Origin of the sequence: Sporolactobacillus caesalpiniae (genome assembly GCF_040513385.1) — a bacterium.
Classification (GTDB): domain Bacteria; phylum Bacillota; class Bacilli; order Bacillales; family Sporolactobacillaceae; genus Sporolactobacillus.
Genome location: NZ_JBEVCB010000004.1, coordinates 57,672 through 115,342 on the forward strand (window position 1 = coordinate 57,672; position 57,671 = coordinate 115,342).

The following is a 57,671-nucleotide window of genomic DNA, read 5'->3' on the forward strand; positions in this document are numbered from 1 at the left end:
GGTTGACTCGCCAAGGTATGTTGACAAATAGCCTTCCTTCGTCAGACGCCGAAGCAGCGGATAAAGTGTACCTTCAGCCACTTCAATTTTCTCTGAAATGTTCTGAGCAAGTTCGTAGCCGTACTGGTCTTTGGTATCGATAAGCACAAGTACGCAAAGTTCCAGAACACCTTTTTTAAATTGAACATTCACGTGATTCATCCTTTCCTATTAAATGTATTTATTGATCACTACTGATTATTATTCAATAGGTGTTCAAATGATATTGCGATCTACTCATTCATTCCTTATGTATAGAATAATGCACACTACTGATTAATGCAATATAGTTGATCAATTTTTGTTTATTCTTTATTGAGTACTGGAGAGTGAAAAGTTTTAGGGTGTTAAGAAATTAGTAATTCATTCTGTAACTCAGGTGTTTCCTGCTTTTCTTGAATTATTTGCTTTAAAGATAAATGCTGATTTTGGGCAAAACGTTGAAAAATCATCTGGAGCAGACCCATCGCAATGCGGTGGCATATCATGGATTATTCCCTCATTCAACAGGTTAGTCATTTATTTAGCAGGTGAGCTCCGTTTTCAACAGGTTAGCCATTTATCTAGCAGGTGAGCTCCGTTTTCAACAGGTTAGCCATTTATTTAGCAGGTGAGCTCTGTATTCAACAGGTTAGCCATTTATTTAGCAGGTGAGCTCTGTATTCAACAGGCTAATGATTTATTTAGCAGGTTAGCTCTGTATTCAACAGGTTAGCCGTTTATTTAGCAGGTGAGCTCCGCTTTCAACAGGTTAATGATTTATTTAGCAGGTGAGCTCTGTATTCAACAGGTTAGCCGTTTATTTAGCAGGTGAGCTCCGTATTCAACAGGTTAATGATTTATTTAGCAGGTGAGCTCCGTATTCAACAGGTTAGCCATTTATCTAGCAGGTGAGCTCCGTATTCAACAGGTTAATGATTTATTTAGCAGGTTAGCTCCGTATTCAACAGGTTAATGATTTATTTAGCAGGTGAGCTCCGCTTTCAACAGGTTAATGATTTATTTAGCAGGTTAGCGAAGTTTTCAACAGGTTAATGGTTTATTTAGCAGGTTAGCGAAGTTTTCAACAGGTTAATGATTTATTTAGCAGGTTAGCGAAGTTTTGACTGTCCGGTTGAGTATTTTTACTCATAAAAAATGACCAACTGCGCATAGGAGCGCTTGTCGGATCATTTTCTTACGCATTTATCGGAACTTGAAGTCTCCGGAACTTGTCCGTACTTTGACGGTGTATCTGCCGTCTCCTTTTTTTCCGATGATTCGGTGATCGCTTTTTTCTTCAAAGAGCATATCCTTAATACGCACCGATCCGTCGCCTGAAGAACCCTGGTAATCCATAGTAACGGAATCCGGCTCCTCTCGGAATGAGACATTGATGTCGCCGCTGCTGGATTCCAGCCTCACATTCCCGGCAAGCTTATCGCTGCTCAGCTCGATGTCTCCTGAACTTGCCGATGCATCGAGATCCCCGCGAAAATCATTCACGGTGATGTCGCCGGAATGTGACTCTATCCTCATCTCATCAGCAGTCAACTGATCCAGGCGAATATCTCCGCTCGTCGCATGCGTGGTTAACTCCCCTTTTATGAGGGTATCGCGAACATTTATATCACCGCTCGATGTCGCTAAATTCAATTCCTGATTCACCGCGCAGGTTTCCAGTTCAATATCCCCCGAATGGCACGATGCGCGCAACCGGTTTGTCAGCAATTGGCGTACGCTGAGGTCACTCGAACTGCCGTCGACAACAATATCATTGTAAAGCCTTGTCGGCAGTTCAAAGACGACTTTCATATTCCATGATCCAAGTGCTTTGAGACTGGTCAGCCAATCTTGGCGTCTTCGAACAATACGGATTTCCAGCGCATCACCTTTTTTATTTAGTTCCAGCTCAACCGGCTTAACACCATCTTCCTTCTCAGTTGCCCAAACCTGCGCTTTCAGAACGTCCTCTTCGGTCTGAATCAGTTCAACATCTGAGGAGGTCGTATTTACAATCAGTCGGTTAATTCCATCCATATCAATTGTTTTTTCCATTACATGTTGCATCTTCATCCCGCCTTCCGAAACAACCGCTTCATTATACATCTAGTTTATTAGTTGCTTGGATTGGTGGGATCAGTCTTAAGGCTGAATCAACTCCGGACTGAAGAACGGATTCACTCGTGATCGTTTGGAAATAAAATGCCGCTTCTGACCCTTGCCGTTTCCATCGTTTTCACAACTAGTCGACTGAGCGCGCGCAGACGCAGGTACTCCGCCTTGTCATCCTGCTCAAGTATATCCGCAAAATTGCTGATTTCGTAGATTTTATCGTCCTCTTCAAAATGCTCAGCAATCGGATGAACGACTTTTTCGTGAGCGTCGATCCATTCGAGTCGAGCAATATCTGATGAATTATTGATTCGGAACGTTCCCTTTTCACCGTGAATTTCAGATGGAGCGTCCGAATGTGCGATTTTGGAACAGAGTATGGTGCAGACAAAACCCGGATAGGTGAGAACCAAGGTCCCGCTGCCGTCAATACCGTTAGAAAGTTTCACCGGATAATAGACTGCTTGCTCCGGTTCGCCGAACAAAGCGATAGCCGCGTAGGTTGGATACACACCAATATCTTGCAGAGCACCCGCAGCAAATTTCGGTGAAAATATATTTGTGATCTCACCTTCCAGGAATTTGTCGTAACGAGAAGAATATTGAATGAGCTTCAGTTCAGCGGATCGGAGTTGTCCCGCCCGCGGAAGCTCTTGCTTCAATTTTTTAAATACAGGCGTCTGGATATTTCGAATGGCTTCAAATAAATAGGCATGATGCTCATCAGCGACTTTAACAGCCGTGTCAAACTCTTTAATCGTGGCAAATATCGGTTTTTCACAAATGACATGCTTGCCGCCTTGAAGTAAAATGAGCACCTGTTTAAAATGCAAACCGTTCGGAGAGGCGCAATACACGACATCCACCTCTTTGCTGCCGGCGAGCTCTTCTAATGAGGTAAACCAAAGCGTCCCCCCGTACTCCTCAGAGAACTGTTTTGCTTTTTCTTTTGTTCTGGAATAGGCGCCAATATAATCAAATTTCCCTGTCTTTTTAACCGATTTCAAGAATTGCTGTGTGATTTTGCTTGTTCCTATTGTCGCGAGTTTCATTGTTTCCCTCCTACTCATTCTTTAAATATCCTCATTATAACTGATCCATGAATATTTTTGATAGCCCTTACATGATTATCTCACAAATATATAAATTTCCCCACAAACTTCATATGCGTGCCTCATTTAAAGTATAAGTAATGAGGCAGAGAAAACGAAAACACAATTCGGAGGACGAATTTATGATGAACGGACTTGATAAAGTCAAACAACAACCCATGATTCTAGGTTTTATTTTGTTATATGTACTCCCCCCAATCGGAATGGCTTGGTTTATCGGTTGTGCCGTCATGGAATGGCGTGCTCAGATTATGAAAAAACTCGCGCTGCCTACTGATCTCATTAGTCCGCTGCTCGCTTTAATGGCTATGGCGTCCATTGGATCCGTTCTGATCAATTGGCAAATAACCGACCTTCTTTCCACGCTTATTTTGACCGGATATCTTGGAATCTATCTTTTTTGGCTTCGTCATCCTGAACATCTTCATATAAGACAATTTGTTTGGATCACCATTTGGGGTGGTGTCTATATCTTTTTCTCGGAAAAGCTGCTCAACTTGATTCCTAATGATTCAATGATCGGTACGGCAGCATCTTTTATGACCGGCCACTTCTTATTTGGCTATAAGGGTATACCACGTCTGTTCGGATCAACATTTAATCCGAATTACGCGTGTTATCTCCTGATTCTCGCGCTTGCATTCCTATCTGTTGAACTCCTGCGCGCGATACAAGTAAAGAATAAACAACTCATTGTACTGTCTCTTTTGATTATGCCTATGCTTGACATCGGAATCTATGAAACAGGGTCACGCGCCGGCTTTATGATTATGCTGATGCTCCACCTGCTGTTCCTTTACAAACTGAGTATGCGCATCTTCATTCCAATTGCTGCGATGACACTAATCAGTGCTCCATTTATTTACCAGCTCATGCCGCGATCCGGAGGTACGGAATCATCAATGGCGAAGCGTATTGAAATTTGGGGGAACAGCTGGCATATTTTTCAGCAGAATCCGTTCTTCGGCGCAACAACATTGGGATTCGGCAGGGATTACGCCGCACTTAATGGTGAAATGATACCGCATGCTCACGATCTGTTTCTGTCAATTCTCTCATCGTCCGGCATCTTTTGCGGTCTGTTCTTTATTGCTGTCATACTGATCAGCGCCTATCATCTCTATACGTCACAAAGAATAAGCGCAAAAACAAATTATTCTGCAACACTGTTTCTTTTTTCACTGCCGACAATCATTCTTTATGGCATTATGGATTTCACCTTGTCCTCACCTCAAGTGATGATTATTGTTCTTGTGCTTCTCACTTATTGGTCCAGGTACACCGCCCGCATGGTTCAATTCACAAGACTGCATAAGGTGATGAAACAGTTTCTGAACAACAAACTACGGTTTAAGAAGAAGCGTCAGAGTAAACCGGCAATGCTTCAGACATCTAAAGGCATCTCTGGCAGGTAAGATCTATTAATGATATGATAACCGTGGATATTTTCTGCAGCAGCTCTCAATAAAAGAGACGGACTGCTTGAGAGGATGAGCAAACCATTGGTTGAAAAAATCGCGTTTATCGGTTCCGGCGAACTTGCGGAATCCTTAGTAAAGGGCTTTTTGGATAAAAAATTTATTTCTGCGGATCATGTCTGGATGAACAATCATTCAAACAAGGAACGTCTCGCTCAATTGGAACATGAATTTCATGTTCATACGACACAAAGCAAAGAGTTGGCTTTGAAAAATGCGGATATTGTCATCTTCGCATTCAGGCCTGCAGATACTCGTAATGCCGTTGAGGAAATGAAAGCATTCCTGCGTCCGGATCAGCTTATTATTTCATTGATGGTCGGCGTGCCGACTGCATTTATTCAATCTGCGTCAGGCATTGACCTTGCGGTTGTCCGTGCCATGCCGAATACATCTGCATCCATCGGATTATCGGCAACAGGAATAGCCGCAGGTGCGTCCGTATCAGGCGCGCAACTTGAATTAGCCAAGACATTATTTGAAACAGTCGGCACTGTTACGGTCGTTAAAGAACGTGAAATTGACGTCATCGCAGGATTATCAGGCAGTGGTCCTGCTTATTTATACTATCTGGCTCAAGCGATGCAAGAGGCCGGGGTTCGCGAAGGCATTTCTGAAGAATCTGCTGCTCAGCTTGTAATACAAACTTTGCTTGGCGCCTCGCACCTGCTGAATCAGTCGGGTAAATCGGCATCTGATCTGTTGAAAGCTGTAGCGACACCTGGAGGAACCACACAAGCCGGCATCGACACGCTGGACAACCAGTCGGTGAAGCAAGCCGTAATCGACTGCGTCCATCATGCAATTGTTCGTGCCAAAGAAATGAGTGCGCCATTTGCATAATGGTTTTGTCAGATCTTGCAACAAGCAACGGGTATAAAGCGCCTAGTGCTTAATAGAGCAAAAAAGTCATGTTAGATTATATGACATAAATTATAAAAAATCTGCTCATTGGTGCTATTATGATCTAGTAAGCTTTAACACACCTTCTGTTGCAGTTAACCTTAAGTTAAGATGTTTGATCTTGATTTAGGAAACCATCATTTACTCGTTTGCGATGAGATGCTGACCGGCATTCTCGTCGCATATTTTTTTGTTCTCAATGATGCGTAAATGAGTTCAAGGCAATTCTTTATAGACCGCATCTATTCCGTTATAATGATTTAGGATAGTGAACGGTGAATAATGAAGTTGCACTACAACCATCGAATTACAGAGGATACCGCACAAAACGAAGAGGGGCAGCATGATGGCTTCACAATTTTTTTCAAAAATAATGATCAGTTGCATTTGCCTGAGCTTGATCACGTTCTATTTGCCTGGTCAGGCAACTCAAAGGGCAAAGGCACAAACCGACCCGAGCCTTTTTTCCTCTTCCTTTGAAAAAAGCGATCCTTCGCTCACATGGAAGAACACACCTGAACGCTCGAAAGATGGAAAAAAGCTAACCAATGGAATCAAACCATTGAGCGGCAACGGTCAAACAATGTCCACCTATGTTTCCACCGGTTCGAGTCAATTGTATAACGCGCCGAAAAAATTAGGTTGGACAGGCAGTCACGTGCTTACCTATGCGGGATCAACAACCAATAAAAAAAATCGTTATTCTTACAATAAGCTTTATAGTGTGCGTATTCCGGTGTCGACGGATACTGAGCTTTCCTATTTTGTCGCGCCTGAATCGACGAAAAAGGACGCGCGGGCACAGGTTGCAAGCTATGTGTCTGTAGACCTCGCCTTCTCCGATGGAAGCTATCTGCACCAATTAAATGTTAAAGATCAAGACGGTGTGAAAATGACACCTTCTGCGCAGGGAAAATCCGGTACCTTGATCATGAACCAGTGGACTAAGAAAACGGTCTCCCTCGGTAAAGCGGCAAAAGGCAAAACCATTGTCCGCATTCTTGTCGCTTATGAATCACCAAAGGCCGAAAGTACCTTTAAAGGATCCATTGATGATTTGCGGATTGGTTCCTCATCTGTGACATCAGTTGCAAACAAAACACCCGTTGATAAAGTGAACATACTTCGCGGTACCGCGTCCGGTTCATCCTTCGCTCGAGGAAACACGGCTCCGGCGATTGGTGTGCCTAACGGATTTAGTTATTGGTCTCCGGCGATTAACAGCAGCGCAAAGAAACTCCTGTACCCGTACAATGAGAATAATGATCCAAACAATTTACCGGAAATCCAATCCTTCTCTTTGAGCCAATCAGCCAATGATCAGAATGGTATCCGCCAGACTTTGCAAGTGATGCCTTCAAGTTTTGTCGGCACTCCGAGTGCGAATCGCCTTGGGCGCGGAAAAGCTTTTAATCGTTCAGACGAATCTGCCAGCCCGTATCGGTACGCTGTCACATTTACAGATGGCATGCGTGCTGAACTTTCCGCCACAAGTCATGCCGCAATCATGCGTTTCTCCTTTGTCGGTAATCAAGGCAATTTGCTCTTCGACAATTTAGACGGTCATGGACGCCTGACACTGAATCCGGCGAAGCAGTCATTTGACGGCTATTCGGATATCAAGGATACTGCAACCGGCAACATGAACCGAATGTTTTACTATGCTGAAGTTGATCAGCCAGTGATCAATGCTAACCGCCTATCGGGTGAAAAACGTGATCAAGTCACTTCATTTTATAAATTCGATACATCAAAGAATAAAACTGTTACTTTAAGGATCGGCAGTTCATTAATCAGCATTGAACAAGCAAAAAAGAACTTAAATCAAGAGATTGGTAAAAAAACTTCACTTGAAGATGTTGAAAAAAAGGCAAAAAAGCAATGGAATCAGCGATTGTCTCGCGTCTCTGTTCAAGGGGCGAGTAGCGAGCAGCAAACAACACTTTACTCGAATCTCTACCGGCTCTATTTATCACCAAGTAACGGATCTGAAAATATCGGTACGAAGAAAAAACCTAGCTACCGCTATGCTGATCTCAGTGTACCTGCTGCGACCGCGAATACGTCTAATCACACGGGAGCACCTATTAAAAAAGGACAAGTATACGTTAACAGCGCATTCGCGTACAGTGGACAAACCGTATGGCCGGCATACGCTCTACTTGAGCCTAAGTTGACCGGCAACCTGATCAACGGATTTTTAACCGTCTATCAAAACGGCGGCCGCTTTGATCCGGACGCCGGGCCAGCCTTTGCGGACGCTGTGGTAAAAGGAACGCCTGGCATCCATACATCCGTGCTCTATCAAGCCATGCTGCATGCCGCATCCGTACCGGATAATGGCCAAGAGCAGTCTTTAATTGGCTATATTCCTTCTGATCAGAAGAATAGTGTTGAACGGACGTTATCCCAGGCAGTAACAGACTATGCCTTAGGCAACCTCGGTGCTTATCTGGCGAAAAGTCGTCCGAATAATTCTTCGTACGCTGATGACAGCAGCTACTATTTGCGTCGCTCTCAAAATTTCACGAACATTTTCAACCATTCGCTCAAATTTTTCACGCCACGCACTAAAGATGGAAAATGGGCAGATGATGATTCATCGAGCAGTCAAGTGAGCAACAAGACTGTAGCAAATTGGGCGAACGCATTCAACACCCCTCAGGATGGGCAAGGCTTGGCTAATTTATATGGAGGAAAGGAAGCGATGATTGGCAAGCTTGATCAATTTCTCAGCGCGCAGCCTTCCACAGAAGCAGTAGAGAAGGTTGCTAAGGCTCGTCTCGCCTCAAGCGGGAACATGGGGATGTTCACTCTTGACAGTCCTTCATCGCCTTCTGCAGCCTATATGTACTTGTTCGCTTCCGCTCCGTGGAAAACGCAAAGTATGACCCGCGCCCTTTTGAATCGTTTCTACACCGGCGGATCAATCGGTCAAGGCTACTTAGGAGCGGACACTGGCGCGATGCTTTCAGGATATTACCTGTTTGGCGCACTCGGCCTCTACCCATTGCAGAAGGGCACGCAGGATTTTGTGATCAGCGCACCTTACTTTAAAAAAATGACGCTGCATTTGGAAAGTGGAAAGGACCTAATTATCAGCGCGCCAACGGTAAGTAATAAAAACAAATATATTCAGTCTGTATCCTTTAATGGCAGACCGGTGAACACGACAACACTCTCAGCAAACGATCTGGCTGCCGGTGGGACATTGTCCTTTGGTATGGGGTCTGAACCATCGAGTTGGGGAACATCCACTGATGATTTGCCTCACTCGCTTACTGCTCAATCGACAAATGGCTCCTCATTCTATCCCAAGCCGTTAAACGATCTGACCAAAAGTGCGACGATCATTCCGATAAACGGAGAAGATTCCTTAAACCATTTGATCGACAACAGCTCAGAGACAGTCGCCCGATTCCAAAAAGATCATCTATCGCTAAGCTTCCATTTTGAATCGGAAAACCGCCGGATCAAGATGTACACCTTGACCTCTTCAGGTGGACGGAATACAAGCGATCCAAAAAACTGGGCACTGTGGGGATCAAAAGATGGAATGAACTGGGATATGATCGACCACAGAACAAATCAAACATTTAAATGGCGGTCAATGACTCGCGCATTCTCGATCCAGAATCCAAAAGCCTATTCTTATTACAAGTTGACTGTAACCAAGGGGAGCAGCCGCCAGCCTTTGGCGATGAGTGAAGTTCAACTGCTCGGCTATTCGGGAATACGCGATGGATTTGACACGATGCGTCAGGAAATCATTCATCAATTTGAATTGAAAAATCTAACTGAAACAGAGACGGCGTCACTGTCCAATGCGCTGAACCAAGCGCAGATCGCTTATCTGAACGGAAATCTGTCATCTTCCGTCTATTACATGCAGTCGTATGTCCAACTGATCAATTCGTTTATCTATAAGGCCACCGCTCCTGAAAAGGTAAGAAACAGCCTATCAGCGGATGCGCATGCAATCGTTAATCTATTATCGGATTAAATTATGTAGCACTGTGAGACAAATCAATAACGAGAGACCAGGTGAATTTATGCATAACTCAATCGTCGTTCGTGACGCCGTTGAGGCAGATCTCGCTGCCATCGTTTCCATTTACAATTCAACCATCCCCGGACGCATGGTCACGGCTGACACAGAACCGGTCAGCATCGATGATCGCCGACCATGGTTTGAAGAGCATCAAGCAGATCCAAATCGACCGCTCTGGGTAGCGGAATATGACGGAGCAGTTTGCGGCTGGCTTAGTCTCAGCAGTTTTTATGGCCGACCAGCCTATAACGCAACTACCGAGATCAGCATCTATCTTGATGAACAGTACCGCGGAAAAGGAATCGGATCCTTTCTTGTCCGCTATGCTCTTGAGCATTCTCATGAGTTCGAAATTAAAACGATATTGGCATTTATTTTCGGTCAGAATACACCAAGCCTTCATCTCTTTGAGCGCTTCGGCTTCGAGCGATGGGGAACTTGTCCTAAGGTTGCCGAACTAGATGGGGTTGAACGCGATCTTGTAATCATGGGCAGAAGAATTTCAGACCGATAAGCGGCTCAGCATCTAAATACCGATTTAAGTGAAGCTGCACGATTGACGTGAGATGCTCATCAAGAAATGATTTAAAGCTCCACCGAACGAATGACAAGTTCAACCAAATTCCTGAAAAGTTCAACCGAAGAACAGAAGTTCAACCTAACGAGCGAAAAGTTCAACCGAACCCCTGGGAAGTTCAACCTAAGAGAGTTGTAACGATTGGGAATCGTAACGAACCACGAAAAAGTCGTAACGAATGAGCTCAAAGTCGTAACGAATGAGCTCAAAGTTGTAACGAAATCATCGAAAGTTGTAACCAATTCCCAGACTCGTAACGAACCACAAAAAAATCGTAACAAACGGCGAGGTAAACTCGTAACGAGTTTACCTCGCCGTTCGTCTTTTCTGTGCAGCAATCGGAAAGTTGCAAACCATAATCTTATTCAATGATTACAAAACATAAAAGCGGCAGGCTGCTCATCGCGCAGTCCTGCCGCTTTTGATCAATCTTTTGGCTCTTCACCAATAATTTTAACTTCTGTTTCCAAGTCCACGCCAAATTTCTTCTTGACTGTATCCTGAACGTGCCTAATAAGGTGTATATAATCTGAAGCGGTACCATGATCGACATTGACCATGAACCCTGCATGCTTTGTCGATACTTCAACGCCGCCGATACGCGTTCCTTGCAAGCCGCTGTCCTGAATTAGTTTGCCTGCGAAATGGCCTGGAGGACGTTTGAAAACACTGCCGCATGACGGATACTCAAGCGGCTGTTTCAACTCTCGGAGCGCAGTCAAACGATCCATCTCTTCTCTAATTTTTTTCGGATCACCCTTTTTAAGTACAAAGGTGCCCTCGAGCGCCAAGTAGCCTTTTTGTGATATAGCACTATGGCGATAGCCCATATCGAGTTCATCAAAGTCTAAATTCAGAATTGAGCCGTTCGCATCGGCAATGACCGCGCCTCTAAGGACATCGGATGTCTCTCCCCCATACGCGCCGGCGTTCATATACAGTGCGCCGCCAATAGAGCCTGGAATCCCGCATGCAAATTCCAAACCAGTCAATTCATGAGCCAGTGCGAATCGAGACACATCAATAATCGATGCGCCGCTCTGCGCGACAATCGTTTCACCTTCGCACCTTACATGATCCATTTGACTACAGTGGATTACAATACCTCTGATCCCGCCGTCTCTGACAATCAAATTAGAGCCTTTCCCAAGAATAGTTATCGGCAATTGATGTCCACGCGCATAAGCGACGACCTGCCCGACTTCCGTATACGTGCTCGGGGTAACGAATAGATCCGCTTTCCCTCCTGTCTTTGTAAAGGTATATGTACTCAAGTTTTCATCTATTTTTACCTGTTCTTCGCTTGAAACAATTTTAAGCAAATCAAAGTAAGTATCATTTTTATTCATCGTACGTACCATTCCTTCTTGGCTTTTTCGCCATCTTCCTGCTTTATTATTTATGCCATTGAAGGGCAAGTATGTCAACCGTATCTGATCTTTTTATGTTAAAAAAATCGGACAGACTAGCAACTCGTCCGCCCGATTTTCAAACTTGTTTACATATTATCTTGTCGTTCTCTAGATTCATGCTTGTTCACGTACATATATTCATCAGCCTTCGCAATCAAGTCATCAATCGTCGCGCCATCATCCGGATAAAAACTGATTCCAATGCTGAGCGACAGGCAGATGTTATAGCCGTCTTGAACGATACATTGCTTTTTATTCTTTTCGATACGCTCAGCAATCGCCTGATAGTCCTTGTATGTACGAATATCCGGGAGTAAAACCAAAAATTCATCGCCACCATATCGGCAGACGATATCGTTCTTTCGCGTTGACTCTGTAAGCAAGCTCGCCACGCGTGTCATGACTTTATCTCCTGTATTGTGACCGTATGTATCATTTATCAACTTAAATTCGTTAACGTCGACAAACATAAAGCCAAGCATTGTGCCGCGTTGTTTCGCGATACTTAAATATTTATCGGCGAACTTATCAAATAACGCGCGATTCGCAACGCCAGTCAGTTTGTCATAATAGGCAAGCTTTTCAATAACCTTTTCTTTTTGTTTCAGCTGACTATTCAGATGGGAGAGCTGGCTCACATAGTCTCTCAGCTGACTAATTCTTTGAAATTGATTCGTCACATCAATGAATTCAAGTAACAAAGCTACCTTGCCGTCAACCGACACCCGGTTCATTTTCAGATTCACACGATGATCCTGGCTAACCAATTTCCGATGCATAGCGGCTGAGAAAAAGACAGGGTTCCCACCCGTGGCGAGTCGTTTCACTGCGCTATAAAAGAATGGACGACAAAGTGAGGGCAGAATCTGATCCACTTTTTGACCGAGAACCTCGCCGCTCCATTTACCCGACAATTTCTCCATAAACGGATTCCAATAGGTAATCTCGAGGTCTTCTGTGATAATGACGATCCCCTCATTTATGCAGTTTAGTACGCCAGGTAAAATAGAATCCATGCTCACTCATCTTCCGTTATACAGTCTGTCAATCTCATTTAGTATTTCATCAAGCGATTTCAAGGTCATGTTGATCACGACTGCGCCGGCAATCTCAGTGCCTTCTATATTAAAAGCAAGAAACATCATGAGTACAAGCCGGCAATCTTCGCAATTGACAAAATGATCTGCGCTTGCATTATTTAGAACATCAATTTCAGGCAACGTATATTCAACCGGTATGTTTACGGTATTGCTCAATTCGCCGATTATTGAATTAATAACAATGTTGCCTATTTCCTTAATCGTATCAAAATCAATATCCGTGAACTCCAAATTATCTACCAGGTCGTCACGATTTTCGTGGAGACAAAGATCAATGAAATGATGCATCTTATCCGCAGGAAAGAGCAGGCTGACCTTCCCTTCTAACTGACTATCAAACGAAATAGAGGAAACCATTACCGCTCCCTCAGCGACCTGCAATAAGTACTTATCAAGTTCAATTTTTCCTGTAGCGGCATCTAGAATTCTGACATTTGGAATGGTGAGACCAATCCTTTTATCAATTATATCGGAGAGGGTACTAGCCGCCTGACCCACACCGATATTAAACAACTCTGTGAGAATATCTTCTCTACTTATTTTATCGGCCACGAGCACCATTCCCTATGATGTCACATATCATCTTAGCCTTCTTGTCGTCCAGCGGCTTATTAATGAAGGATAGGACACCCATTTTTTCGACAACGTCACGTACTCGATTTTGAACATCGGCAGATAAAACAATGACCTTTGCTTCTTGATCCATTTGTTTCGCTTTTTCAATTAAGTCTTGACCACGCAACTTTGGCATTAATAAATCCACAATCATAAAATCAGGATGAGCTTCTGAAAATTTTTCCAGTCCTTCTTGTCCATCACTAGCAAAAATAAACTCTATTTCTTCTGAATATTGGTTAAGGAAGGAATATGTAATTTTCTGCGAAAATTTCGAATCATCCACAATAAGCACTTTAGTCAACAAATACCACCCTTTCGCAGTTACCGTCTTCGATCATCGCACTTATAAACAGGTAATATTCGACTAGGCCTTTTCACCTTTGAAAAAGTCAAAAATCACATTAGTTCTAATTATAATTATAAATGGAAGTGGGGAAAAGACAAGAATAATAATAGTCAATTATCCGTCATTTTCCTATCTTTGACGACAAAACCAGTAAAAAAGAACTGAATCGGGTGTCCACTTCCCGTTGTCTCTCCAACTTTTATTGGATTAAATTACCAATCTCTTCCTGCACTTTTTTACTTAATGAACGCAGCACAATTAAATAGCCTTGATCTAGCATGATACGTAACACATCTTCAGAAACATCTTTATCCAAGTATAGCGAATTCCAATGGGTTTTGTTCATATAATATCCGGGAACAATCGCTTCATACTCTTCTCTTAGTCTTGCACCGAAGTCAGGTGACAATTTAACGGTGATTATTGGAAGGCCATTTTTATCTCCGCCACGCATCGCGAACATCTTTCCGCGGATCATGTATCGCGTTGCTTGCCACTCCTCTTTGTAGTCACGTTCCACTCCTCTTTTTTCTAAACAATAAGCGTCAATCCATTCAGTATTCATCCTACGCCTCCTCGTGCAATTTCCCAGCTCCATTTTCATCTGTTTTGTTAGCCGTAATCAAAACAAAAAAGCAATGAACAATGTCATCGCCGCTGTACCAATGTATAGTTAAGTCGCCCATTCTATTATTTTTGATCACATGTCTGTTCATATTCTAAAATTCGTTTTTCGTCAAGAATCGTAACGCCTTGCTTTCCTACAGCGTGAGCAATAAGCCTCAGTTCTTGTCGCATAGCGCCAGATAAGAATCCGTTTTCAATATTCCTTTTGATTGCATAGTACAGTTCTGATAGATAAGTTACCGAATACTGATCATATGAGCTCATCACATTGTCCTCCACTCATTTTCGTTACCGTTTTCATTATCTTTTTCATGACTGCTAACTCTATTATATTTATCTATCTGATTATTTTTACCTTTTTGTTCATTTTCAGGTCAAACGCTTCATCATGTACTACTCCCCTACAACCAATATACTCGATCCGTTAAATTTTGAAATCCGTATTTTCCGCAATTTTGAATTAATTTTTTTTATTAAAGTGAGAAGGAATTGGTTCCCACTATGTTGAATTATCCTATTGTGTCAAAATGTGTCAAACACGAGGAGGCGGAGAACATGAATCAGAAATTGTGGGAATTGATTCAGGAATTAGCAGACAAGTCGCAAATTGGAACAGCGGAACTGGCAGTTGCAGGTGCTAATTTGGACCCGGAAGTATCTTCAGTCTTTAACAAGCACATGAGCAAAGGTGACGTAGTTAACGCTCCAATCGAGTGGGCCTGACTATCGATGATTCAAAGAGAACAAATTAGGAATTACTTAAAAAATTACCTAGTTCGCTGTCAACTTAACAGCGAAATGAAAAGTCTCATTTCTTCTCTTTTGTGTCTAAAAGGGAAGATTTTTAATGATGAATCAGTCTTTACATGGGCTGAATTCTATTATTATTCCAGCTTGATTTTCGTATCTTCAGATGAGCAGCAGGTGTCCCATGTTGCCTGTTCTTCGGCTATTGAACTTCTTGTGCTCGCGACTGATATTCTTGATGATCTCTCTGATCAAGATGAACACGGGGAAATTCTAACCAAAATGAGTTATCCTCAAGCAATAAGTCTGTCTAGTATTTTATTAATGGAGAGCTTTCATATAATAGGCGAATACAAAAGTCCTCACTCGCTTCAAGCAGTGGTTCGACAATTACGTGCGGCTGCCTATGGACAAGCCGATGATTTATCCTTTAAAGTCAGCCGTGACCACATTCCAACTGAGCAAGAGTATTTTGCGCAAATTGATCGCAAATCAGTGTCACTGACTCGTCTCGTTTTTCATTTGAACGCACCCGTTGAGGAGATCCCACTCTGGAATGAAATTGCCACCTATATTGGATATTCGGGACAGATCAGCAACGATGCCAGAGATGTATTTGATGCCACAAAGAATGATCTTAGGGACAAAAAAGCAACGCTTCCATTAATTAAAGCGATTGAAGCAAGTCGCGCAAAAGATGGCGATTGGCTTCTGAGACAACTGATGTCTCCAGATTTACTAAATAATCAACAGAACTTAAAATTCACTTACGCGTACATAAAAAGAACCGGGGCTATTAAGTATTGTGAGATTCTTGCCGAAATCTATTTAAATAAGTCCATTCAACTATTGAAGCGATATCAAGAAACGAGCGTATATAAAGAAGCTTGCTCAAATTTAATCGCGTTTCTTGGAGATGATGACAATTAAACTCAAACTGATTTCTTTTCTATTATTTTTCTTCTTTATTCTACTAAACGTCTATTATACATATGCTTTTCTATACGAAACTGATTTCAGTAAATTAGATGCTGATCCGATGCCCCAATTGCATCAACTGATCATCCTTTCCGCAATCGGCTTCTTGTTCGTTTGCAACGGAATTTATTGCTACATAATAAAGCCACATTCCGTAATAACAGAGCGTTATTATTATCTTATGTTTGCAGCAGGACTCACGATCAGCTCAGCCATTCCATCTGGCATAGAAAACGTAGTTGGAAGACCTTTAGAGATCATTGCGGCACTTCTAACGACCCTGTTCTTGTTTCATTTTTTCTTACATTTTCCAGTTACCACAAAACCGAATTTTTTTAAACATACCTATGTCTTTTTAAGATGCTTGATTCTTTTTGTCGCTTCGGCCTATCTTCTGTCTATTATCATTTTTAGAAACACCTATAATCCATTAGCCGAATTGCTCCGATACTTTATAATTATTTTCATCATCTTTGCATTAATTCTCTGTTTCATTTTGATCATTTTGCTGCTCAAATCCAATTCTTCTAAGGTTAAAAATCAGCTATATATTCTGATCAACTCTTTCTTCCTATCTTTTTTCCCGGTCATTTGTTTCAGCTTAATTCCATACATTTTCTTTGATTCACAAAATCACATTCCTTTTTACTACACTATCGTAAGCGTCATTATCTTCCCTTTTTCTGTAACCTATATGTTGACTCGTCAGGACATTATTGACGTACGTTTGAAAGTCGTACCGATCATTTCCAAAGTGGCAATTGGGCTTCTTTCATTGATTTTGACAAATGCGCTGTTTCTCTTGTGGTTTCAGAATCACCTAAACCCGTTTTATCGCATTAATCTGCTAGTAATCACTGGTATTGTTTTATTTCATAGTTTCAGTCGGCTTTTCACTTCATGGTCCAATCGACGCATGATCAATAAAGCTCAAGAAATCAAAAGAGAGAAACATCTGATTATGCAGCAAGTTTTCAATGGACATCATCTGAAATCTTGCTCACGGTTAATTATCAACCTCATCCATCAAACCACTGAGATTAACGGTGCGTGCCTCGTGTGGAAGCAAAAACAAATCCCGAAAATTTATTTTTCTACGGGTATTTTCACAAATGATGTGCTGACTCACGACATTCTAAATCGCATCAATTACGAACAGAGAGAGCAAATTCAAAAAAGGTTGAGCGTAGTTATCCTCCCTTTTTCCGATCAGGGGACTATCAAAGGCTGGATCTTCCTTGGACAGAAAAAGAATGGAGCACGCTTTGAAAAAAACGAACGGACACTAATTGAAGGAATCTGTTCCGACGCACTTGATTTATTAAAGAGCTCGGAAGTTCTCTCCCAAATGGGCAGTGAACTAGAAAAGACACGCAGCCAATCCTACTCGCATGAACATTTTAATCGCCTATTAATGAATACTCTTGACGAAAATAAGCGAAATTTATCGATTTATCTGCACGATGAAGTACTTCAAAATGTTATACTATTGGAAAATAGAATCGACAGTTTGCACAGTTCGCATAAAATGGATGCTTCCGCCTATCATGAAGTCAAGGAATCACTTATGAATACCATCTATGAAATCAGAGAGAAATCCCGTGAACTGCATCCCTTTATTGTGGAAGATCTTGGGCTGGAACAGAGTGTCCAAGCACTAAAAAAGAGATTGCAAACGAACTATAATGTCATTGTCGATACGAATTACGAGTTAGGTATGAAGATTATTCCCAAAACTATTGAACTCGCTGCCTTTCGCATCATTAAAGAATTGCTGTATAATTCGATCAAGCACGCGTCCGCTCCCCTCGTCACTGTTTCGTTGAAGTGTGTGGATTGCTATTTGGTCATTATAGTTAGTGATCATGGGAAAGGATTCGACCTGTCGAGCACGTTAAACGCGACTTCCGGTCACATCGGATTACTTTCGGTGCAGAAGTCTGTTGACTTGATGAATGGTCTTTGTGAAATGAACACATCACCCGGTAATGGAACAACGATTCACATCACCTTGCCACTAGATTGGAATGATGAACGTGACAATCAATATCATCTTAATTGATGATCACCTGCTCATGCTCATGGGTTTAAAAGAACTGCTTGAAAAAGAAGCTGATTTTCATGTGGTGGCTGCAATGCCTGATCCTGAAAATCTGGAAAAAATCATTAAATCGCATCAACCTGACATTCTTGTACTCGACGTCCGGCTCAAGAATACGAACGGTATCGAGCTTACAAAGCGAATCAAAAAGAAGGAAATTCAGCTAAAGATTATCATCCTTTCCGGATATCACTATGACGAATATATTGAGGCATCCAAACAGGCTGGTGCCGATGCCTATGTCACAAAAGAAGAGTCTAATGCGAAATTGGTGAAAGTAATCCGACAGGTCTGCGAAGGTGAAAAGGTATTTCCCAACCTTCAACCGGACCTCCCTAGTGAAACATTAACCTTGAGAGAACGCGACATTCTCAAATTAATTGCCAACGACATGACTACGAATGAGATCAGCGAAGCATTAGCTCTGAGCAAGCGGACTGTTGAATACCATATTTCGTCCATAATTCAAAAATTAGGCGCCGATTCTCGAGTTGGCGCCGTTGTCAATGCAATAAAAAAAGGGCTGTTGAATCTTTAAGTGCAGCCCATGATACACCTATTCAGCATCACGAAAAACAGTTATTCATGAAACAAATAATGCAGCATTTTCTGAGGATTTTCTAAGAAATGCCGCATCACAATATAGTGTTCCGTATCTTCATAACATGTTTTTTTCACTCCACCATCAGATAACAAGTATAGGTCGGCGCCTGGATACGCCATAAGCATGGGAGAATGTGTGGCAATGATGAACTGTGAGTTCTGATGTACTAGTTCATTGATGCGTACGAGCATCGTCATGAGCTTCGAAGGAGATAAGGCTGCCTCGGGTTCATCCAAAATATAAAGGCCATTACCGCGAAAACGATTCAGCATCAAAGAAAGGAAACTTTCCCCATGAGATTGTTCATGTAACGATTTCCCACCGTACTGTTTTAAAAAAATCGGATCACCCATTTCGTCAATGTTTGATGCAAGATTGTAAAAACTCTCCGCTCTCAAGAAAAAACCGTCCTTGGGATAATCCGCTCCTTTGATGACTCTTGTCGCCCTGTATAAATTGGAGTGTGTATTATGGGTAACAAAATTAAAATTTTTCGATCCGCCTTCAGGGTTAAATCCCGCATTGACAGCCAATGCTTCTAATATCGTCGATTTTCCGGTGCCGTTTTCTCCAACAAAAAAAGTCACCTGGCGATGAAAAGAAAAGTCATAAAGATGGCGCAAGGATGTAATAGTCGATAGGTAACTGTCTTTATATTCCGGTGCATGATGATCGATACGAAAGCCTTTTATATAGAGTATGTCTGCCATTCGGACCACTCCCCGTTTATCTTTTCATCTCCATTAGATTCTATGTTCCCCGTCATTCGATGTCAAAATCCGGTACAGCTCCGGTCTGCGATCACGAAAAATACCCCACTCGAAGCGCTGTTCCTGAAGCTTGTCCAGGTCAAATTCAGCGACCAAGACCGTTTCACTTGTTCGATCTGCTTCACAACGTTTATTTCCCTGCGGACCAGCAATAAACGATGAACCATAGAAAGTGATCTGTGAATCTTCATCTGTTTCAGTGCCAACCCGATTCGACGCAATGACCGGAATCAAATTTGACGCGGCATGCCCAAGCATGCAGGCCTGCCAGTGATCTTTTGAATCAATCGAGGTATCATACGGTTCTGTACCAATTGCCGTCGGGTAGAAGAGCAATTCAGCTCCCATTAACGTCATGCAGCGCGCGGATTCAGGAAACCACTGGTCCCAGCATATGCCCACACCGATTTTACCAAAACGAGTGCGCCACACCTTGAATCCGGTATCACCGGGGTTAAAATAAAATTTTTCTTCATATCCGGGACCATCCGGAATATGGCTTTTCCGATAAATGCCAAGCACCGTACCATCCGCGTCAATCATCGCCATAGCATTATAAAGCGCGTTATTTTTCCGTTCATAGAAACTAATCGGCAGAACAACGCCTAATTCACTAGCTAGCTTTTTAAAATGAGCGACAGCACGGTTCTCCTCTATAGAATGGGCCAACATGTAGTATTCTGTTTTTTCTTTTTGGCAGAAATAGGGGGTTTCAAACAACTCTTGGAGCAAAATGATTTGCGCGCCTTTTGCCGCCGCCTCACGCACCAAGGCTTCCGCTTTGCGAAGGTTCTCATCAATCGTCCACGAACAGCTCATTTGTGTGGCCGCCACTTTTACTTTTCTCATGACATTTGACTCCTTTTCTCAGTTTGAACCGGCATTTGTTGCGTCGCGCAATGGATATTGCCGCCTTCCCGTATAATCGCCATACCGTCAACAGTCCGAATTCTGCGGTCCGGAAACAATTTAGCAAGAATATCCGAAGCCTGCTTGTCCGTTTCTTCAGCGTCTCCGCCAAATACGGGCAGAATAACGCCATGATTTACAAAATAGAAATTAAGATAGCTTAATGTCAGCCTTGAACCTTGATAGTAGCGCTTCGGCGGCTGAGGCACACGAATGATTTTAAGCTTTCTTCCTTTCGCGTCTACCGCTTGCTCTAGACGAGCGATATTTTCTTCAGTGATTGAAAAATTGTCATCCGCGGGGTCATCACAGGATTGAATGAGCACCTTCCCCGGAGTAGCAAAACAAGCGATATTGTCGACATGACCATCCGTTTCATCCCCGGACAAACCATCCTTTAACCAGATCACTTTGTCTATGTTCAAGTAACTTCTAAGTTTTTCTTCAATCTGCCCGCGATTCATGTCCGGATTCCGATTCGGATTCAGCAGACATTGCTCTGTCGTCAGCAAGCTGCCCTCACCATCCACATGAAAAGAGCCGCCTTCCATAACAAGAGGCGCGTCGAGACGTTGAACATGTAATTGGTCGAGAAGCGTCGGCGCTGCCGCATCGTCTAAATCCCAAGGTTTATATTTCTCGCCCCATGCATTAAAGCGCCAGTTGACGCCCGCCAGTTGAGCGTACTGATTCTTAAGAAAGGTCGGCCCATTATCGCGCAGCCAAGAGTCATTATGCGGCACATATCTGAAATCAATCGCTTCATTAATCGGGTTCATTAGCTCTTCTATGATTTCCTGATCACCCGGATTCGCAAGCAGCGTCACCGGTTCAAATTCCGAAATCGCGTTGGCAAAATCTGCATAACCGCGGCACACACGCGCATAATCCTCTGGATGACACATTGATGCGCGTACTGGCCATGAAAGAAATGTACGTTCATGGGGTTGCCATTCTGCGGGCATTTTGTAATTTAATTCACTAGGGTTCATTGGTTACCTCGCATCCATTTAAATTTTCCTAGTCAACATGTTATCATAATAACGAATAAGCAAGCGATAATTAACCTATATTTTTGACCAACAGAGTCTCTATCCAGAAGCGATCTTAATCGGTATGCATCCGCCTAATTTAGGGTATAGTGTTGGACAGGTTTCTATTATCTTCGCACTACTGAATCAATGAAAGTGAGGGCCATTCATGCAGGATTGGATTGTACAATTCATGGAAAACCATGGCTACGCGGGCATTTTCTTGATGATTTTCTTGGAGAATGTGTTTCCGCCGATCCCTTCGGAAGTTATTTTAACCTTTGGCGGGTTTATGACCACTCATTCTCGGCTAACCGCCCCACTCGTGATACTCTGCGCTACTGCCGGCTCTGTCGCCGGAGCATCTGCACTTTATGCGGCAGGACATCTATTCAGTGTGGATAAACTGGAACGAGTCGTTAAACGCTGGGGCCGTATACTTCGTCTTAAGCCCGGGGATCTTTCAAAGGCAAGTGTGTGGTTCGAACGCTACGGTTACCGCGCAATCTTTTTCTGCAGGATGATCCCGTTGATTCGCAGTTTGATCTCCATCCCCGCCGGCATGGCTAAGATGAATTTTCTATTTTTTCTGCTCTATACAACAGCAGGGACACTTATTTGGAATACCCTTTTAGTTTTACTCGGCGCCTCTCTTGGAAAGTCATGGGTTAAAGTGCTCGAGTGGATGGATCTTTATTCACATATTACCTATGCGTTGATTGCTATCGCCTTCGCTGCACTAATCGTCTACTGGGTTAGGAAACGAAAAAATTAAAATGAGGTTCGCGAGGCACCAGCTTCCATTACACGCTTATGCAGTGGGAGCAGCAAGCCGTAAATGACGAGGTACATAATCCCTGAATAATATAATTTCCAGTACTTCAGATGAAAGTATTCGATGTGAATGGCGGCCAGTTCGATAGCAAGAGATAGCAAAGAAAACAAAAGCAACATGAACCACTTGTTCGACGCTGTCCGATAGTTTAGGTAAATAATCGCAAGCCCGGATGGAATAAAACTGATCGACAATAAGTCAGCCAGGCCAATACCATGATCGCTTCCGTAACGAAAGGCGTCGAAATAGATGGCAGAAGAGATATCCATAAACCAAGTTAACGAACAAACCACACCGAATGTTGTATAAATCTGCAGCCAGGTTAACTGCCTTTTCTTCATGAATAGGATAAAAAGAATCAGTAAAGCTGCGAGCGAAATAGGGTACCATACACCTTCAGCTTTCAGATCCAGCCTACCAAAGATTAAAGACATAAAGCAAAGACTCCTTCTACTAGTAACTTTTTACGACTTAGTATAGGGTCCAATGTTTTTTCATACATGAGACGTCTTTTTTAGGACTAAAAGACTACTAAAGTCTGTTCAAAAAGGAGGACAAAAAGAACCGAGGTCAGGCAAATCGCCACGTCGCGCGTCATGCCTGACACTAGCTCGTCCTGAGCGTCGAAGATCAAGGAAGCGCAGTTTTGAGCTACCCGCGCGTACTTTCACAGGACGTGATGACTTCAACGTTGTGCACAGGACGTGCATGGTATTAGTTGAAGATCCCCTGTTGATACGTGAGGAGCGGAGAAACAAGCTGACGCAGAACTTCCGCAGGATGCGGTGACTTCTGCGTTTTGCACAGGACGTGCATGCTGTAAGCAGAAGATCCTCATTGCCTTTTTCCCGGACTTTTTGAACATCCTCTACTATAATTCCTTCTTATAGTTTCCACGGAAGACACTGTTTTTTCCGCTTTTCTTTGCCCCATACAGTGCATTGTCACATGAAATATACAGATTTTCTATATCTGTATGTCGATCCGGTTGGAGTGTTAGAAGACCAATGCTGATCGTGTAGTGCAGAAATTCATTGGGCAGATGAATCTTGGCATGTGCGATTTCTGCCCTGATCCGTTCGGCGGAGACGGTAGATTGTTCCTCATCAAGACCAGGCATCAAAATTGCGAACTCATCCCCTCCGAATCTGCCGAACAAATTGTCCGCTTCAAGTTGAGCATAGATGCGACGCGAAAGATCACGAAGTACGCGATCGCCAATATCATGTCCATACGTATCGTTGATTATTTTAAATCGATCGACATCGAACAGCAGGAAAGAAACTTTCTGTTGTTTCTTCGCGTAATAATCGAGATATTGCTTCGTCTGTTCGAAAAAAGCGCGGCGATTTAATGTTTTCGTTAGATCATCATAGTTAGCTTGTCGAACCAGCTCTCGATCCGTCATCTCTTTGAGCAGGAGAATAAAACCGGTGCCGCTTAAAATCGTTGACAAGCTAAGCGTAATAAAAGTAAAGCTGTAAATGAAAGAGGTCTCCATCGCACCTGGTTCGAAGGCATGATACAACATCAGAGCGACAATGGCTCTGCCCAAGAAGATCATGATCAGCAGAAAATATAAAAAACCCATCAGACGCATTAAAGATGAACGCTTCGTTCCACGAGTCATCCGTATCACCGGTAAGACAAGCAGAGCTGCCATACCGACAGAGGCGAAAGCCACTCGGATATTCATGTAATTGTACAAAAGGAGAATCACGTTGAATCCGATGACATTAATCGTTGTGATCCACATATAGAGACGTCTCGTCGATTGTCTGTACCCGCGCGACAATTTGAGCAAGGCGACGGCCTCCAACCCGCAGCCGATGAACAGAATACTGTTCGCTAGTGATACCGCAACGACATCGAAGGATCCGTTGCGAAAAAATGCGATGATCCAGGAAATAGTTTGAACTATTTTCCCATAAAAGAATGTAGTTAATGTGTCATCATTTCGTTGTCGCCGCAAATATGCGCCAATCAGAATAACTGTGACTAAATTCCCGGTCACAAGAAAAGATAAAAACATTTTCATATCAAACAATAGATTCACGACCGATCATCCTTATTCGTTAAAAAAGCAAGATTGCCCATCTATTTTATCAAATCGTGTCGATTTCTCATATAAATCGCTGAATTTTTTGTAAAAAAAAAGCCGAGGTGCAACCGGCCTTTACTTCCGCAGGACGCGGTGACTTTCGCGTTGCATATAGGACGTACTTCCACAGGATGTGGTGACTTTCGCGTTGCATACAGGATGTATGCGTACTTAGCGAAAGTTCCATTTCCAGTTCCATTTCCTTAGCGAAAGCCCCTCTTACAGCGAAGGTTCCTTCCCTACGAAAGTTCCTTTGCTCCAATTACCGTTTTGAATCATCAACCATGTGCGTGAACAGACATTTCTGTTTCACACTGGTAGGAAAGCATAAGAAAACATTTAAAGGAAACGAGTGTAAGCGGTCCGAAAAAACGCCGCGTCCTGCGGCTCACCGGACACTAGGCCGTCCATGGCCGTCGCAACTAAGGCTTCGCCTTCGCCAGGGGTTTGGCGAAACCAAGTTTTCTAACACTGATAAAAAAGTATAAAAAAATTAAAGATTCAAGGAAACGAGTGTAACCGCAACTAAGTCTTCGCCTTCGCCAGAGGCTTGGCAAAGCCAAGTTTTCTAATAAATCATTTTGGTCCTTAATTCGGCATCGCGCCCGGAATAAAATAAGCGGAGATTTTCCGGTTATATGCATCATGGCGCTTGTTTTAGAGGTACATAAGGGTAATTTTTCCGGTTATGCAAAGAAAAATCCTCTATTTTCACGTTTTTCGATTCGATAAGCGGAATTTCTCCGTCTATTTAAGCAATTTTTTCATTCATTTTCTAGTTAGGCGGAATTTTTCCGTTTATATCTTAGATTGGGCGGTTTACCTAATCGTCCATCCGAATCTTATGACCATGTCGTCGTACCGGCAAGGCAAAACGCTATACTCTTTTTTATCCTGTAAAAAAATCACCCGCTAATATCGGATGACTAGTTAACAAATAATTTATAGGTCCATAGAACCAGAATAAAACCTATCCTCCTTATCAATTCTGTGCAAAACACCTATACTGCGCTTGCTTACGATCAACAGAGATCTCCGTAAGAGTCCGGCACCTGAGCCTTGATTTAGAATTTTGTTCCTCTAAAAAGGGCGTCTCAAAGTCAAAAACGGACTTTTGGGACACCCTCACAATTGGTTCAAATACGATTCAGTTCTGATCCGAACTCGAACTCGCTACCTCTTGTTTCAGCTGCGGCGATAGTTGTTCATTCACTTTGAGACCCGCCTCAATGGCAACTGTGACGATCCGGCTCACCCATATTTCAGATTCATCAGGCAACAGGCCCTTCGCATACCATTCGCCAACCTGCTGACAGGCGCGCGGATAGTGAAGCTCCGCAGCTAAGAAGAGGAGATGTAGACCATCTTCTTCATCTTTTGTGACCTCTTGTCCGCCGAACATACCACTGAACCTGATTTGTGACAGCTCATAAATCGCTTCAGGATGATGCAGAGAGGCTGCCTCTTCAATCAATTTCAACCCGCGCTCCGGATTTTTTTCAATGTCTGTTCCTGTACCAAACGCCATGCCTACTTTGTAAAGAGCCGGACTGTATTTCTGCGCAGCACTGCGAAAAAGGTAGTCAATCGCGTCTTTACCAGTGATGCTCCAATCGATGGCTGCGTCTTTTTTGCTTAAGGACCAAACCTCATATTGTGCAGACGGGAGCGTGCGGGCAGCCTTTACTAGCCACTGATAAGCGCGCTCCTTATTTATTCGTTCATTTTTCAACGTTTTGTATCCGGAAAGGTAATAGTAATAGAGCGCAAACTGTGCTTCAGGATAGCCCTGCGCCGCTGCAGCTTCAATGAGATGCTTCGCCTTATCAAGATCAGCTGACACATAGATGCCGTCAAGCAGAACATTCGCAAACCGGTACATGGTCGGAGCATCGCCGCTTTCAGCCGCGGATACCAGATAACGCAAAGCCTCTCGATGCTCCATCATCATCTCATTTCCATGCTCATATTGATTCATTATCAAATCACATGCTCTTGGGTTTCCGGATGCTGCAAAAGATTTTAAAAATTCAAAAGCCTTAGCCCTATTCTTTTCAAAAAGTATATCTTTATAGCGTCCTTCGTAATAGCTCTCAAACTGCTTAATCTGAGCATCCCAATCCATTTGCTCAGCAGCTTGTCCCAGATATGCAAGACCTTTCTGATCATCCTTCTTTAAAAACTTGCCTTCTATGTACAAATCTCCGAGGCGTGTTTTCGCTTTAGCAAAGCCATGGTCCGCAGCATAAATCAGCCATTTCAAAGCACTTTCCTGTTCCATTAAAAACTCATTTCCATGCTCAAAATAGTGCCACAAATCATACGCTGCCTCAGCACCGCCGTGTTCAGCAGAAGCGAGGAGCCAAGCGTATGCCTCTTTTTTGTCCCCGCGGACCGGTTGGCTTAGACTGGTTCCATTATACGAAATCTGGAACAATAAATATTCGGCAAGCGGTAATTTTTTCTCTGCAGCCTTCTTAAGGATCAAACTATATTCTACAGCCTGCTCACCTGATATAAAGATCATTTTTTTCTCATAGGCCTCTGCCAAAGCCCGAACAGCCGCCTCTAATCCATCTTCGGCAGCAGACTTTAAGTAAGAAAAAACATCTGCGCCATGATACGAGGCACCTTCAGAAGTACAGCTGTATACATAAAGCATGTAACGCGCCTCAGCACTGCCGTTCGCAGCGATCTCTTCACACTTTTTCAGTGAGGATTCATCAGTTATTTTAGATGGAACTTCTGAGCGTTTCTCAGATTGTAGTTCTTTACCAAGATTCTTCGCCGCTTTGTTATCCAGACAATTCTGCCACTTTGTCGCTTCGTTTTCATCAGCTACGATATACCGTTGGTCACTGTACACGTCCTGTAACTTTTTCAAAGCTTCCAGGTGACCCTTTTCTGCGAGCTTTTGAAGCAATGCGATCCCCATGTTCAGTACTTTACTGTTGTCCGGGTTCTGATTGATCCAGTAGGCTGTTTTTGTCAATTGTGTTTCATCTGAGGATTCCGTTTTCAGATAATCGTGCATGTGCTGATGTGAAAAGAATTCCAGTGTACCTTCTTGGTTTGCCATAAAACTCATTGTTTCATAACTCAGCACTTCACCGGTCACCGTGTCTTCCAAGCTGATTCTTGCAGTAATTAAATCACCATAGTTAAACTGCGGCATTGCTGAATACGGAATAGCAACAACCATCTTATTCTGACGAAGCGGCATTGTAAAATCGAGCTCTCCTTCGTCATTGAAAAAATCCGCGCGTTCCGATTGTTTCGCTGCGCGTAGGGGACGTGTACCTGGCTCTTGAAAAAGTTGAATGCTGATCACGCGATGGCGCCTCAATCTCCGACTTGTCAATTCGCTAGGAACCTGTAGTGAAATCGTAAATTTTGAAGCATCCTCAGTTTCTAAATCGGTCAAAATAGGACTTTCTGAACTCGTTTCCATTGGCTTCTCCTCTTCACGGATAGTTTTATTTGAACAGCGCAATCTCTTTGTCAGTGGGTCACCCCGGCAATAGGAATCAGAAATAACTCAATTGTCTCGTTCCATAATATCTCTATTGTAGATCGAAGCGAATGCCTGTACTATCCGTCTAACCACCTGATACGCATCCACCTTTTGCGTTTGTTGGTCGGAAGAAGCACATCTATTTCAGTATAAATTTATTATTTGATAATTGAAAATTTTAAAATAATATTCACGAAATCTTTGTTGATTCAAGAAGCTTAGTTGAGATCTTCCTCCATTAATTTTGCGATTTGCTTCTCCGCTTCATGTTCGCTCTGATTCAAATGAGCGATAATCCGTGCACGCCGCTCTGAAGAATTGTGCTGACTCAATTTACGTGCACCTTCCATTCGATCAATACGCATTTGGAACGCGACAATTCCTTTCAGCAGTCCATCAATCATTTGAGTGGGAAGCTCATCCATTTGATACTTCTCATGCGCGCCTTCGTAGTTAGTGATCATTTTTTTCATTACGTCCATGATCTCATCAGGATCACGCAACACCTCTACTTTCCCGTATACATGAACAGAGACATAGTTCCAGGTCGGTACCGCCTGATTAGTCTCATACCAAGTCGGGGAAATATAGCAATGCGGGCCCTGAAATACAGCCAACACTTCTTGATCGGCACTATCCTCCCACTGCCCATTCGCACGCGCAAAATGTCCATACAGCATACCATGCTCCCGATCCAAAACCAGTGGTAAATGCGTAGCATAAGGCGTTCCCTGATGTTGGGAAAAAACTGTTGCAAAACTGTTTTCTTCGATGACTGCGAACATCGCATTTTCATCAGTCATGTTAAATTGTTTGGGACGATACATAAGTGCTCACCTCTTACAGAAAGAATAGAACTATGCTATTCTGTTGAAAACATCCAATTGGTCGATCAAAAGATCATCCAATTGCAATAATGGAGGGCACGCACGATGCACGTGACTAAATTGGACAAAAAACGGATGCCTGTATACGAACAGATCGCCCGACATTTTGAACAGCAAATTATGGAAGGTAACCTTCGACCAGGAGAAAAACTGCCGCCGGAGCGTAAACTTGCGGAACAGTTGGGGGTCAATCGTACAACTGTTGTACACGCCTATGATCTTTTACGTTCAGCGGGGGTTATTCAATCTGCCAGAGGGAGCGGTACTCGAGTCGCTCAAGAGCAGTGGGGCGTTCGTCCCCTCCGCCTTCCGAACTGGCAAGCCTATGCCAATGGTGGTTCATTTCTACCGACGCTTCCCATCTCGCGGCGCCTTGCCGAAGTGCGTCAGCTCAACACATGTATTGACTTGTCAACAAGTGAACTGACTCAGGAAGACTATCCCATTGCAGAGCTTCAACAGATCATCAGAACCCTGCCGCTCAATTATTCACTTGGTTATCCCGACCCAAAAGGGTACGAACCACTGAGAGCGGCACTCAGTCAATTTATGAGATCGAAATTCAACATGACCGCCGGCACAGACACTATTTTAGTTACCTCCGGCGCGCAGCAAGCATTGCTGCTTATCACCCAGTGCCTATTAAATCCTGGGGATGCGATCGCGATTGAAAGCCCCTCCTATTTTTACGCGTTGCCATTGTTTCATTCAGCTGGTCTGCGTATTTATGGAGTACCCATGGATAAAGATGGGATAATTCCTGCTGAACTCGAGCGTTTGCTACACAAGCGGACGATCAAGATGCTCTTCCTAAATCCGACCTATCAGAATCCAACAGGAAGTACGTTGACCGAACCACGGAGAAGAGAAGTGCTCGAAATTTGTGAAAAATGGCAGGTGCCAATTGTTGAAGACGATGCCTACCGATCGCTTGATCTAGGTGATGAACGTCCTAGTCCACAGACCCTATTCTCCCTTGATCATTCCAATGAACAGGTCATTTATATCGGCAGCCTCTCAAAGACTGTCGCTCCCGGTTTACGTGTCGGATGGATCGTCGCTCCTGAACCCGTGTTAAGCCGGCTTCGCGACGCCAAATATCAGATGGATCATGGCTCGAGCATCGTCACACAGCAAATCGCCGAGCACTATTTACGCTCCGGCATTTGGGAAAAACATATGGATACAGTACGATACCGACTCGAAGAACGAAGAAAAACAATGATCCATGTACTCTCTGCAAACTGCGGGGATGACATCAGTTTTATGGCTCCGAAAGGCGGATACCATCTTTGGTGCCGATTGACTTCCTCTGTTTCCGACAGCAAGCTGCTTGAATCCGGGATTAAACGTAACGTGCTTTTTGTTCCTGGAACCATGTATGGCGCGCACCCTAGATTTGTTCGTCTCAGCTATGCTTGTACAACGAATAATAATATTAGCGAAGGCGTACTGCGTTTTATCCAGGCGGTGCGACAGTCGTCATATACATGACATGACGAAGGCTAATTTCGAAAAAAAAGATCATACTAACGTCGGGAGGTGCAAGGCCTTATGCGACTACTGATGTTGGCAGGTATCCTGCTTTTCGCCCAGCCACAATCACTTTCAGACACTCTAAGCGTCACGTACCATGACCATACTATTGCTAAGATTCATCGTTCCAATTTTACATATCCTTTTGCATCGCTTTTGGATCAAGAAAAATATCAACTTTTGATTAACCAGCTTGATCGCAAGGTATATCAGGCGCCGGTAGACGCCAGAATCAACGGACAAGGAGCCATCGTTTCTGGAAAAACAGGACACAAACTTTACCGCAGCGTGTTTCAGAATAAATTTTACAGTTATTATTTCGGTCAAGGTACCGGTAAACTGCGTGCACCCTTAATCAAAATCTATCCAAGAGTCGATGCCGAACTGCTTTCCCAAATTCGTGATCAGCGTATTGGTCAGTACGTCACGTTCTTTAATTCCGGAAACAAAAGTCGCGCACATAACATTGACCTTGCCGCAAAGGCGCTGGACAGCCAAGTGGTATTCCCAAATGAAACCTTTTCATTTAACAAAGCTGTTGGAATGAGGACGAAAAAAAAGGGCTATCTCTCTGCGCCGATCATCGTCCGAGGAGAATTTTCCGAAGGGGTGGGCGGCGGCATCTGCCAAGTGTCGTCCACACTTTTTAATGCGGTTGATCGCGCCGGGTTGAAAATTGTGGAGCGCTACTCTCACAGTAGACGTGTACCTTATGTGCCCGAAGGACGCGATGCCACGGTCAGCTGGTACGGACCAGACTTCCGGTTTCAGAACACCTCGAACCAGCCGATTCTAATCCGAGCGCATAAATATGGAGGCAGCATCTCATTTGCACTGTACTCTTCCGATATGATCAATGTTGCTCCACGCAAAGTGCCGAACGCATCCACGCACTTGCCAAAGGAGATCAAGCAAGAGAAAGAAGTCCAGCATTCGAGCGAGCCGTAATTCGCTAAATGATCATCCTTCTCTTTCTAATTGCTTCAGCATCACTGACAAGCATGCGAGACAAATCACGATCCACTACTCTACTCGTTCAAAAAATAGAAAGTCAGCAGAAAAAATTTAGAAATTAAAAAACTGTAATTGACAAAAGCAGATGACAGTGATTAAATGGTACATAACCTAATCGAGAGGAAAAATAAAATGAAAAAGTTGCAAATGGCTCAAACATACTATTATGGCTTCTATTACTTTAGATAGTTCGTGTCCGCTCTGGATACGAACGCAAACGCGTAAGTGTCTAGAGTTGGGAAGCTATTTTGGTCTGACCAACTAGATGCGTAAGATTAAATCTAATTGGTTGCCATGACAATCCGGATCTTTTTATTTTCCTGACGGAAATTCGTAACCAGTTAGATTAATCATCTGACTGGTTATTTTTTTCACTTTTTTCGGGAGGAAATGACATATGAACGTAATGACGAAAGCAAACAAAATGAGACTAAGTATTTCTTTGTACCTGAACTACTTCGTTCATGGTATCGGATTATTAATTTTGACACAAAATATGAGGTCGCTCAGCAGCGAGTGGGGGACATCGATTGCGACCGTTTCCTACGTTATCTCCGGTGTTGGCATTGGCCGACTGCTCGCCTACTATCTTCTTGGCAGCCTGTCTGATCGCATTGGTCGTAAAAAAATTATTCTCTTCGGGATGATCAGCTACTCTGTCTTTTTTATCGGAATCCTTTTAACCAAGGATTTTAAAGTCGCTTACCTGCTTGCGATTCTTGCCGGGGTGGCGAACTCAGCACTTGATTCGGGGACCTACCCCACTTTTTTGGAGATGAATCGCAATAATGGCGCGGCGAGTATTCTCATCAAAGCCGCGATGTCGATTGGAGAATTTGTCCTGCCTCTCTACATCGGTCTGAATGAAAATCTGGGCGGCTGGTACGGATTAAGCTTTATTTTTGCAGCTGCACTCCTACTGATCAACGCCGTACTAATCAGCCGGTCGCGATTTCCGTTACAGGTAAAACCTGAGAAAACGACGCGGCATCGCCTATTTACTAAAGGGAAGCTGTCAAAAGCAAAGGTCGGTTTAGTCGCCATTTTGTCTTTATATGGCTATACATCAATGGCGGTGATGATTCTCTTTACCCAATGGATCACACTCTACGGAATTGACGTATTGCATATGAGCAATATGCAGGCACATTTTCTCCTGTCGCTTTACAGCGTCGGATCAATTGTCGGCGTTTTGATCGTCTTCACTATTTTAAAAAGCGCACTGGTCAAAGATGGCACCTTAATGGTCATTATGAACGGTCTCTCGCTTCTCTTTCTTTTAACCGTTTGTTTTTCATCCAACCATCTATCGGTCACCGTCGCATCCTTCTTCTTCGGTGTCACGGCAGCGGGAGGCATCATGCAGGTCGGTTTGACTATTTTCAGTTCCATGTTTCCTCATGCTAAGGGACGTGTTACGGCAATCTTTTTTTCTTTTGGAAGCATTGCGTCATTCACAGTGCCCATTTTTACCGGCATGCTGTCTACTAGTGGAACAGCCTACGCCTTGCGCAGCGACCTTGTGATCGCGTCGTTTTCTTTAGTTCTCTGGATCATCGGTCATCGACTGCTTTCTCTTTCAAATGACCAAACGGGTTATGAGACGGAGCGCAGCCAAATCAATTTTATCGATTACTGGATTCTTAAATTACTTCAATGGCGATTCAAGCTTGCCAAGTCTATAGGAATGAAAAAGATGAATCAAGGTCAGCGGGTCTTAGATCCTTTTCGGGAGAAAGAAATTATTGCGAGAATTGATCAGCGTGTGAACGATCACGAGAACCGCGACCACTATCAGGAAATTTTCCAAACGATCTTAAAAAATTCAAAGCAGTGTCAAACGGACTTGCAGGAGAAAGGAAGAGTTAAATGATTTATTTTACAGCAGGAGAGTCGCATGGTCCGCAATTAACCGGAATTATCGAAGGGTTCCCAGCCGGACTTCACTTATCCATTGAGAAGATTAATCAGAAACTAAGTGAACGGCAAAAAGGCTATGGACGCGGTTATCGCCAGAAGATTGAAAAGGACCAAGTCAAGATCACCTCCGGCGTGCGCCACAGCATCACCTTAGGTTCACCGATCACATTAACCATAACCAACATTGATCACAAACACTGGAGTGAAATTATGGATCCGGTCAATAAGCCCGATTCGGAAACGAATCTGCGCGTGGTGAAAAACCCGCGTCCCGGTCATGCTGATCTGGTTGGCGGCATGAAATACGGACACCGGGATTTGCGCAATGTGCTTGAGCGCTCATCCGCCCGCGAAACAGCGATGCGCGTCGCCATTGGCGCGGTCTGCACGCTGCTTCTGAATGAGCTGGGCATCCAAATCGCTGGTTATGTGCGCAAAATCGGTTCTATTGAGGCTGATAGTGATCAGCTATTAACACCTGATCAAATTGAACAAGCAATCAGCCGCAATGATCTTCGTATCGTCAATCAAGATAAGGTTGAAGCGATTCATGCGTTTATTGATCAAACCAAAAAGGCAGGAGACACGTTGGGAGGAATCGTTCGTGTCATTGCCAAAAATGTCCCGGCCGGATTGGGGAGTTATACTTCATGGAACGAGAAACTGGATGCCAAAATTGCGGCGGCGGTTATCGGTATTAATGCATTCAAAGGTGTGAGCTTTGGCGACGGCTTTGACCTGGGTACAAAACCAGGCAGTCAAGTAATGGATCCCATCTATTGGGATCAAGATCAAGGCTGGTACCGAAGCAGCGACCATCTCGGCGGATTTGAAGGCGGGATGACGAACGGAATGCCATTGATTATTAACGCGGCCATGAAGCCGATCCCTACCCTTTACAAGCCTCTTCACAGCGTCGCTATTGATACAAAAGAGGAACATAAAGCCAGTATCGAGCGCTCTGATGTTACGGCGATCGTACCGGCATCGCTTGTTATTGAGGCCGTCGTCGCAATCGAGCTGTGCAAAGCCATTTTAGACACCTTTGATTGCGCAAACATGGATCGTCTGAAAAAACAGTATCACGATTATTGTGATGAGTTGAAGAACTATTAAGGAGAGCATGCCGATGATCATTCATACTCTGGGTCCTGAAGCGACGGACAGCTGTCGTGCCGCACGGTATTATCAAAGCGCGCATCCCGGTGACATCCGGATCGTGCTTCATGACTGTTTTGAAGGTATTATCGAGCATTTTGATGACTATCAGGGCGATTATTTCATGATCCCCGCTGCTTTTAAATCATGTCATGAACATCTTGATTGGGCGGACATTCACTATACCCACTTGGATCAGTTGAAGCTTGTCACTTGCTTTTGCTATGCACTTGATCCGCTCGTGCTGATTCGGCGCCTAAGACCAACTATGGATGTTGCCTATACGCATCCGTCAACCGCCGCCTTGTTGAAGAACTATTTACGCTCTATCCAAGACCAGTCTGTGATTCATTATACCGACAGCAAATATTTGGCGTATCAGAACTACAAAACAGCCCAGGCACATTATGTTATTACCAATCAAAAAAATGTCCAATTAGGCGACAATGAAAAAATTGAGCGCACCTACACGCCGGACATGGTCTGGTGTCTCTATCAAATTTCAAAAAAAAGCAGGTGATCACATGAAAACGCTACGAACAAATCAGCAACAAGGGCTTCAAGGCGCACTTGAGGTGCCAGGGGATAAAAGCATTTCCCATCGAAGTATCATTTTCGGCGCAATCAGCACCGGCGATACGGAAATCACTCATTTTCTTTCCTCGGAGGACTGCCTAAGAACCATGCAGGCATTTGAGGATATGGGCGTATCGATTGAACGGACGAGCGATCGTGTTCTCGTGCATGGCGTCGGATTAAATGGGCTTCGTCGGCCAAAACATGCATTGACTATGGGCAACTCAGGAACAACAACGCGGCTGATGCTCGGATTATTGAGTGGGCAGCCCTTCACAACAGAATTATTTGGCGACCAGTCACTAAGCAGGCGGCCAATGAAACGTGTCACCGAACCGCTCAGCCAATTAGGCGCGCGTTTCAAAGTGACCGAGGACGGACGACTGCCAATCACGGTTTACGGCTCGCAAGACCTCACCCCCGTTGACTACCGCCTGCCGGTCGCCAGCGCTCAGGTAAAAAGCGCGCTGATCTTAGCTGGACTATGCGCAAACGGAACATCAACCATTAGTGAAAAACAGCAGACCCGCGATCATACAGAACTCATGTTGCGCGCATTCGGCGGAGAAATCGAGAAGCAAGGACTGACACTAAAGGTAGCTGGACAGCCGAAGCTTATCGGTCAACCCATTAGGGTACCCGGAGATCTGTCATCGGCCGCATTTTTCATCGCTGCAGCCACACTCGTGCCGCGCAGTGCGATTACGCTCCATAATGTCGGACTGAATCCGACTCGTACCGGTTTTCTTCGTATTTTAAAACGAATGGGTGCAGACATTACCATTCAGAACCGTTATGATCATGCAGAGCCTTCAGGTGATCTGCTCATACGAAGTGCGTCACTGCATGCCATTGAACTCACAAGTGACGACATTCCAAGTGTTATTGATGAATTACCTCTGATCGCTCTCTTGGCGACTCAGGCTGAAGGAACAACGAAAATTACCGGAGCTGAGGAGCTGCGCGTCAAAGAAACAGATCGCATCACCGTTGTAGCTGCCGAACTACGAAGGCTTGGCGCAGAAATTACAGAGCTTCCTGATGGGATGATCATTCAAGGCGGAACACGACTCGCTCCGCAAGAAACCGACCAGGTGGACTCGCACGGAGATCATCGGATTGGTATGATGCTGGCTGTAGCTGCCTTACTTGTCAAAAGCGAATTGGCATTAGCCAATGCATCAGCAATCAATATCTCATATCCCGATTTCTTTGCTGATCTGAATCGACTCATTCCGGCAAGAAGGGCTGCTCTATGACGAAAACAATTGTCATCGACGGCTTAGGGCTCATCGGCGGCTCCATCGCTTTAGCGATCCGGCAACAGTGGCCCGAGCACAAAATCATCGGTGTCGATATTAATCATCATTCATTGACGTACGCAAAAGAAAGATGGATCATTGATGACGGCTTTACACAGCTGCAAAGCTATGCTGAAAAAGCCGACATGATTCTTTTAGCAGCACCGGTCTCCATTATTATGGAACATATGGAGCAGCTGGCACAGATGCAGCTGAAGCCGGGGGTCATCATTACTGATGTTGGCAGCACCAAAAGGCAAATCATGACTAAAGCATCCGTATTTGTCGATCGGGGTATTCACTTTATCGGTGGCCATCCAATGGCTGGTTCGCATAAAACAACTATTACGGCATCGAGAGCCGATCTTTTTCAGAGCGCATACTACTTCTTAATTTCCGATACGCTAAACGATCAGCGGTCACAAAAGGCAGCAGATGAATTGCAGGTACTGTTATCCGGTTTGGCTGTCAAATGGCAGCTCGTTTCGGCGCTGCAGCATGACCAAATTGTTGCTCAGATCAGCCACTTGCCGCATATTATCGCAGCCGGACTAGTCAACATGTCGCAGAACGAATTCAGCGGCTCAACTTTATCTTTGAAACTAGCTGCCGGCGGTTTCCGAAGCATCACACGAATCGCCTCCTCTGATCCGGACATGTGGACGGACATTCTCTTAAGCAACCGGCAGACACTGATTGACAAAGTCGATACGTTTAGCGAACTTTTGAAGCATGTCAAAGAGGCGCTCCATTCATCAGATCGAACGGCTATTCGAAACTATTTTCGGCGTGCCAAAATTACCCGAGACAGCATCAATGCTCAGGCTTCCAGTCACGCACCTAATTTCTACGATTTATTTATCAATATTCCTGACCGAGTAGGTTCAGTCGCCGAGGTGACGCGCGTTTTGGCAGACGCAAAAATTAACTTAGTCAACATTCATATATTGGAAATCAGAGAAGAAATTAATGGCGTTCTTCAATTGTCCTTTTCCAACCAAATTGATCTTGCGGATGCGACATGCGCTCTCAAGCAGCATGGACTGTCCGTAATACGAGGTGAATAACTAATGGTACACAGTATACTCGTCGGTTTTATGGGGAGCGGCAAAACAACCGTCGGACAACTCTTGGCGGAACGTCTGAACTGCCCCCATCTCGATCTAGACGCACTCATTGTCGCGCGTGTTGGCAAATCAATTAGTCAAATTTTTACGGAGCATGGCGAAGCCTACTTTCGTTCATTGGAATCGGAAATGCTTGCCGAAGCGTTCAAACGCGAGGGCGTTCTGTCCACCGGCGGAGGTACACCTGTCCGCCCTATCAATCGCCGATTATTAATCGATTCCGGTATCCCCGTCGTGTATTTAAAGGCATCCCCGGAAGTAATTATCGATCGGCTGCATGGGGATCAAAGCAGACCACTCTTTCAATCATTGGACAAAAAGAAGCTGATTCAGCTTCATCACGAACGAGAAAACGCCTATGAGCAATCCGCAACAATTCGGTTGAGTACCGATCATAAAGAGCCGTCCGAAATCGTCCACACTATTTTGAAGAGCATTGGTGCGTCTGTTCAATAAGAAATGTGCCGTGTCATCGGGCTCAGCGGTGCAGTTTCGTTGCACCATTCATTTTCATGATGAAAAATCGTGTATAATTTGATTTGAGGTGATTCGATGCGTAAGACTTTGTCTGTTGTTGCCGCAATACTAGAAAATGAGAATGAGGAGATTATGTGCGCTCTTCGCTCGCCAAAGATGTCAATCCCAAACCGTTGGGAATTTCCCGGCGGTAAAATTCAAGAAGGCGAAACACCTTCAGAAGCAATTGAACGTGAAATCGGCGAAGAATTAAACTGCTCCATTGAGGCTCAAGAAGTTTTTCTAATCAGCCATCATGACTATGAAACCTTCTCGATCGATCTCACTGCGATAAAATGCAAACTTGCAGAAGGTTTCCCAATAGCCCATGAACATTCCAAGCTCATTTGGTTAAAGAGAGAAAATCTTTACTCACTAAAATGGGCTCCGGCCGATGTCGCAACAGTAGATCAACTGATTAGAGAACAATTGTAAATGGTTTTGAATCAATTGGGAGTGATCCGTTTCAATTAAGAAACGGATCTTTCATTTTGAAAATAAGATGTACGCGTAAGCGTATCGTTATCTATAAAAAAGTTCACGGGATTCGTATCATCCTAATCAGCGAATCTTCTCGACTATTTATCACACATTTTTCATTCGATGTATGTATGATAAACAATTGTCCCTTAGCCTGAAAGAATGATCGATTTGCCTCTTTATCGGGGACTGATCGAATTGGGGCAACTTCATCAATGATTTTCTTATTGCCCTCCCGTTGAGCGTGAAGGATCGAGATCAGTACAAACTGATTCGGAAATAAATCTCGAACTTCTGTCCACTTCATGGTGATCACCTCCGTAGTTTTGAGCATAATCATCGAATAATTGTTGTCGTTGTGATTTTTGGTGCATGATTTACTCTTTCTATTCGCTGTTCTTAAATCTTACCATTCGATCTGCTCAGGATACTCTAGACCTTGCAATTCAAGCTCGCTGATGGCGCAGCCATATTCTTTCGCATCTCTCATAAGGCTTTCATAAAGATCAGGATAGTCACCCGAACGATTGATCATCTGGTTTGCAAAACGTGATAAGTTCTTCAGTCGTTTCTCTTTGTCCATTGCAATATACTTGATCGCAAGCTTGTCGACGAATTGAGTGGCATAGTTTGCAAAAAAAGGATACGTGTGCACCATACCATTTAACAGGCGGGTATAGACATGATCCGATACCAATTCATGCAGTGCAGCCATGATAACCGTCTGGAAATGGCGAACATGAGCGATTGATTCGTTATACGCCACTTTAGGTGCCAGCATTTGATCGGAAACAAGCTGATTTTTCACCAGGTTCTTCGCTTTCAGCAAAACAAAGTCATTCAAAGCCATGATGACAAACAGTGCCTCAATCCACACAGTATTGAATGAGTAATAGACGTTTTGAGGTGAAGCAACTAGCTGATGCCATTTCATATGTTCACGGGTTAAGTGATTTTCAACCAGTGACACTTCACGATCTCCTTGATAAGCATGCCGCAGATCATATAGGAATCCGAGCACGCGCAAACGAGCCGCTTCATAATTCGGATAGTCATCCTCATCGCCTATAAGTTCAGACATTGCGTCGTACAGTCGGTAAAATTCATCGAAGTCTCCGGTTAAAGTCACTCCTGTTGCATTAGGTGTTGTTCGTGCTTGAAGCATAGAATTCTCCTTTGACTTCAGATTTTAAAGTTATTCGCCCTATCTTCGCCATTATTCTTTGAGAATCTTGAAAAATCAAACTGCTAATAAAAGCTAGATTGGAATGCTTTTATACCTTTATCGTAAATTCCTGATACAGAGACATCGGTACTTCATGATGCAACGCAATCTCGGTGGTGATCGGCTTGTTGCCGTGATACGACGTGACATCTCCCTTTCCAAGATAGATGTAAGGCTCAGTATTGTTATCAATCACCTTAAACTTCCGAACAAAAAGATAGAGATTAATCCCATACTTTTGATTATGAATCAGCCTCTGCCCTTGTTTCGTCTCTTGTCGGGTCGGATGTGGCGTTTCCCATTGAAAGACTTTCGGATTAATAAATTTATCTTTATATTTAAGGCTTTCCTTCAGGTCCGCACCCTTGTTCAAATCAACAAACAAATAATAGTCAGTTCCATTAGGAATCGTTGAACCACGGAAAGCACTCAACTTTTTCTGAAAATTAATCAGTGGCCCCAGATCCCTTGTCGTATAGTGTTCATACAGTTTCAGGAATGGTACGCCATAATTTTTTGAGCCAAATTGCCGGCTGTATCTATAAAGCCCATAGTTCAACACGTCCAGTATATAGGATTTTTGTTGTTCATTTGCACAGATCTCCCCATACACTTGCGTTCGATTCAACTGATGTTGTTGCCGATCATAGTAACATAGTTTCAGATCACGGTCGATTTGCACATGATCGTCATAAGTCTGATTTAAGCGTTCAAAAGCGTAGAACAGCGTCTCCTTGGCAACGGAATCCATGTTTTTCAGAAGCTCGTTTTCAGCCTCATCACATGAGATTCGTTCATGTGTGACCAAATAGCGTAGAATAATAAATTCATGCGGTCGCTTAATTGGTAAAAATGCTGAGAGTTGTGGCAGTAACTGACAAAACGGCTCCGTCTTAGCTAACCGTTTCAACTCCTCGGTTTTTTCCACTGCGGCTAAAAATGCCAGATAACTTTTTTTATTATTAATAAACTTCACAGGATCCGGCGCACTTTCAAATTTTACATAGTCCATCAAACAATATGGAATGTCGCGCTTTGTTACTCTAATATATTCCTTTTTGAACTCGAGATACTCTTCCTTCAAGTGTTTCATCGCACGGAAATTCTCTTGATTTAATTGCTCAATAATTCGCTGCTGCGAGATTCGATCCATTTGAATATGAGTTGCTCCCGGCAAATCCGGGAAACCGCGATCAACGGCAACTTTTAAGCTGTCCTTGTCATAGAAACGCTTGCCACTGAGTGCAATCGCAATGAGAAACGTTTTACTATGGTTACCAATAAAATCAAGCACCGTGAGGAAGGATTGTCCCTCATATTTTCGCAAACCGCGGCCAAGCTGCTGCATGAAGATAATCGGTGAATTGGTCGGGCGTAACATCAAAACTAAATTTACGGACGGAATGTCAACACCTTCATTGAAAATATCAACGGTAAAAATAACCTGTAGCGGATCTTCATCATCCTCAAGTCTGCGAACCATTTCTTGACGCTTTGACTGCTTGTCGTCCCCAGTCAAGTAGGCACTGACGATGCCGCGTTTATTGAACTCATCGGCCATATATTGGGCATGGTCCTTGGTTACGCAATACCCTAGGCAATTACAGTTTTCTCCGTCATAGCTGTAGAAATTCATTTTGTCGATAATAAAATCAACGCGTTCATTCACTTTAAGCCGCTTTGCAACTTCAGCCACATTGTCAATGGAGACATCGGAAAGATCCACACCATCCACATCTGTGATGCCGAAGTAATGGAATGGCAGAACCAGATCTTCCTCTAACGCTTCATTAAGTCGAACCTCAAGCGCAATATTGTTATCAAATAAACCGAAGATGTCACCACGATCACAGCGTTCAGGAGTAGCCGTCATTCCGAGTAAAAATTCTGGCTTAAAATAACCCAGTACGCGAGTATATGTTGAAGCAGTCGCATGGTGCGCTTCGTCAATAATAATATAGTCAAAGTAATCAGCAGGAAACTCTCTATAATGATCTTTGATGGTTTGGATGGTTGTAAATACATACGGCTTTCCTGCATAGTCTTTGCTATTGCCGGTGAACATCCCCATCTGATTGCTATGACCAAGCAAGCGAATAAACGTCTCTTTAGCCTTTGTGAGAATCTCTTCTCGATGCACGATAAAAAGCATCGTCTTTGGCTGAACCCTTTGAACATCAAATGCTGACATATACGTTTTTCCTGTACCAGTCGCAGAAATAACAAGCGCTCGCATTTCGCCATGCCTTCTTAATCGCTCAAGATTATCAATCGCCTGCTGCTGCATCATATTCGGCACAATACGCTGCATCTCAGCATTTCCATAGCTGCTGAAGGACGGATCACGAGCAACAGCTAGCTGTGCCTTTAACTTTTCAATAAATCTCTGGTATTTCTGTAAAAAAAGATCATCTGCTACCGTGCATTGCGCCCACAGCTCGTTGTATTCCTTAATGGCTTTTTCCAGAAACGGGTTCTGTCTCGTGGACACCGTCGACACATTCCATTCGACGTTGCTCTTCAGTGCGCTTTGCGTAATATTCGAAGATCCGATCATAACCGTATATGTATCTTTATTCTTGAAAATATAAACCTTGCTGTGGAAACCTCTTACTTTATCAGTCTCAAAAACTCTTAAGTCGATATTATTGAAGGCTTTAATCTTCTTGAGTGCTTTAGGTTCTGTAAAATTCAAATAAGTGGATGTCATGATCTTCCCTTGTACACCACGATCACGTAGCTCTTTCAAGTTATCAAGCAGTAGCTGCAATCCGCTATAATTAATAAAGGCAACACTAAAGTAGAACTCTTCGCAGGTCGAAAACGCCTGCTGCAGTTCATATAAAAAGGTTTGTCCGTTTGAGTTGGTGATGAGTTTATTTCCCGAATACATGATTAAATACCATCCTGTTACTGTTAATGTGGTTAAATAATATTTAATGGAATAAGCATTTGACCTCTTCCTTCAAGTTTTTTATTTAATTCTAGCATTAAATATTTTGAATATGTCGCTTTACTGCCCCGACTATAACCTTTTAAAAATCCTGCTACGTAACAGATTCTTTTATTAAATGTATTTATAAATCCTTCTAAAGTAATATCAGGATAAATTTCAACATCATTCTTCTTGCAAATGTTATTATAGTAATTTTCTAGAAAACTGATTCTATTATAGTTGAGCATTTTTTGTAGGTATTCCGAAGAAGTTATAATTTGATTAGTTAAATCTCGAGCCCCTGCCCCAGAGAAACTTGACTTATTGCACATTAGATAAACAAAGTCTTTATCAAAAAAAATAAGATCGGCTATTTCAACGTTATCACTAAGAACTGTATGAGCAAATATTATCTTATTATTCTTCTTAAATTGTTTATTATATAAGTCCTCATTTTTTGCGACCTTTTTCAGCGAAAACCTGTTAATCAATTCACCATGACATTCTTTTTTATCAAAAAAAGATTTATAATTTTCATCGAGAATTTTGGTGTAAACCTTATCAAAAACATACCACATACCATTAATTAAGTAATAAGGACGTTTGCTTTCCCCATATTCAATATATCCTTGTAAGGTATTCAGAATAGTAATGGGATACAATAAAATATTTCCCGCATTATCTTTAGTCTGAATCAACCACTTTTTTAAGAGCTCCTCCATAAACTTTTTTGTTAACTCTATTTCTTTTTTCTCAAATAAGTTAAATAACTCCCACAATTCTATCGGCTCATTCTTACTAATAAAAATACTTCCATCTGGTTTTAATATTTCATAACAGCTAGCATTAAAATAGTATTTCTCAAAATCCTCTCCGACTAGCATAAACTTACTAAAGTCTTTGTTCTTTAAAGTACCTACAAGTTGATCTATCAATTCGCTATTTTTTATTCCCAGCTTTTTAGCTAGAATTAGATAGTTTAATGCAAAATTATCTTCTTTAGATTGTAATTTATCTATTTTATGGATCACACTTATAATCTGAGATATGGTAAATGAACGACGAATGTTGATTGAGTCTTTATTAACTATAGTTAATTTCTTATTTTGTGGTTCAGTAACATCAAAAGAAATGCCTAATTGATCTGCTATTTGTCTACTAATTTGAATATCAAGTTCTTTATAAATACTGCTGACATCTTGTTCAATTACAAAACTTGTATTGTTTCTATTTGCCCTTTGGGTAGAAATCCTATTTCCTGTAAGATTGTTTTCTAATACTTGCTTGACAATAGGTTTATCTCTCGTAACTATCTTTGGAATTAAATACAATCCGAAATTTTTGTCAACAAATTTATTAATATAATTACTTCCGTACCCAGCAGACATGGCATATATACTTTTATTATGTGCATGTAATAAAATGTAAGAAACACTTGAATTTTCAATAATGTTAGGGTGCATTGTATTATGACTTATATCAATCTGATTTATAAGTCCTACAATCATATTCTTCCAAACTGGTTCATTTGATGTTTTAAAGACAATACCTTTTATTTTTTTTAAGTTTATTACTTGATACTGACCTTTGTTCTTTTTATTAACTAGCGCAACTACACTTTTCAATATCACATCCATTACCTTTAATAAATGTGCTTTATTCACATTTTCTTCATGTAATGAAAAAACTTTTTCAACTACTTCAATATCAATTTTATATATGCTAAATTGAGTCTGTGCCTCAAATCTTGAAGAATTCAAAATTACACCTCCTCGTATATTCACGATGAAATATTTTTAGAGCTTTATTGCTCAAACATCATATTTGTTTCTCGTCTCTGCAGCTTGCTGAGCAAGCATCCCATCATAAGTAGGATTATCTGCTTCGTTGCTCGACATGAGGTTCACTTGTTTCATGACGGTCTCAAGTGCTTCTTTTGCTTGATCCGGTGGATAATCGTACTTTTTCAAGAGTCGTCGAATTGCCTTTCTCATCATCGCTTGTGCTTGGGTTCGGATGTTGAAGTCGACGGTAACATTTTTTCGAATGGATTGGGTCAGTTCCTGAGCAATCTTCTTCAACGTCGCATCGTCATAGAATTCTTGAACAGCTTCATCTTTGGATAGTGCATAATAGAAGGCGATTTCGTCTTTATTCAATCCTAGCTTTGCTTCGTCCTCGCCCATTTTTCGAATTTGCTTCGCCATGTGAAGCAGCTCTTCAATCACTTCAGCGTTTGTAATGGATTGGTTGCGGTATTTATTTAAAGATCGTTTCAATTTTTCAGAAAAGAGTTCTGACTTTACAAGGTTGGTTCGCGACATGACTTTGATCTCGCCTTCGAGCAGTTTTTTCAGCATTTCTCGGGCAAGGTTTTTCGTTTTTAACGTTTTCACTTCTTGGAGGAATTGTTCATCAAGCAATGAGATTTCGGGCTGCTGCAATCCAAGCGTTTGAAAGACATCAATCACATCCTCAGAAATAAGCGATCGTTCGAGCAGCTGATTAATTCGCTGTTCAATCACATTTTTACTTGGCGGTGTCTTGGCTCCATGTTGCAGTTTAATCAGACTGGCTTTTACTGCTTTGAAATAGCCAACCTCCATTGTCACTGCTTTCCCAGCTTCAGTTGCAGAAATAAGTCCATGTGCTTTACCAAGCTCTGTGGCAAATTGAATAAAATCCTTCTGTTCATCCTCATCCTTGCCAAGGATAAAATTCATTCCTTCTGCAATCGAGCGCATCCGCGTGCGTGCGGAAGTTGAGAAATAGCCGCTGTAATCAAATCCATGCATCATATTCTGAACGACTTCCAGTTTCTCTTTCATAACGGCAATCGCAGCTGAAGTATCAATCCCTGTATTTTTCCGATCACTATCGGTATACTGATTCAATGCACGTTTCAAGCTTTCGAGAATACCGATATAATCTACAACCACACCGCCTTCTTTATCTTTAAAGACTCGGTTGACACGAGCAATCGCTTGCATGAGGTTGTGCCCCTTCATTGGCTTGTCAATATACATTGTGTTGAGTGATGGAACATCAAATCCAGTCAGCCACATATCACGAACAATCACAAGCTTAAGCGAGTCACTGTTATCTTTCATCCGCTTCGCCAGTGTATCACGGCGCTGTTTTCCACCAACATGTGCTTGCAGACGTTCACTGTCTGCTGCACTACCAGTCATAACGACTTTAATTTTTCCTTTATCTAAATCATCGCTGTGCCAATCTGGACGTATGGCTACGATTGCATCATACAAATCGACACAAATTTTTCTGCTCATGCACACAATCATTGCTTTTCCAGACATAACTTCTTCTTTAGCCTCAAAATGCTGAACAATATCGGCTGCCAATCTTTTTATTCGATTAGGTGATCCGACAACAGCCTCAAGTCGCGACCACTTTGACTTGTTTTTTTCTCGTGCTGACTCTTCAAGCCCTTCCGTAATTTCGTCAAACTCGTTGTCCAACTCCTGCATCACTTCATCATCGGCTTCGAGCTTAATTACACGATTCTCGTAATAGATTTTAACGGTTGCCTTGTCCTCTACCGAACGCGTCATATCATAAATATCAATATAGTTACCGAACACAGCTGGTGTTGATTTATCATCGAATTCAATAGGCGTTCCGGTAAACCCAATGTACGAAGCATTGGGAAGGGCATCGCGCATATATTTGGCAAAGCCGAATTTGATCGTTCCTGTTTTCAGATTCGTTTTTGCTTCTAAACCGTACTGGCTGCGGTGTGCCTCATCGGCAATGATAATAACGTTGCGCCGATCCGTTAAAATCGGCATTTCTCCGTCCTCTGGCTTGAACTTCTGAATCGTCGTAAAAATGATGCCACCGGATTGTCGATCATTAAGCAAATCGTACAGACCATTTATTTCGCGAGATTGATCGTTTGCCAGAATCTTTTTCTGCTCATCCGTCAGTTTGCGAACATCCGCTTGCTTCGGTTCTTGCCTCAAAATCTCTTGTGCCTTTGAAAATGTTGTATAAAGTTGATCATCTAAGTCATTTCGATCAGTGATGACAATGATCGTCGGGTTATTCAATTCACGAACGAGTGTTGCAGTATAAAAGACCATGGTGAAACTTTTCCCTGATCCCTGCGTGTGCCAGACTACACCAATCTTCCGATTTCCAGAACTGCTTGATGCAATCTGTGTTTTCTCAATCGCTTTTTTCACAGCAAAATATTGATGGTAAGCAGCTAGAATTTTTATCAGTGATTTCTTGGCTCCCAGCTTCTTGCCTTTTACATCGTAACTTTCAGAACTAGTGGTTTGAAATAAGATAAAATGTGTCACAATATCGATCAAACGTGACTGTTCAAGCATTCCGCGAAACAGCGTCTCATATTGTGGCATTGAGAGTGGTGCTACATTTTGACCATCATCACTGCGCCAATTCATGAAGCGTTCAAAGTTAGAAGTGATCGTACCTGCTTTCGCATTAATTCCATCGGAAAGAATACAGAATGCATTGTAATGAAACAGCGACTGAATATCTCTCTTGTAGGTTTGAATCTGATTGTACGCATTCTCAATACCGACATTGTCATCTGATGCTGATTTTAATTCAATCACGACAAGCGGCAGTCCATTGATAAATAGAATTAAATCAGGACGTCTATTCTCCAAACCGATTATGGTAAACTGATTTACAGCCTGGAAGTCATTGTTCTCAATGTTCTGGGTGTCAATAATGTAAGCACGTTTCGTTCGAATCAGATTATCTTCCTTATATGAAACCTCGATTCCTTCCGTAAGTAACCGATGAAGGTAGTGGTTATTTTCGGCTAGAGATGGATTATTAAAGGTGATCAATTGACGAAAAGCATCATCCAGAGCTTCTCGAGGAATTTCTGAATTAATGCGTACTAAAGCTTCACGCACTCGATTTTCAAGGATCACTTCTTTATAATCCTCTCGTTCCGGATAGTCACCGTCACAAGCAATATCTGGTCCAGACTGATATTCATAGCCTAACTCTTCTAAGATTTCAATTGCTGCTTGTTCCAAAATATCTTCAGTAAAACTTTCCGATCCACTCATGGGTACGTTCCCCCTTTCTATTTAAAAAGCTTCTTCAGCAAAGCAAAAAGGTCAAATGTTGTTCGATGATAAACCTTGTTATAGACATATTTCTTTGGATTCCGCACCCATCCATAACCGCGCGGCATCTTCAAGCCAGCACGGTGGATCAGTTGCCGTTTCAGACTTGTTCGTGCAGATATTCTTCGCTTCAAACTCGGTTTTCTCAAGCCAAATTTCATCAATGAGCACCTCTTTAAAAGGATAATCTTTCAATAGAATGGCTGAGAAGCGGCAAAATAATGGAATATATTGCCGAATATTGAAATAAACCCTAATTTTCTTGACATTCACTGTCCACCGGAACCCTAATTTCACCAGACATGAGTTTGGGTAGGAGGGTGTCTCTAACCCCAATTAATCTATTTGCTTCCTTAGAATTTGTATGAATTTTCCTGATTATAGGATTGATTAGTTTTTTAAATTGTCTCAATATTGCTTTATCAGGAAATCTAATTGGAATTTTTCTTAGTTCTCCCAGGCTAATATATTGTTGCGTACTTCCAGCTAATCTTTCACTAATGTATTGGTAAAACCACTTAGTTTTAAAAGAATAATAAATGTATTCAAATAGATCCAATCTCTCGGAAGTTTTAAATAACCCAACATTTTTTATGGCAAATTTAACATCCCTTTCTTGAACGAGGAATAAATCCCCAACTGTTCCTATCATACTAATTAAAATATCATATCTTTCAACTTTGCTTCTCTTATTGATCTCAATGTAATCATGTTCACTAATCTTATTAGCATTCTCAATATCTAACCGTGTATTTTTCAAATGTTTGGACGTAATAAGCGGGTATCCAGTAGCGTGTTGCTTTGGAGAATTATGTGTCCCATCTTTTACGTTAATTAACGATTGGATTTTCACAACATTCCATCCCTTGGGAATTAGTCCGATTTTACTCTCGACCATCTCCCCCCCGCTAGATTTATAAGGTTTGCCTTCTTCATTGGGAAATTCAAAGTCAACAAACCAATGTTTGAAAATCGCTTGAGCCATGGCTTCTAAATTTTGATTTTATGCAGCAAATTCAACAACAAAATTTTGATTTATTCTATTATTCAATTCAATTTTTTTATCTAAAGATGAAAGTATATATGCGATTTTTTCCTGCCGTTTCAGCGGTGGAACATTCATAAAAGTGTTTTCAATTAAATCTGTTTGTGCTCTTTGTCTACCAGATGTTCCAGTCATTGATTTTATTGCTATCTCTCTTAAGTTTGGAGATATAGCTAAGTAATAAATATAGTCATTAACCGTTCTATTCTTTTTTTTCCGTAAAACAATAAATTCTGTAGATCCAAAACCCACTTCATTACTTTCCAAGAGTGTAACCTGTGCTGTTTTTCCGTTTTCAAGACATGGAGTTATTCTTGCTAATAATGTATCTCCATTTCTAAATTTAGACCCACCAGTATACTTTGTTATCTCAAAATCGCCAATATATTTATAGAATGGATGTAGCTTATCCATTCCAATTTTTTTTGCCAATTCACCTCTTTTTAACTTTTCGCTTGGATTAAATTCAATAACATCGCCCAACCTTTCTTCTGTCCATACATCAGAATTCATAATAAATCCTCCAGTGCTTTTAAAATGTAATAACGGTTTTCGTAATATCAGAGACGTGTTTATCAGATTCATCCAATGTATTTTCGATGTGCATTTTTCACATTTACCTGGTTCACCATTGCATATTGCAGGGTTGTATCTATTCGTTGATGTCCTAGCAGATGCTGAACTTGTTCGATGGGCATGCCTTTGTCAATAGCTGCTGTGGCTAACGTTCTTCTAAATTTGTGTGGATACACTCTTTCATCAGTAATTAATTTTCCAATTTTTTTGAGTCTTGCTTCAACACCACCAATTTCCAGTCGTAAGTTTGGTGTCTTCAAAGAAACGAATAGTGCTGGATTCTTGTCACAGCGCTCACTCAAATAATGCATCAGATGTATCTTTGTTCGTGCATCAAAATAGACAAGCCGTTCTTTACTCCCTTTTCCCAAAACTACGCATTCCCGTTCATGATAATTAATATCTGATTTATTTAATTTGACGAGTTCACCGACACGCATTCCGGTTGAAGCAAGAAGATCAATTAAGGCAAGATCTCTAGAATTAGCACAGGAATCTCTCATTTTTTCTAGCATTTCATCCGAATACGTTTCCTTTACCAACTTATCAGTTTTTACCTTATGAATCCTTCGCACCGGACTTTTCATGATCAATTCTTCATCCTCAAGCCATGAAAAGAAGCTCGATAAAATTCTTCTTATGTTATCAATCGTTACTTTGCTTACTTTTCTTGCATCATGGTAATCTGCCAAGTAGTTTCTTAGATCTTCAGTAGTGATTCGCGTTATATCTTTCCCTATCGAGACTAATGTACGATCAATGGTTTTCTTATAATAATCCAACGACTTACTTGAACATCCTTCTACTTTCTTGGATGATAAAAATCCGTTAACCTTGGCAGCATTAGTTAAAATATGATTACCGTTTTCCTTATCATTATCCATTTCCAAAGAAACTCCGACAAAGCACTCCACTAGCACATCTTTGAGCTTTAACATCTGATGGTTGTCCAAGTGAACCGCCATTCTATTCAGTACATCATTGATCATTTCGTTCTTCATAACTTCCTCCATTATGCATTTATTTCTAATTTTATATTGAATTTGCATAAATAGAGAAGCCAATTAGTAAAAAAATACCATTTATACATCGATAAACCCTAATTTATTTGGTCACTGGTCCTCAGTTGGCACACGGATCTCACCAGACATGAGTTTTGGGAGGAGCGTGTCTCTTAAATTTGTTAATACTAAATTTTCACGTTCATTTTTACAGATCACATTAAAACAAGAATGAATCATATTTTGAAAACGGATTAAAATATTTTTATTTGGCACAATTGCATCAATATTCTTCATACCTAATCCAGAAATTTCTTTAAAAGTTGATCCTGATGCTTTACTTTTTATTAACTTCAGGTTTTCTTTTAACCAACAATAAACAAATTCAGAACCAAAACCCTTCTTAACATCAGGAATAATAGACTTAAATCCCTGATTAGTTGTCAGTTCATTTTTAGCAATAGCGATATAACCAATCGGCGCTCTTGAACTAAATAATATAGTACCTTTAGGAAGTAATTTAACACTAGAATTTTCAAAACCTTTGAACGTTATATCAGTTGCTCCCCGACTCACAAATATATTCTTATTGAGAGAAAGATCCTTTGGTGTCAACCATGAAATACCTATTTTTGTGTAATACTCTTTTCTTTGTTTTGATGGAGTAGCTCCACCAACAATATTGCCGAAATCAGACGCAAAACCAGCTTTCCATCCCTTGGGAATTAGTCCGATTTTACTCTCGACCATCTCCCCCCCGCTAGATTTATAAGGTTTGCCTTCTTCATTGGGAAATTCAAAGTCAACAAACCAATGTTTGAAAATCGCTTGAGCCATGGCTTCTAAATTTTGATTTTATGCAGCAAATTCAACAACAAAATTTTGATTTAGCTGATTGTTAAGTTCAATTTTTCTATCCAGTGCTGACAGAATATTAACCATAAAATTTTGTTGTATTTTGGGAGGAAGTATAAATTTCATATTTCCATAAGTTTTCGCGTTCATATTTTTTCTAGTACTTCCATTTGAGAATGAAGTAACCCAATTTTTATAGATCTCCGACAACGTATAATATCTTAGAAACTTTGGATTAATTTTCTCTGGATCCAAACTGAATTTAATTAAAAAGCCTGCATACACCAACCTACCGGCACTACCATCATAAAAATAGCTTCTACCAGTGCTATTCCCTGTTCTTGCAAAAACAATATCGTTAGGTTTTAGTAGGTACTTTTCTGCCTCACCATCATCCACTGATTTTAAACTTTCTTTCAAAAGAGTTCCATCATCACTAATATCTGATATTCTTAAATAAGTATAAAGACTACTTGAATATTCCACAGCCGAAGCAGGTATCCCATAAGATCCTTTTCCATCTATAGAAACATCCGCTAATCTCACTACTCGCCATTGATCACAACTCATACCCAATCCCCCTCAAATTCTTTTTAATCTCTTCTTCGAGTTTGTGAGACTGGTCGAACAAATCGCTCAATTCACTGGTTAATTGAGTCATCTTTTCATCAAATGGAATACCATCATCTGGTTCATCAGCAATTCCAACATATCGACCTGGTGTCAGGATATAGTCGTTTTCTTTAACTTCGTCGAGTGTGGCTGATTTACAGAGTCCCTTAATATCTTCATATTTCCCGTCTTTGTTCCTCCATGCGTGATAAGTGCCGGCAATTTTTTGAATATCTTCGGTACTAAGCTCACGGTGACGGCGATCAACCATTTCGCCAAGATCACGCGCATCAAGGAACAGAACCTCATGTTCGTGGTTACGCTGTTTCGTACTGCCTTTCTTATTACGATTAAGGATCCACAGTGATACCGGAATTTGAACGGAATAAAACAGTTTATCCGGCATGGCAACAATGCAGTCAACCAGATCGGCTTCAAGAAGATTTTTGCGGATCTCACCTTCATTAGATGTATTGGTACTGAGCGAGCCATTGGCAAGCACGACACCTGCTAATCCTCTTGGAGATAAGTGGTACACCATATGTTCAAGCCAAGCATAATTGGCGTTCCCTTTTGGAGGAATCCCATATGCCCAACGCGCATCATCAATCAACTGCTCTCCACCCCAGTCACTAATATTGAATGGTGGATTGGCAAGAATAAAGTCTGCTTTTAAATTTTTGTGCAAATCGTTATGAAAGGTATCATCTTGATGCGGTCCTAAATTTCCGGAGAGTCCGCGGATCGCCAAGTTCATTTTGCATATTTTCCAAGTGGTCGCATTTAATTCCTGTCCGTAAATAGCGAGATCGGTCAACCGACCTTGATTTTCCGCAACAAATTTTTCACTTTGGACAAACATACCTCCCGAACCACAACAAGGATCATATACGCGACCTTTGAACGGCTCGATCATGGAGACCAAGGTTTTTACAACTCCGGTTGGTGTATAGAATTCACCGCCGCCCTTACCTTCTGCTGCAGCGAATTTTGCGAGAAAATACTCGTAAACGCGACCTAGTAAATCTTTTTCTTCATTATCGTATAGCTTAATGGTTGAAATAAGATCAACTAATTCGCCAAGTCGACGCTTGTCTAGTTCCGGCCTTGCATACCGTTTTTCAAGCACATTTTTAAGCGTGGCATTTTCTTTTTCAATCAGAATCATGGCATCATCAATAATCTGACCAATTTTCTCACTCTTCGCATTGTCGCGAATATGACCCCATCGCGCTTCTTTAGGTACCCAGAAAATATTTTCAGCCAAATACTCGTCGATCTCTTCTTCGAATCCTTCCCCCTCTTCAATCAGTGCGTTATACTTCATTTCGAATTTGTCCGATATGTATTTGAGAAAGATCAGCCCGAGCACCACATGTTTATAATCAGTAGCTTCCATACTACCGCGCAGCTTGTCGGCTGCCTTCCATAAGGTCTCTTCAAATCCGATGTTTGCTGTTGTTTCTGCCATTGTCTTGTCTCTCCTCAATAATTATAATCATCAAGTACTTCAAACAGTGCCGCTTCAAATTCTTCCTGTTCCGGACCAGTGTTGATATCACCAGGGAGAACATCCAAATAATGTGCCAGTCCTTGGATCGTTTTTTGTAAGATAATTTCTGACTCTGCCTGTTCGAGCAGTTCAAGAATGATTCGATACATATCCATATAGGGATGATCATCAACCTGTTCTAATGTTTCTTTAAATCTTTGGACAAGCCTCGTTTTCTCAATGGATCGTTCAATCGTATTAATTTCTTCTTTATCATAAACCGGCACAGATTCAAGTTGCTGCGCACCAGGACTGAGCACTTCCTCGTGCCGTTTGATAATGGGCTGCAATTCAGCTTTCAGCTTTTCTTTCTGAATCTCCAGCTTCTCTAGTTCACTAAGTTCCTCTGACAGATATTCCCGGTCAACATGAAACAGTTGCTCTAAGGTCGACAGATATTTTTTCGGTATATTCTGTTTACCCTTAAGCCACAAGTTAATGTTTTGTTTCTTAATTCCCAACCGATCAGCTAGCTCCAACTGCTGCATGTTGTAAAGTCCGAGCAAATATTCCAGGCCTATCAATTCATCACCACCCATTTGGGCATTACTTATTGACTCGGTAAATTTATTTTAATTAATTTCATTGACCCAGTCAATATTTTCTGCTATTTTTAATTGTGTTGAATAGGTTAACCCATTCATTTTGTAACACTGCATTCCGGAAGTGCGTTACAAAACAGTCCATTTACCCTAATCCGAGGTATGTCTGCAGCTACTTCTATTATGGGTAAAACAATGAAAAGACTCAACAGTTCACAGACGACTTTTTCTCAATAGTAAGATGTTTCCTATGAATGACTCATTTTGATAAAAATCAATGGAGGTAAAATCATGCAGCTTACCATTGTCCCGATCAGTCAAATAGATTCGGATTTTATGCTTCCCGCTTACTCAAAAGTTAAGTTATGTCAGACAATGAATCACATGCAGCTAGAAATTGATCGATTGAATGGATCAAAACTCGCTCTAGACGAAGCGAAGAAGATTATCTTGATCGAGCAACTAGAAGGCATGAAAATGGCTTTGAATTTGACAGGTTACAGACTCATCTATCACTAATTTAAATCATTGAGGGAGTGCTATTTAATGAAAAAAATGTTCCTATTACCTATTGTTTTTCTGCTCGTGTTCGCGTTGTCTGCTTGTACAGAGGATGTAACGGTTGGAAATAATGGATCTTCGTCTAAATCCGCAGGATCAACCAGTAAAGCAACCAAAGAAAAAATCCACAAACAAGTTAAAATAAATTTTTCAAACTCAACGGCCGGGCAAACCACAAAAGTCGACTCTGCTGAAATCAAAGATGTTTCCGATTTAAATCTTACGGACAATGAACTCGACAATATCACTTACGTGCTCCTGATTCATATAAGTGTCTCTAATAAAGCGAAGGACGCAGCAACTACTTTTCCTTCCCAAGGTCATATCGTTCTTGATGACGGTACCCAGATTGACGGTTTGGTTGGTGCTGATGTTTCGATTGATGATGCATTCAAAGATGGAGACGTTGCAAGCGGTGCTACAAAATCGGGTTATGTCGTTTTCCCATTGAAAGAAGATCAAGCTAAACGATTTCAAAAGGGTGCATTTAAATTTGATGTCATGGCAGGAGATAACATGTTAACAACAAAAAAATATGATGTGGCTATTCATTTCTAATTACGGAGGAGATTCGTTTTGAAAAGAAAATTAAAAATCAATATTATAACTGGTATTGCTGACATTATTATGGCATTCCTAATTATGATCTCTTGGTTCGCGGTTCTATTCGCTGCTGTAGGCGATGCTGCGTCAGGAACGCATGCAACTGGAGGGATTGGTACCTTTTTCTATATTTGTGCGGGGATTACGCTTATTTTACACATTGTCGGATGGATAAAGTCCAAGAAAAATGAAATTTCCATTGTTGGGCATGTACTCGGAATCATTGGTATGGCATGTTTTCTCTTCACAATGTTTCTTGCTTTCCCTGCATTTGTGCTTGCAATTCTAGCTGCAATTTTTACGCTGCTTCAGAAAAACAAGTAAACTGTTTACACTTGAATCTATAAAAATAACGAGGAGTGAGTATAATGGCTACAAACGGAAAACCCGGCAACGGAAGACATGGTGCAGTAAAAAATCGAGTTCAATACTACAATCCCAAAACAAAGCAATGGGTTAAAGCAGATCGAGATTCGCATACTTTTTTAGACGTAAAAAATGATGGTACACCATTCAAAGGGATTACAAAAAAGTAACTATTGATTCCCATTTATGAGTGAAACCTCCACAACAACGCTCTTTCTCTCTTTTCAACTGAAGTGATGCACTGTATAATATGGTATAGATATAGTTTCTTTGGTGTAAAATTGTATGGTGTTATGCTGATTGGCATACACTAATAAAAGCCATCAGTGCTGCTAACACTGATGGCAAGCATGGCAACTTCCGCATTGAGCGGACAGCAGTGCATGAAAAGTAAATCAAAGACGAAAATCGATCCACTTCAGCCACTGTGATGGCATATGAGGCGGATCATTTTCTTTCTTTAAATGACAGTATAGCTATTATAAGTCCCGCAAAAGAAATTGCGAGCATTAGTGCTTGATACACTGTCATGGGCAGCACCTCCGATCTTGAAGGTGTCACTGCCATCCGCTCATATGCCTAATTGCCATAATTAGAGTATATCCGATAAGATCGTGTGTTCGCAATATGATTCGTATAATTATTTCTTCGAGATCCAATTAAGAATGTAGTGAAAGCCACTTTAATAGATAAGGGCGGTCATTATTCGCTATAGTCTCATACCATTGCGAGCACATATAATATGTGGCACCTTGAATCATCAACGGTTTGCTGTAATATCTCCTGTGTTCAAAATTCTCTCCTGGTCTTACTAAAAGCGGATATTGCAGATCAAAGGTTTGCTTTGAATAGTCATTCGTCAGCATTGCTTCAATTTCTCCAGATGCTATGACCCCGCTCTCTAGTACAGTTTTTAATTTTGTTTGTGCTATCCTCCCAATCTTTTGATATTGTACCTGTGTCAGTGATGGCTCAATGTTTTCAGAAGATGATTGAGTATACAGAGTCGTCGTTCTTCGTGCTGAATCTTGTGATTGATTGATAGAGTTAATAAGTTCCGCAGAAACAGGAAAATTCTGATCACAGCCCTGAACCTTAATATAATTTTTCCAGACAAAAAATTTCCAATGCTCTCCCTCATAAGGATTGGTTAGTTTATTATCATTCGTCATTAATCTTCTTAATTGTTTGTAGTCTAATATATACAGTTTATTGCCTTGCATTCTTACAAATAATATGGCAATGTCCGCATTATCTAATAAAAGAGCTTGTTTCATAGTCAGATCAAACCAGCCATTGCCATTAACGTGCAGTTTCGATGAGGGCGTGCAAAGTACAATTTTTCGCCCGTGAGAAATTCCGGCATACATAATCTGTTTCCCTTTTACTACAGATAACTGACAGTCGTACTCTTTATTCACACGATTTACAACCAATTGCTTATCGAGTATTGGCACCATGATCACGCTCTCATTCTGCTAATTTCCTCCATGGTATCATGGAAACGCGTAGCCTGTCCTTAGCATTTAACAGCTAAACGCCATCTATAACCGCAGCGGGCTAAACAGCAGCTGCACTTCACAGATAGGCTCATCCCGCACCATTTTCCTTCTCTATGTATCTGCATTTTGGAAATCCGGAGCAACCCCAGAAGTGGTCGCCGATGTGTTTGCCGCGCTTCGCTTCACGTCTGGTCATTGATTTTCCGCATCTCGGGCAGATTTTTTCAGGTGCAGCGGTCACGGATTCGTCAACGACGACTCGGTTTTCGATCTGATCAGTTTCTTCTTCCAGAATAGCAGAACTCTGAATTGTATCTTTTGACGTTGAGTCTTCCGACGGCTGTGGTGGGCTTGTGACTTCCTGCGCTGCTGCAGTCTCACTTACCACACTGGTATTTTCTCCGTTGTGATCGATGGCTGCTCCCTTCAAGGCTTTCTTTTTCTCTGGGTATCTCGCCCGGATGTTCTCTATATGCGTTTGTTTCACTTCTTCACTCACCTGCGAGTAGGGAACCAGCTTCTGATAGGTTGCTTCAATCTCATCAGCCGTTAAAATCGCACCCGTCTGGCTGATTATGCGTTTCACATGATTTAGTACACGGTGTCGGTTCATAACTTGAGCGTTGCCTAGGTCTAATGTAACTTTCTTTAGTTCGCAGCGATCACTGAAAAGAATAAGGGAATGATAAACGATGTGTGGAT

At 42.0% G+C, this 57,671-nt stretch carries 54 protein-coding genes (2 of these 54 cut by a window edge); 22 read left to right on the forward strand and 32 right to left on the reverse strand.

Features of this window, described 5'->3' with window-relative positions:
- The 3 genes from ABWW58_RS08650 to ABWW58_RS08660 all read right to left on the reverse strand — a co-directional run.
- Positions 1-192 carry the 5' portion of a PadR family transcriptional regulator gene (locus ABWW58_RS08650; protein ID WP_353868747.1) on the reverse strand. Its footprint begins 138 nt before the window's first position, so the window shows 192 of its 330 coding nt (coding positions 1-192); it begins with the start codon at positions 190-192; its stop codon lies beyond the left edge, outside the window.
- 1,032 nt (positions 193-1,224) lie between these two features.
- Positions 1,225-2,088 (reverse strand): DUF4097 family beta strand repeat-containing protein, encoded by an 864-nt coding sequence (locus ABWW58_RS08655; RefSeq protein ID WP_353868748.1) that lies wholly within the window; start codon positions 2,086-2,088, stop codon positions 1,225-1,227.
- 110 nt (positions 2,089-2,198) lie between these two features.
- On the reverse strand, positions 2,199-3,185 hold the full coding sequence (locus ABWW58_RS08660) for a Gfo/Idh/MocA family protein (protein ID WP_353868749.1): 987 nt from the start codon (positions 3,183-3,185) through the stop codon (positions 2,199-2,201).
- 182 nt (positions 3,186-3,367) lie between these two features.
- Here ABWW58_RS08660 and ABWW58_RS08665 point away from each other — a divergent pair, with 182 nt between their 5' ends.
- From ABWW58_RS08665 to ABWW58_RS08680, 4 genes are all read left to right on the forward strand, one after another.
- A complete protein-coding gene (locus tag ABWW58_RS08665; RefSeq protein WP_353868750.1) occupies positions 3,368-4,660 on the forward strand; it encodes an O-antigen ligase family protein in 1,293 nt (430 codons plus the stop codon).
- Positions 4,661-4,747: 87 nt separating this feature from the next.
- Positions 4,748-5,566, forward strand: coding sequence for a pyrroline-5-carboxylate reductase (gene proC / locus ABWW58_RS08670; RefSeq protein WP_353868751.1), 819 nt, complete (start codon positions 4,748-4,750; stop codon positions 5,564-5,566).
- 406 nt (positions 5,567-5,972) lie between these two features.
- On the forward strand, positions 5,973-9,629 hold the full coding sequence (locus tag ABWW58_RS08675; protein ID WP_353868752.1) for a GH92 family glycosyl hydrolase: 3,657 nt from the start codon (positions 5,973-5,975) through the stop codon (positions 9,627-9,629).
- A gap of 49 nt (positions 9,630-9,678) precedes the next feature.
- Positions 9,679-10,191, forward strand: coding sequence for a GNAT family N-acetyltransferase (locus tag ABWW58_RS08680; RefSeq protein WP_353868753.1), 513 nt, complete (start codon positions 9,679-9,681; stop codon positions 10,189-10,191).
- Positions 10,192-10,679: 488 nt separating this feature from the next.
- On the opposite strand, the gene murB is transcribed toward ABWW58_RS08680, so the two are convergent.
- From murB to ABWW58_RS08710, 6 genes are all read right to left on the reverse strand, one after another.
- Positions 10,680-11,603, reverse strand: coding sequence for a UDP-N-acetylmuramate dehydrogenase (murB, locus tag ABWW58_RS08685; protein WP_353868754.1), 924 nt, complete (start codon positions 11,601-11,603; stop codon positions 10,680-10,682).
- Between the two features lie 149 nt (positions 11,604-11,752).
- Complete coding sequence (locus ABWW58_RS08690; RefSeq protein ID WP_353868755.1) at positions 11,753-12,682, reverse strand: sensor domain-containing diguanylate cyclase; 930 nt, start codon at positions 12,680-12,682, stop codon at positions 11,753-11,755.
- A gap of 6 nt (positions 12,683-12,688) precedes the next feature.
- Entirely contained in the window at positions 12,689-13,318 is a 630-nt protein-coding gene (locus ABWW58_RS08695) for a chemotaxis protein CheC (protein ID WP_093670573.1), read from the reverse strand.
- Positions 13,308-13,676, reverse strand: coding sequence for a response regulator transcription factor (locus ABWW58_RS08700; RefSeq protein WP_353869075.1), 369 nt, complete (start codon positions 13,674-13,676; stop codon positions 13,308-13,310). Before ABWW58_RS08700 ends, ABWW58_RS08695 begins: the two co-directional genes overlap by 11 nt.
- 253 nt (positions 13,677-13,929) lie before the next feature.
- A complete protein-coding gene (locus tag ABWW58_RS08705) occupies positions 13,930-14,295 on the reverse strand; it encodes an MmcQ/YjbR family DNA-binding protein (RefSeq protein WP_353868756.1) in 366 nt (121 codons plus the stop codon).
- A gap of 125 nt (positions 14,296-14,420) precedes the next feature.
- Positions 14,421-14,621: a hypothetical protein gene (locus ABWW58_RS08710; RefSeq protein WP_353868757.1), complete on the reverse strand. Its 201-nt coding sequence runs from the start codon at positions 14,619-14,621 to the stop codon at positions 14,421-14,423.
- A gap of 291 nt (positions 14,622-14,912) precedes the next feature.
- Between ABWW58_RS08710 and ABWW58_RS08715 the strand changes: the two genes are divergently transcribed.
- Genes ABWW58_RS08715 through ABWW58_RS08730 form a run of 4 tightly spaced genes read left to right on the forward strand, consistent with a single transcriptional unit; the run spans position 14,913 to position 18,721 of the window.
- The gene (locus tag ABWW58_RS08715; RefSeq protein WP_353868758.1) at positions 14,913-15,080 is read left to right on the forward strand and encodes a hypothetical protein; all 168 of its coding nucleotides are present in this window, start codon (positions 14,913-14,915) and stop codon (positions 15,078-15,080) included.
- A 6-nt stretch (positions 15,081-15,086) separates the two neighbouring features.
- Positions 15,087-16,034, forward strand: coding sequence for a polyprenyl synthetase family protein (locus tag ABWW58_RS08720; protein WP_353868759.1), 948 nt, complete (start codon positions 15,087-15,089; stop codon positions 16,032-16,034).
- A complete protein-coding gene (locus tag ABWW58_RS08725) occupies positions 16,024-18,144 on the forward strand; it encodes an ATP-binding protein (protein WP_353868760.1) in 2,121 nt (706 codons plus the stop codon). Before ABWW58_RS08720 ends, ABWW58_RS08725 begins: the two co-directional genes overlap by 11 nt.
- On the forward strand, positions 18,119-18,721 hold the full coding sequence (locus ABWW58_RS08730) for a response regulator transcription factor (RefSeq protein ID WP_353868761.1): 603 nt from the start codon (positions 18,119-18,121) through the stop codon (positions 18,719-18,721). Before ABWW58_RS08725 ends, ABWW58_RS08730 begins: the two co-directional genes overlap by 26 nt.
- 41 nt (positions 18,722-18,762) lie before the next feature.
- On the opposite strand, the gene ABWW58_RS08735 is transcribed toward ABWW58_RS08730, so the two are convergent.
- From ABWW58_RS08735 to ABWW58_RS08745, 3 genes are read right to left on the reverse strand one after another with little or no spacing between them, the layout of a single operon-like run.
- Positions 18,763-19,497, reverse strand: a complete 735-nt coding sequence (locus ABWW58_RS08735) for an AAA family ATPase (RefSeq protein ID WP_353868762.1) — start codon at positions 19,495-19,497, stop codon at positions 18,763-18,765.
- Positions 19,498-19,530: 33 nt separating this feature from the next.
- Positions 19,531-20,406 (reverse strand): N-carbamoylputrescine amidase, encoded by an 876-nt coding sequence (aguB, locus tag ABWW58_RS08740; protein WP_353868763.1) that lies wholly within the window; start codon positions 20,404-20,406, stop codon positions 19,531-19,533.
- Positions 20,403-21,458, reverse strand: a complete 1,056-nt coding sequence (locus tag ABWW58_RS08745; protein WP_353868764.1) for an agmatine deiminase family protein — start codon at positions 21,456-21,458, stop codon at positions 20,403-20,405. Before ABWW58_RS08745 ends, aguB begins: the two co-directional genes overlap by 4 nt.
- 208 nt (positions 21,459-21,666) lie before the next feature.
- Here ABWW58_RS08745 and ABWW58_RS08750 point away from each other — a divergent pair, with 208 nt between their 5' ends.
- Entirely contained in the window at positions 21,667-22,272 is a 606-nt protein-coding gene (locus ABWW58_RS08750; protein ID WP_353868765.1) for a DedA family protein, read from the forward strand.
- Here the strand turns inward: ABWW58_RS08750 and ABWW58_RS08755 are convergent.
- The 4 genes from ABWW58_RS08755 to ABWW58_RS08770 form a co-directional block, all read right to left on the reverse strand.
- A complete protein-coding gene (locus ABWW58_RS08755; RefSeq protein ID WP_353868766.1) occupies positions 22,269-22,766 on the reverse strand; it encodes a hypothetical protein in 498 nt (165 codons plus the stop codon). The two genes, ABWW58_RS08750 and ABWW58_RS08755, sit on opposite strands and share 4 nt — an antisense overlap.
- Positions 22,767-23,203: 437 nt before the next feature.
- Positions 23,204-24,388 carry a GGDEF domain-containing protein gene (locus ABWW58_RS08760; protein WP_353868767.1) on the reverse strand — a complete coding sequence of 395 codons (1,185 nt, stop codon included), beginning with the start codon at positions 24,386-24,388 and terminating at the stop codon, positions 23,204-23,206.
- Positions 24,389-25,580: 1,192 nt separating this feature from the next.
- Entirely contained in the window at positions 25,581-27,884 is a 2,304-nt protein-coding gene (locus ABWW58_RS08765; protein ID WP_353868768.1) for a tetratricopeptide repeat protein, read from the reverse strand.
- 281 nt (positions 27,885-28,165) lie between these two features.
- On the reverse strand, positions 28,166-28,774 hold the full coding sequence (locus ABWW58_RS08770) for an FMN-binding negative transcriptional regulator (RefSeq protein ID WP_353868769.1): 609 nt from the start codon (positions 28,772-28,774) through the stop codon (positions 28,166-28,168).
- 105 nt (positions 28,775-28,879) lie between these two features.
- Between ABWW58_RS08770 and pdxR the strand changes: the two genes are divergently transcribed.
- From pdxR to ABWW58_RS08815, 9 genes are all read left to right on the forward strand, one after another.
- On the forward strand, positions 28,880-30,328 hold the full coding sequence (pdxR, locus tag ABWW58_RS08775) for a MocR-like pyridoxine biosynthesis transcription factor PdxR (RefSeq protein WP_353868770.1): 1,449 nt from the start codon (positions 28,880-28,882) through the stop codon (positions 30,326-30,328).
- A 60-nt stretch (positions 30,329-30,388) separates the two neighbouring features.
- Positions 30,389-31,318: a VanW family protein gene (locus ABWW58_RS08780; protein WP_353868771.1), complete on the forward strand. Its 930-nt coding sequence runs from the start codon at positions 30,389-30,391 to the stop codon at positions 31,316-31,318.
- Positions 31,319-31,781: 463 nt separating this feature from the next.
- A complete protein-coding gene (locus ABWW58_RS08785; protein ID WP_353868772.1) occupies positions 31,782-33,257 on the forward strand; it encodes an MFS transporter in 1,476 nt (491 codons plus the stop codon).
- The gene (aroC, locus tag ABWW58_RS08790; RefSeq protein WP_353868773.1) at positions 33,254-34,420 is read left to right on the forward strand and encodes a chorismate synthase; all 1,167 of its coding nucleotides are present in this window, start codon (positions 33,254-33,256) and stop codon (positions 34,418-34,420) included. The genes ABWW58_RS08785 and aroC overlap by 4 nt, the downstream gene beginning before the upstream one ends.
- A gap of 13 nt (positions 34,421-34,433) precedes the next feature.
- Positions 34,434-34,982 carry a hypothetical protein gene (locus ABWW58_RS08795; protein ID WP_353868774.1) on the forward strand — a complete coding sequence of 183 codons (549 nt, stop codon included), beginning with the start codon at positions 34,434-34,436 and terminating at the stop codon, positions 34,980-34,982.
- 4 nt (positions 34,983-34,986) lie between these two features.
- Positions 34,987-36,297 (forward strand): 3-phosphoshikimate 1-carboxyvinyltransferase, encoded by a 1,311-nt coding sequence (gene aroA / locus ABWW58_RS08800; protein WP_353868775.1) that lies wholly within the window; start codon positions 34,987-34,989, stop codon positions 36,295-36,297.
- Positions 36,294-37,406, forward strand: a complete 1,113-nt coding sequence (locus ABWW58_RS08805; protein ID WP_353868776.1) for a prephenate dehydrogenase — start codon at positions 36,294-36,296, stop codon at positions 37,404-37,406. Before aroA ends, ABWW58_RS08805 begins: the two co-directional genes overlap by 4 nt.
- 3 nt (positions 37,407-37,409) lie before the next feature.
- Positions 37,410-37,922 (forward strand): shikimate kinase, encoded by a 513-nt coding sequence (locus tag ABWW58_RS08810; RefSeq protein ID WP_353868777.1) that lies wholly within the window; start codon positions 37,410-37,412, stop codon positions 37,920-37,922.
- A gap of 96 nt (positions 37,923-38,018) precedes the next feature.
- Positions 38,019-38,417: a (deoxy)nucleoside triphosphate pyrophosphohydrolase gene (locus tag ABWW58_RS08815; protein WP_353868778.1), complete on the forward strand. Its 399-nt coding sequence runs from the start codon at positions 38,019-38,021 to the stop codon at positions 38,415-38,417.
- 103 nt (positions 38,418-38,520) lie between these two features.
- Here ABWW58_RS08815 and ABWW58_RS08820 read toward each other — a convergent pair whose 3' ends face one another.
- The 13 genes from ABWW58_RS08820 to ABWW58_RS08880 all read right to left on the reverse strand — a co-directional run bounded on the left by ABWW58_RS08820 (position 38,521) and on the right by ABWW58_RS08880 (position 53,919).
- A complete protein-coding gene (locus tag ABWW58_RS08820; RefSeq protein WP_353868779.1) occupies positions 38,521-38,769 on the reverse strand; it encodes a hypothetical protein in 249 nt (82 codons plus the stop codon).
- Between the two features lie 99 nt (positions 38,770-38,868).
- Positions 38,869-39,627, reverse strand: a complete 759-nt coding sequence (locus tag ABWW58_RS08825) for a DUF6904 family protein (protein ID WP_353868780.1) — start codon at positions 39,625-39,627, stop codon at positions 38,869-38,871.
- Positions 39,628-39,736: 109 nt separating this feature from the next.
- Positions 39,737-42,580, reverse strand: coding sequence for a DEAD/DEAH box helicase (locus ABWW58_RS08830; RefSeq protein ID WP_353868781.1), 2,844 nt, complete (start codon positions 42,578-42,580; stop codon positions 39,737-39,739).
- 32 nt (positions 42,581-42,612) lie between these two features.
- Complete coding sequence (locus ABWW58_RS08835; protein WP_353868782.1) at positions 42,613-44,382, reverse strand: DUF6119 family protein; 1,770 nt, start codon at positions 44,380-44,382, stop codon at positions 42,613-42,615.
- Positions 44,383-44,433: 51 nt separating this feature from the next.
- Positions 44,434-47,694 (reverse strand): type I restriction endonuclease subunit R, encoded by a 3,261-nt coding sequence (locus tag ABWW58_RS08840; protein WP_353868783.1) that lies wholly within the window; start codon positions 47,692-47,694, stop codon positions 44,434-44,436.
- Between the two features lie 17 nt (positions 47,695-47,711).
- Entirely contained in the window at positions 47,712-47,915 is a 204-nt protein-coding gene (locus ABWW58_RS08845; RefSeq protein WP_353868784.1) for a hypothetical protein, read from the reverse strand.
- Positions 47,916-48,007: 92 nt separating this feature from the next.
- Positions 48,008-48,739: a restriction endonuclease subunit S gene (locus ABWW58_RS08850; protein ID WP_353868785.1), complete on the reverse strand. Its 732-nt coding sequence runs from the start codon at positions 48,737-48,739 to the stop codon at positions 48,008-48,010.
- Positions 48,740-48,757: 18 nt separating this feature from the next.
- The gene (locus tag ABWW58_RS08855) at positions 48,758-49,312 is read right to left on the reverse strand and encodes a restriction endonuclease subunit S (protein WP_353868786.1); all 555 of its coding nucleotides are present in this window, start codon (positions 49,310-49,312) and stop codon (positions 48,758-48,760) included.
- 68 nt (positions 49,313-49,380) lie between these two features.
- Positions 49,381-50,376, reverse strand: coding sequence for a site-specific tyrosine recombinase/integron integrase (gene xerA, locus ABWW58_RS08860; protein WP_353868787.1), 996 nt, complete (start codon positions 50,374-50,376; stop codon positions 49,381-49,383).
- A gap of 111 nt (positions 50,377-50,487) precedes the next feature.
- A complete protein-coding gene (locus tag ABWW58_RS08865) occupies positions 50,488-51,213 on the reverse strand; it encodes a restriction endonuclease subunit S (protein WP_353868788.1) in 726 nt (241 codons plus the stop codon).
- 18 nt (positions 51,214-51,231) lie between these two features.
- Positions 51,232-51,801: a restriction endonuclease subunit S gene (locus tag ABWW58_RS08870; RefSeq protein ID WP_353868789.1), complete on the reverse strand. Its 570-nt coding sequence runs from the start codon at positions 51,799-51,801 to the stop codon at positions 51,232-51,234.
- Positions 51,791-53,314, reverse strand: coding sequence for a type I restriction-modification system subunit M (locus ABWW58_RS08875; protein ID WP_353868790.1), 1,524 nt, complete (start codon positions 53,312-53,314; stop codon positions 51,791-51,793). The genes ABWW58_RS08870 and ABWW58_RS08875 overlap by 11 nt, the downstream gene beginning before the upstream one ends.
- 14 nt (positions 53,315-53,328) lie before the next feature.
- Positions 53,329-53,919 carry a helix-turn-helix domain-containing protein gene (locus ABWW58_RS08880; protein ID WP_353868791.1) on the reverse strand — a complete coding sequence of 197 codons (591 nt, stop codon included), beginning with the start codon at positions 53,917-53,919 and terminating at the stop codon, positions 53,329-53,331.
- 309 nt (positions 53,920-54,228) lie between these two features.
- Here ABWW58_RS08880 and ABWW58_RS08885 point away from each other — a divergent pair, with 309 nt between their 5' ends.
- Genes ABWW58_RS08885 through ABWW58_RS08900 form a run of 4 tightly spaced genes read left to right on the forward strand, consistent with a single transcriptional unit; the run spans position 54,229 to position 55,637 of the window.
- Entirely contained in the window at positions 54,229-54,456 is a 228-nt protein-coding gene (locus ABWW58_RS08885) for a hypothetical protein (protein WP_353868792.1), read from the forward strand.
- A gap of 27 nt (positions 54,457-54,483) precedes the next feature.
- Positions 54,484-55,056 (forward strand): DUF4352 domain-containing protein, encoded by a 573-nt coding sequence (locus ABWW58_RS08890; RefSeq protein ID WP_353868793.1) that lies wholly within the window; start codon positions 54,484-54,486, stop codon positions 55,054-55,056.
- Between the two features lie 18 nt (positions 55,057-55,074).
- Positions 55,075-55,425, forward strand: a complete 351-nt coding sequence (locus ABWW58_RS08895) for a transporter (protein WP_353868794.1) — start codon at positions 55,075-55,077, stop codon at positions 55,423-55,425.
- Positions 55,426-55,469: 44 nt separating this feature from the next.
- Positions 55,470-55,637, forward strand: a complete 168-nt coding sequence (locus tag ABWW58_RS08900; RefSeq protein ID WP_353868795.1) for a hypothetical protein — start codon at positions 55,470-55,472, stop codon at positions 55,635-55,637.
- A 277-nt stretch (positions 55,638-55,914) separates the two neighbouring features.
- On the opposite strand, the gene ABWW58_RS08905 is transcribed toward ABWW58_RS08900, so the two are convergent.
- From ABWW58_RS08905 to ABWW58_RS08915, 3 genes are all read right to left on the reverse strand, one after another.
- On the reverse strand, positions 55,915-56,034 hold the full coding sequence (locus ABWW58_RS08905) for a putative holin-like toxin (protein ID WP_353868796.1): 120 nt from the start codon (positions 56,032-56,034) through the stop codon (positions 55,915-55,917).
- A 92-nt stretch (positions 56,035-56,126) separates the two neighbouring features.
- Positions 56,127-56,927 (reverse strand): hypothetical protein, encoded by an 801-nt coding sequence (locus ABWW58_RS08910; protein WP_353868797.1) that lies wholly within the window; start codon positions 56,925-56,927, stop codon positions 56,127-56,129.
- A 130-nt stretch (positions 56,928-57,057) separates the two neighbouring features.
- Positions 57,058-57,671 carry the 3' portion of an NERD domain-containing protein gene (locus tag ABWW58_RS08915; protein ID WP_353868798.1) on the reverse strand. It continues 472 nt past the right edge of the window, so the window shows 614 of its 1,086 coding nt (coding positions 473-1,086); the start codon falls outside the window, past its right edge — the gene reads right to left on this strand; it ends in the stop codon at positions 57,058-57,060.

What these genes read in the sequence shown, in the direction of transcription:
- ABWW58_RS08660 (WP_353868749.1), bottom strand. Translation starts at nt 3,185, where the DNA reads ATGAAACTCGCGACAATAGGAACAAGCAAAATCACACAGCAATTCTTG.
- ABWW58_RS08875 (WP_353868790.1), bottom strand. Translation starts at nt 53,314, where the DNA reads ATGGCAGAAACAACAGCAAACATCGGATTTGAAGAGACCTTATGGAAG.
- ABWW58_RS08810 (WP_353868777.1), top strand. Translation starts at nt 37,410, where the DNA reads ATGGTACACAGTATACTCGTCGGTTTTATGGGGAGCGGCAAAACAACC.
- ABWW58_RS08770 (WP_353868769.1), bottom strand. Translation starts at nt 28,774, where the DNA reads ATGTATCGTCCCAAACAATTTAACATGACTGATGAAAATGCGATGTTC.
- ABWW58_RS08870 (WP_353868789.1), bottom strand. Translation starts at nt 51,801, where the DNA reads ATGAGTTGTGATCAATGGCGAGTAGTGAGATTAGCGGATGTTTCTATA.
- ABWW58_RS08785 (WP_353868772.1), top strand. Translation starts at nt 31,782, where the DNA reads ATGAACGTAATGACGAAAGCAAACAAAATGAGACTAAGTATTTCTTTG.
- ABWW58_RS08675 (WP_353868752.1), top strand. Translation starts at nt 5,973, where the DNA reads ATGGCTTCACAATTTTTTTCAAAAATAATGATCAGTTGCATTTGCCTG.
- ABWW58_RS08900 (WP_353868795.1), top strand. Translation starts at nt 55,470, where the DNA reads ATGGCTACAAACGGAAAACCCGGCAACGGAAGACATGGTGCAGTAAAA.
- aroA (WP_353868775.1), top strand. Translation starts at nt 34,987, where the DNA reads ATGAAAACGCTACGAACAAATCAGCAACAAGGGCTTCAAGGCGCACTT.
- ABWW58_RS08735 (WP_353868762.1), bottom strand. Translation starts at nt 19,497, where the DNA reads ATGGCAGACATACTCTATATAAAAGGCTTTCGTATCGATCATCATGCA.
- ABWW58_RS08850 (WP_353868785.1), bottom strand. Translation starts at nt 48,739, where the DNA reads ATGGCTCAAGCGATTTTCAAACATTGGTTTGTTGACTTTGAATTTCCC.
- aroC (WP_353868773.1), top strand. Translation starts at nt 33,254, where the DNA reads ATGATTTATTTTACAGCAGGAGAGTCGCATGGTCCGCAATTAACCGGA.
- murB (WP_353868754.1), bottom strand. Translation starts at nt 11,603, where the DNA reads ATGAATAAAAATGATACTTACTTTGATTTGCTTAAAATTGTTTCAAGC.
- ABWW58_RS08855 (WP_353868786.1), bottom strand. Translation starts at nt 49,312, where the DNA reads ATGAATTCTGATGTATGGACAGAAGAAAGGTTGGGCGATGTTATTGAA.
- ABWW58_RS08705 (WP_353868756.1), bottom strand. Translation starts at nt 14,295, where the DNA reads ATGAATACTGAATGGATTGACGCTTATTGTTTAGAAAAAAGAGGAGTG.
- ABWW58_RS08890 (WP_353868793.1), top strand. Translation starts at nt 54,484, where the DNA reads ATGAAAAAAATGTTCCTATTACCTATTGTTTTTCTGCTCGTGTTCGCG.
- ABWW58_RS08905 (WP_353868796.1), bottom strand. Translation starts at nt 56,034, where the DNA reads ATGGCAGTGACACCTTCAAGATCGGAGGTGCTGCCCATGACAGTGTAT.
- ABWW58_RS08720 (WP_353868759.1), top strand. Translation starts at nt 15,087, where the DNA reads ATGATTCAAAGAGAACAAATTAGGAATTACTTAAAAAATTACCTAGTT.
- aguB (WP_353868763.1), bottom strand. Translation starts at nt 20,406, where the DNA reads ATGAGAAAAGTAAAAGTGGCGGCCACACAAATGAGCTGTTCGTGGACG.
- ABWW58_RS08780 (WP_353868771.1), top strand. Translation starts at nt 30,389, where the DNA reads ATGCGACTACTGATGTTGGCAGGTATCCTGCTTTTCGCCCAGCCACAA.
- ABWW58_RS08820 (WP_353868779.1), bottom strand. Translation starts at nt 38,769, where the DNA reads ATGAAGTGGACAGAAGTTCGAGATTTATTTCCGAATCAGTTTGTACTG.
- ABWW58_RS08885 (WP_353868792.1), top strand. Translation starts at nt 54,229, where the DNA reads ATGCAGCTTACCATTGTCCCGATCAGTCAAATAGATTCGGATTTTATG.
- ABWW58_RS08825 (WP_353868780.1), bottom strand. Translation starts at nt 39,627, where the DNA reads ATGCTTCAAGCACGAACAACACCTAATGCAACAGGAGTGACTTTAACC.
- ABWW58_RS08710 (WP_353868757.1), bottom strand. Translation starts at nt 14,621, where the DNA reads ATGAGCTCATATGATCAGTATTCGGTAACTTATCTATCAGAACTGTAC.
- ABWW58_RS08795 (WP_353868774.1), top strand. Translation starts at nt 34,434, where the DNA reads ATGATCATTCATACTCTGGGTCCTGAAGCGACGGACAGCTGTCGTGCC.
- pdxR (WP_353868770.1), top strand. Translation starts at nt 28,880, where the DNA reads ATGCACGTGACTAAATTGGACAAAAAACGGATGCCTGTATACGAACAG.
- ABWW58_RS08690 (WP_353868755.1), bottom strand. Translation starts at nt 12,682, where the DNA reads ATGGATTCTATTTTACCTGGCGTACTAAACTGCATAAATGAGGGGATC.
- ABWW58_RS08840 (WP_353868783.1), bottom strand. Translation starts at nt 47,694, where the DNA reads ATGAGTGGATCGGAAAGTTTTACTGAAGATATTTTGGAACAAGCAGCA.
- ABWW58_RS08845 (WP_353868784.1), bottom strand. Translation starts at nt 47,915, where the DNA reads ATGAAATTTGGCTTGAGAAAACCGAGTTTGAAGCGAAGAATATCTGCA.
- ABWW58_RS08745 (WP_353868764.1), bottom strand. Translation starts at nt 21,458, where the DNA reads ATGAACCCTAGTGAATTAAATTACAAAATGCCCGCAGAATGGCAACCC.
- ABWW58_RS08815 (WP_353868778.1), top strand. Translation starts at nt 38,019, where the DNA reads ATGCGTAAGACTTTGTCTGTTGTTGCCGCAATACTAGAAAATGAGAAT.
- ABWW58_RS08655 (WP_353868748.1), bottom strand. Translation starts at nt 2,088, where the DNA reads ATGCAACATGTAATGGAAAAAACAATTGATATGGATGGAATTAACCGA.
- ABWW58_RS08750 (WP_353868765.1), top strand. Translation starts at nt 21,667, where the DNA reads ATGCAGGATTGGATTGTACAATTCATGGAAAACCATGGCTACGCGGGC.
- xerA (WP_353868787.1), bottom strand. Translation starts at nt 50,376, where the DNA reads ATGAAGAACGAAATGATCAATGATGTACTGAATAGAATGGCGGTTCAC.
- ABWW58_RS08765 (WP_353868768.1), bottom strand. Translation starts at nt 27,884, where the DNA reads ATGGAAACGAGTTCAGAAAGTCCTATTTTGACCGATTTAGAAACTGAG.
- ABWW58_RS08830 (WP_353868781.1), bottom strand. Translation starts at nt 42,580, where the DNA reads ATGTATTCGGGAAATAAACTCATCACCAACTCAAACGGACAAACCTTT.
- ABWW58_RS08755 (WP_353868766.1), bottom strand. Translation starts at nt 22,766, where the DNA reads ATGTCTTTAATCTTTGGTAGGCTGGATCTGAAAGCTGAAGGTGTATGG.
- ABWW58_RS08715 (WP_353868758.1), top strand. Translation starts at nt 14,913, where the DNA reads ATGAATCAGAAATTGTGGGAATTGATTCAGGAATTAGCAGACAAGTCG.
- ABWW58_RS08805 (WP_353868776.1), top strand. Translation starts at nt 36,294, where the DNA reads ATGACGAAAACAATTGTCATCGACGGCTTAGGGCTCATCGGCGGCTCC.
- ABWW58_RS08665 (WP_353868750.1), top strand. Translation starts at nt 3,368, where the DNA reads ATGATGAACGGACTTGATAAAGTCAAACAACAACCCATGATTCTAGGT.
- ABWW58_RS08725 (WP_353868760.1), top strand. Translation starts at nt 16,024, where the DNA reads ATGACAATTAAACTCAAACTGATTTCTTTTCTATTATTTTTCTTCTTT.
- ABWW58_RS08680 (WP_353868753.1), top strand. Translation starts at nt 9,679, where the DNA reads ATGCATAACTCAATCGTCGTTCGTGACGCCGTTGAGGCAGATCTCGCT.
- ABWW58_RS08910 (WP_353868797.1), bottom strand. Translation starts at nt 56,927, where the DNA reads ATGGTGCCAATACTCGATAAGCAATTGGTTGTAAATCGTGTGAATAAA.
- ABWW58_RS08865 (WP_353868788.1), bottom strand. Translation starts at nt 51,213, where the DNA reads ATGGCTCAAGCGATTTTCAAACATTGGTTTGTTGACTTTGAATTTCCC.